Source organism: Butyrivibrio sp. NC2007, assembly GCF_000421405.1.
Taxonomy (GTDB): domain Bacteria; phylum Bacillota; class Clostridia; order Lachnospirales; family Lachnospiraceae; genus Butyrivibrio.
Window position 1 is genome coordinate 57672 of sequence record NZ_ATWY01000013.1, and the last position, 57671, is coordinate 115342.

General features: G+C 42.8%; 57 protein-coding genes and 2 tRNA genes. 36 read left to right on the forward strand and 23 right to left on the reverse strand.

The genetic code is table 11. The features are described 5' to 3' along the window. Positions 1-21 precede the first annotated feature (21 nt). Positions 22-1602: a glucose-6-phosphate isomerase gene (locus G632_RS0111400; protein WP_022769327.1), complete on the reverse strand. Its 1581-nt coding sequence runs from the start codon at positions 1600-1602 to the stop codon at positions 22-24. Between the two features lie 153 nt (positions 1603-1755). On the opposite strand from G632_RS0111400, the gene G632_RS0111405 reads away from it, so the two are divergent. The 4 genes from G632_RS0111405 to G632_RS0111420 are packed head-to-tail and all read left to right on the forward strand — an operon-like array spanning position 1756 to position 6147. After that, positions 1756-3270, forward strand: coding sequence for a sensor histidine kinase (locus G632_RS0111405; RefSeq protein ID WP_022769328.1), 1515 nt, complete (start codon positions 1756-1758; stop codon positions 3268-3270). Positions 3271-3292: 22 nt separating this feature from the next. Further along, positions 3293-3982, forward strand: a complete 690-nt coding sequence (locus tag G632_RS0111410; protein WP_022769330.1) for a response regulator transcription factor — start codon at positions 3293-3295, stop codon at positions 3980-3982. Between the two features lie 3 nt (positions 3983-3985). After that, a complete protein-coding gene (locus G632_RS19835) occupies positions 3986-4732 on the forward strand; it encodes an RluA family pseudouridine synthase (RefSeq protein ID WP_022769331.1) in 747 nt (248 codons plus the stop codon). After that, positions 4717-6147, forward strand: a complete 1431-nt coding sequence (locus tag G632_RS0111420; RefSeq protein ID WP_022769332.1) for an O-antigen ligase family protein — start codon at positions 4717-4719, stop codon at positions 6145-6147. Before G632_RS19835 ends, G632_RS0111420 begins: the two co-directional genes overlap by 16 nt. Here G632_RS0111420 and G632_RS0111425 read toward each other — a convergent pair. Next, on the reverse strand, positions 6140-6625 hold the full coding sequence (locus G632_RS0111425; protein WP_022769334.1) for a hypothetical protein: 486 nt from the start codon (positions 6623-6625) through the stop codon (positions 6140-6142). The two genes, G632_RS0111420 and G632_RS0111425, sit on opposite strands and share 8 nt — an antisense overlap. Before the next feature lie 165 nt (positions 6626-6790). Between G632_RS0111425 and G632_RS0111430 the strand changes: the two genes are divergently transcribed. Next, positions 6791-7540 carry a polyphosphate polymerase domain-containing protein gene (locus tag G632_RS0111430; protein ID WP_022769335.1) on the forward strand — a complete coding sequence of 250 codons (750 nt, stop codon included), beginning with the start codon at positions 6791-6793 and terminating at the stop codon, positions 7538-7540. A 35-nt stretch (positions 7541-7575) separates the two neighbouring features. After that, positions 7576-8265: a DUF4956 domain-containing protein gene (locus G632_RS0111435; RefSeq protein WP_022769336.1), complete on the forward strand. Its 690-nt coding sequence runs from the start codon at positions 7576-7578 to the stop codon at positions 8263-8265. Between the two features lie 77 nt (positions 8266-8342). On the opposite strand, the gene G632_RS19840 is transcribed toward G632_RS0111435, so the two are convergent. From G632_RS19840 to G632_RS0111450, 3 genes are read right to left on the reverse strand one after another with little or no spacing between them, the layout of a single operon-like run. Then, positions 8343-9641, reverse strand: coding sequence for a sensor histidine kinase (locus G632_RS19840; RefSeq protein ID WP_022769338.1), 1299 nt, complete (start codon positions 9639-9641; stop codon positions 8343-8345). A 21-nt stretch (positions 9642-9662) separates the two neighbouring features. Further along, positions 9663-10337: a response regulator transcription factor gene (locus G632_RS0111445; protein WP_022769339.1), complete on the reverse strand. Its 675-nt coding sequence runs from the start codon at positions 10335-10337 to the stop codon at positions 9663-9665. 36 nt (positions 10338-10373) lie between these two features. Next, a complete protein-coding gene (locus G632_RS0111450) occupies positions 10374-11795 on the reverse strand; it encodes an MATE family efflux transporter (RefSeq protein ID WP_022769340.1) in 1422 nt (473 codons plus the stop codon). 64 nt (positions 11796-11859) lie between these two features. On the opposite strand from G632_RS0111450, the gene G632_RS0111455 reads away from it, so the two are divergent. The 4 genes from G632_RS0111455 to G632_RS0111470 all read left to right on the forward strand — a co-directional run bounded on the left by G632_RS0111455 (position 11860) and on the right by G632_RS0111470 (position 15001). After that, positions 11860-12636, forward strand: coding sequence for a Cof-type HAD-IIB family hydrolase (locus G632_RS0111455; protein ID WP_022769342.1), 777 nt, complete (start codon positions 11860-11862; stop codon positions 12634-12636). A 76-nt stretch (positions 12637-12712) separates the two neighbouring features. Beyond that, the gene (locus tag G632_RS0111460; protein ID WP_022769343.1) at positions 12713-13066 is read left to right on the forward strand and encodes a hypothetical protein; all 354 of its coding nucleotides are present in this window, start codon (positions 12713-12715) and stop codon (positions 13064-13066) included. 9 nt (positions 13067-13075) lie between these two features. Next, positions 13076-14161 carry a DUF3810 domain-containing protein gene (locus G632_RS0111465; RefSeq protein WP_035782592.1) on the forward strand — a complete coding sequence of 362 codons (1086 nt, stop codon included), beginning with the start codon at positions 13076-13078 and terminating at the stop codon, positions 14159-14161. A 33-nt stretch (positions 14162-14194) separates the two neighbouring features. After that, complete coding sequence (locus G632_RS0111470) at positions 14195-15001, forward strand: hypothetical protein (protein ID WP_022769346.1); 807 nt, start codon at positions 14195-14197, stop codon at positions 14999-15001. A 79-nt stretch (positions 15002-15080) separates the two neighbouring features. Here the strand turns inward: G632_RS0111470 and G632_RS0111475 are convergent, their stop codons facing one another. The 3 genes from G632_RS0111475 to G632_RS0111485 all read right to left on the reverse strand — a co-directional run bounded on the left by G632_RS0111475 (position 15081) and on the right by G632_RS0111485 (position 16628). Then, positions 15081-15545 (reverse strand): Fur family transcriptional regulator, encoded by a 465-nt coding sequence (locus G632_RS0111475; protein WP_022769348.1) that lies wholly within the window; start codon positions 15543-15545, stop codon positions 15081-15083. A 20-nt stretch (positions 15546-15565) separates the two neighbouring features. Further along, positions 15566-16462: a putative manganese transporter gene (locus G632_RS0111480; RefSeq protein WP_022769349.1), complete on the reverse strand. Its 897-nt coding sequence runs from the start codon at positions 16460-16462 to the stop codon at positions 15566-15568. Between the two features lie 95 nt (positions 16463-16557). Further along, a tRNA-Gly gene (locus G632_RS0111485) sits at positions 16558-16628 on the reverse strand. A 155-nt stretch (positions 16629-16783) separates the two neighbouring features. Between G632_RS0111485 and sufC the strand changes: the two genes are divergently transcribed. The 5 genes from sufC to sufU are packed head-to-tail and all read left to right on the forward strand — an operon-like array spanning position 16784 to position 21807. Continuing rightward, positions 16784-17539, forward strand: coding sequence for a Fe-S cluster assembly ATPase SufC (gene sufC / locus G632_RS0111490; RefSeq protein ID WP_022769350.1), 756 nt, complete (start codon positions 16784-16786; stop codon positions 17537-17539). 1 nt (position 17540) lies between these two features. Next, positions 17541-18959 carry a Fe-S cluster assembly protein SufB gene (gene sufB, locus G632_RS0111495; RefSeq protein ID WP_022769352.1) on the forward strand — a complete coding sequence of 473 codons (1419 nt, stop codon included), beginning with the start codon at positions 17541-17543 and terminating at the stop codon, positions 18957-18959. 14 nt (positions 18960-18973) lie between these two features. Next, a complete protein-coding gene (locus G632_RS19845; protein WP_022769353.1) occupies positions 18974-20143 on the forward strand; it encodes a SufB/SufD family protein in 1170 nt (389 codons plus the stop codon). A 10-nt stretch (positions 20144-20153) separates the two neighbouring features. Then, the gene (locus tag G632_RS0111505; protein WP_022769355.1) at positions 20154-21374 is read left to right on the forward strand and encodes an aminotransferase class V-fold PLP-dependent enzyme; all 1221 of its coding nucleotides are present in this window, start codon (positions 20154-20156) and stop codon (positions 21372-21374) included. Beyond that, positions 21364-21807, forward strand: coding sequence for a Fe-S cluster assembly sulfur transfer protein SufU (sufU, locus tag G632_RS0111510; protein WP_022769356.1), 444 nt, complete (start codon positions 21364-21366; stop codon positions 21805-21807). The genes G632_RS0111505 and sufU overlap by 11 nt, the downstream gene beginning before the upstream one ends. 816 nt (positions 21808-22623) lie before the next feature. Here the strand turns inward: sufU and G632_RS0111515 are convergent. Next, positions 22624-22696: transfer RNA gene (locus G632_RS0111515), tRNA-Lys, on the reverse strand. 146 nt (positions 22697-22842) lie between these two features. Here G632_RS0111515 and G632_RS0111520 point away from each other — a divergent pair. From G632_RS0111520 to G632_RS19855, 10 genes are all read left to right on the forward strand, one after another. Further along, the gene (locus G632_RS0111520) at positions 22843-23613 is read left to right on the forward strand and encodes a TatD family hydrolase (protein WP_022769358.1); all 771 of its coding nucleotides are present in this window, start codon (positions 22843-22845) and stop codon (positions 23611-23613) included. 11 nt (positions 23614-23624) lie between these two features. After that, entirely contained in the window at positions 23625-24485 is an 861-nt protein-coding gene (gene rsmA, locus G632_RS0111525) for a 16S rRNA (adenine(1518)-N(6)/adenine(1519)-N(6))-dimethyltransferase RsmA (protein ID WP_022769359.1), read from the forward strand. Between the two features lie 59 nt (positions 24486-24544). Next, positions 24545-27601, forward strand: coding sequence for a hypothetical protein (locus tag G632_RS0111530; RefSeq protein ID WP_022769361.1), 3057 nt, complete (start codon positions 24545-24547; stop codon positions 27599-27601). Between the two features lie 21 nt (positions 27602-27622). Continuing rightward, positions 27623-29548: a 1,4-alpha-glucan branching protein GlgB gene (gene glgB / locus G632_RS0111535; RefSeq protein WP_022769362.1), complete on the forward strand. Its 1926-nt coding sequence runs from the start codon at positions 27623-27625 to the stop codon at positions 29546-29548. Positions 29549-29633: 85 nt separating this feature from the next. Continuing rightward, positions 29634-32726, forward strand: coding sequence for a DUF6240 domain-containing protein (locus tag G632_RS0111540; protein WP_022769363.1), 3093 nt, complete (start codon positions 29634-29636; stop codon positions 32724-32726). A gap of 29 nt (positions 32727-32755) precedes the next feature. Continuing rightward, complete coding sequence (locus G632_RS0111545; RefSeq protein WP_022769365.1) at positions 32756-33943, forward strand: flagellin N-terminal helical domain-containing protein; 1188 nt, start codon at positions 32756-32758, stop codon at positions 33941-33943. A 21-nt stretch (positions 33944-33964) separates the two neighbouring features. Then, positions 33965-34441: a flagellar export chaperone FliS gene (locus tag G632_RS0111550; protein WP_022769366.1), complete on the forward strand. Its 477-nt coding sequence runs from the start codon at positions 33965-33967 to the stop codon at positions 34439-34441. A gap of 253 nt (positions 34442-34694) precedes the next feature. After that, positions 34695-35084, forward strand: coding sequence for a prepilin peptidase (locus tag G632_RS21285; RefSeq protein ID WP_196802289.1), 390 nt, complete (start codon positions 34695-34697; stop codon positions 35082-35084). Continuing rightward, positions 35081-36112: a hypothetical protein gene (locus tag G632_RS0111560; protein ID WP_022769369.1), complete on the forward strand. Its 1032-nt coding sequence runs from the start codon at positions 35081-35083 to the stop codon at positions 36110-36112. The genes G632_RS21285 and G632_RS0111560 overlap by 4 nt, the downstream gene beginning before the upstream one ends. Continuing rightward, on the forward strand, positions 36102-36986 hold the full coding sequence (locus G632_RS19855) for a CpaF family protein (protein ID WP_022769370.1): 885 nt from the start codon (positions 36102-36104) through the stop codon (positions 36984-36986). The genes G632_RS0111560 and G632_RS19855 overlap by 11 nt, the downstream gene beginning before the upstream one ends. Here the strand turns inward: G632_RS19855 and G632_RS0111570 are convergent. From G632_RS0111570 to G632_RS22680, 3 genes are all read right to left on the reverse strand, one after another. Beyond that, positions 36934-38610, reverse strand: a complete 1677-nt coding sequence (locus G632_RS0111570) for a recombinase family protein (RefSeq protein WP_022769371.1) — start codon at positions 38608-38610, stop codon at positions 36934-36936. The genes G632_RS19855 and G632_RS0111570 overlap by 53 nt on opposite strands. A gap of 15 nt (positions 38611-38625) precedes the next feature. After that, the gene (locus G632_RS0111575; protein ID WP_155828881.1) at positions 38626-39333 is read right to left on the reverse strand and encodes a hypothetical protein; all 708 of its coding nucleotides are present in this window, start codon (positions 39331-39333) and stop codon (positions 38626-38628) included. A 191-nt stretch (positions 39334-39524) separates the two neighbouring features. Then, positions 39525-39761 carry a helix-turn-helix domain-containing protein gene (locus G632_RS22680; protein ID WP_081647151.1) on the reverse strand — a complete coding sequence of 79 codons (237 nt, stop codon included), beginning with the start codon at positions 39759-39761 and terminating at the stop codon, positions 39525-39527. 205 nt (positions 39762-39966) lie between these two features. On the opposite strand from G632_RS22680, the gene G632_RS21290 reads away from it, so the two are divergent. The 3 genes from G632_RS21290 to G632_RS0111595 are packed head-to-tail and all read left to right on the forward strand — an operon-like array spanning position 39967 to position 45105. Then, on the forward strand, positions 39967-40599 hold the full coding sequence (locus tag G632_RS21290) for a helix-turn-helix domain-containing protein (protein ID WP_022769375.1): 633 nt from the start codon (positions 39967-39969) through the stop codon (positions 40597-40599). 19 nt (positions 40600-40618) lie between these two features. Beyond that, positions 40619-42517, forward strand: a complete 1899-nt coding sequence (locus tag G632_RS0111590) for a DNA methyltransferase (RefSeq protein ID WP_022769376.1) — start codon at positions 40619-40621, stop codon at positions 42515-42517. Positions 42518-42519: 2 nt separating this feature from the next. Beyond that, positions 42520-45105: a DEAD/DEAH box helicase family protein gene (locus G632_RS0111595; protein ID WP_022769378.1), complete on the forward strand. Its 2586-nt coding sequence runs from the start codon at positions 42520-42522 to the stop codon at positions 45103-45105. 22 nt (positions 45106-45127) lie between these two features. On the opposite strand, the gene G632_RS0111600 is transcribed toward G632_RS0111595, so the two are convergent. Then, entirely contained in the window at positions 45128-45580 is a 453-nt protein-coding gene (locus G632_RS0111600; protein ID WP_022769379.1) for a hypothetical protein, read from the reverse strand. 169 nt (positions 45581-45749) lie between these two features. Here G632_RS0111600 and G632_RS21295 point away from each other — a divergent pair, with 169 nt between their 5' ends. The 8 genes from G632_RS21295 to G632_RS19870 all read left to right on the forward strand — a co-directional run bounded on the left by G632_RS21295 (position 45750) and on the right by G632_RS19870 (position 51573). Then, on the forward strand, positions 45750-46136 hold the full coding sequence (locus G632_RS21295; RefSeq protein WP_022769380.1) for a helix-turn-helix domain-containing protein: 387 nt from the start codon (positions 45750-45752) through the stop codon (positions 46134-46136). 41 nt (positions 46137-46177) lie between these two features. Further along, on the forward strand, positions 46178-46441 hold the full coding sequence (locus tag G632_RS0111610) for a hypothetical protein (RefSeq protein WP_022769382.1): 264 nt from the start codon (positions 46178-46180) through the stop codon (positions 46439-46441). A gap of 3 nt (positions 46442-46444) precedes the next feature. After that, positions 46445-46888: a hypothetical protein gene (locus tag G632_RS0111615; RefSeq protein ID WP_022769383.1), complete on the forward strand. Its 444-nt coding sequence runs from the start codon at positions 46445-46447 to the stop codon at positions 46886-46888. Further along, a complete protein-coding gene (locus tag G632_RS0111620) occupies positions 46881-48596 on the forward strand; it encodes a type IV secretory system conjugative DNA transfer family protein (protein WP_022769384.1) in 1716 nt (571 codons plus the stop codon). Before G632_RS0111615 ends, G632_RS0111620 begins: the two co-directional genes overlap by 8 nt. Positions 48597-48599: 3 nt before the next feature. After that, the gene (locus G632_RS0111625; protein WP_022769386.1) at positions 48600-49565 is read left to right on the forward strand and encodes a DUF5688 family protein; all 966 of its coding nucleotides are present in this window, start codon (positions 48600-48602) and stop codon (positions 49563-49565) included. Between the two features lies 1 nt (position 49566). Next, positions 49567-49719 (forward strand): hypothetical protein, encoded by a 153-nt coding sequence (locus tag G632_RS22005; RefSeq protein WP_022769387.1) that lies wholly within the window; start codon positions 49567-49569, stop codon positions 49717-49719. 415 nt (positions 49720-50134) lie between these two features. Beyond that, on the forward strand, positions 50135-50515 hold the full coding sequence (locus G632_RS0111635; protein WP_022769388.1) for a plasmid mobilization protein: 381 nt from the start codon (positions 50135-50137) through the stop codon (positions 50513-50515). After that, on the forward strand, positions 50464-51573 hold the full coding sequence (locus G632_RS19870; protein ID WP_022769390.1) for a relaxase/mobilization nuclease domain-containing protein: 1110 nt from the start codon (positions 50464-50466) through the stop codon (positions 51571-51573). Before G632_RS0111635 ends, G632_RS19870 begins: the two co-directional genes overlap by 52 nt. 191 nt (positions 51574-51764) lie before the next feature. On the opposite strand, the gene G632_RS0111650 is transcribed toward G632_RS19870, so the two are convergent. From G632_RS0111650 to G632_RS0111695, 10 genes are all read right to left on the reverse strand, one after another. Continuing rightward, entirely contained in the window at positions 51765-52097 is a 333-nt protein-coding gene (locus G632_RS0111650) for a hypothetical protein (RefSeq protein WP_022769392.1), read from the reverse strand. Between the two features lie 55 nt (positions 52098-52152). Next, entirely contained in the window at positions 52153-52344 is a 192-nt protein-coding gene (locus G632_RS0111655; RefSeq protein WP_022769394.1) for a hypothetical protein, read from the reverse strand. A gap of 205 nt (positions 52345-52549) precedes the next feature. Beyond that, positions 52550-52924 carry a hypothetical protein gene (locus G632_RS0111660; protein ID WP_022769395.1) on the reverse strand — a complete coding sequence of 125 codons (375 nt, stop codon included), beginning with the start codon at positions 52922-52924 and terminating at the stop codon, positions 52550-52552. Positions 52925-52971: 47 nt separating this feature from the next. Further along, positions 52972-53319: a hypothetical protein gene (locus G632_RS0111665; protein ID WP_022769397.1), complete on the reverse strand. Its 348-nt coding sequence runs from the start codon at positions 53317-53319 to the stop codon at positions 52972-52974. 59 nt (positions 53320-53378) lie between these two features. Continuing rightward, positions 53379-53711, reverse strand: coding sequence for a hypothetical protein (locus G632_RS0111670; RefSeq protein WP_022769398.1), 333 nt, complete (start codon positions 53709-53711; stop codon positions 53379-53381). Positions 53712-53746: 35 nt separating this feature from the next. Further along, the gene (locus tag G632_RS0111675) at positions 53747-54571 is read right to left on the reverse strand and encodes a YgaP family membrane protein (protein WP_022769399.1); all 825 of its coding nucleotides are present in this window, start codon (positions 54569-54571) and stop codon (positions 53747-53749) included. Between the two features lie 308 nt (positions 54572-54879). After that, on the reverse strand, positions 54880-55095 hold the full coding sequence (locus G632_RS0111680; RefSeq protein ID WP_022769401.1) for a hypothetical protein: 216 nt from the start codon (positions 55093-55095) through the stop codon (positions 54880-54882). Between the two features lie 101 nt (positions 55096-55196). Then, complete coding sequence (locus tag G632_RS0111685) at positions 55197-55796, reverse strand: recombinase family protein (protein WP_022769402.1); 600 nt, start codon at positions 55794-55796, stop codon at positions 55197-55199. A gap of 407 nt (positions 55797-56203) precedes the next feature. After that, complete coding sequence (locus G632_RS0111690) at positions 56204-56467, reverse strand: hypothetical protein (RefSeq protein ID WP_022769403.1); 264 nt, start codon at positions 56465-56467, stop codon at positions 56204-56206. Between the two features lie 53 nt (positions 56468-56520). Further along, entirely contained in the window at positions 56521-57657 is a 1137-nt protein-coding gene (locus tag G632_RS0111695; RefSeq protein WP_022769405.1) for a DnaB-like helicase C-terminal domain-containing protein, read from the reverse strand. Positions 57658-57671 lie beyond the last annotated feature (14 nt).

A 57671-nucleotide genomic window follows, 5' to 3' on the forward strand; every position in this document is an offset into this window, starting at 1 on the left:
TGTCTTCATTTACCTAAGTTATCAGATGTTCAAAAGCTTGCTGTACTCTGCAAGTGCTCCGTCTGTATCGTGAGCAAGAACCTTTTTGGCAAGGACCTTACCGAGCTGTACACCTTCCTGGTCGAAGCTGTTGATGTTCCATACAAAGCCCTGGAACATAACCTTGTTCTCGAAGTGTGAAAGAAGAGCACCAAGGGACTTAGGATCAAGCTCATCTCCGATGATGATGCTTGAAGGACGTCCGCCCTTGAAGTTCTTGTTGAGGTTCTCATCCTTCTTGCCGCAGGCAAACGCTACGATCTGAGCTGCTACGTTAGCGCAGAGCTTCTGCTGGCTTGTGCTGCCCTGGATATCTACATCGTTCCTGAGCTGGCTGTTTCTAAAGCCGATGAACTGAAGAGGAATGATGTCTGTTCCCTGGTGAAGGAGCTGGTAGAAGGAGTGCTGTCCGTTTGTACCGGGCTCACCGAAGATAACAGGTCCTGTCACATAGTCTATAGGATCGCCGAAGCGGTTAACGCTCTTTCCGTTTGACTCCATATCAAGCTGCTGGAGGTGTGCAGGGAAACGGCTAAGTCCCTGTGAGTAAGGAAGAACTGCTGTGCTCTCGTATCCGAGAACGTTTCTCTCAAATACACCGATGAGGGCATCGAGCATTGCAGGGTTTGTCATAAGGTCTTTTCCTGCTGCGAGCTTATCTTCCTCAGCTGCGCCGTCGAGGAACTGAGCAAATACTTCAGGACCGAATGCAAGAGAAAGAACTGCTCCGCCAACGCCTGATGTTGAAGAATAACGTCCGCCGATGAAGTCATCCATGAAGAAAGCTTCAAGGTAGTTGTCGCTCTTTGCAAGAGGTGATGTCTCTGATGTAACTGCGATCATGTGCTTGGAAGCATCAAGACCTGCGTTCTTAAGAGCATTTACAACAAAAGACTCATTGGTGAGTGTCTCAAGTGTTGTACCTGACTTGGATACAAGAATGAAGATTGAATGAGCTGCATCTATCTGATTAAGTACGGCTGATGCATCGTCGGGGTCAACGTTGCTGATGAACTTGGCTTCCATCTTAAAGTTCCCTGTTCTGTGAGCCCAGTTCTCAAGAGCAAGGTACATAGCTCTTGGACCAAGGTCTGATCCGCCGATACCGATCTGAACAACTGTTGTGAACTTCTCGCCCTTCTCATTTACGATCTCGCCTGAGTGAACCTTCTTTGCAAATTCAGCGATTCTGTTCTGCTCCTTAACATAGAATTCTCTCTTATCTACGCCGTCAGCAACTACCTTATCGCCAAGCTGGCCTCTTGTGAGCTGGTGAAGAACAAGGCGCTTCTCACCTGTGTTGATAACCTCTCCGTTGTAGAGAGCCTCAAACTTCTCAGCAAGCTGAGCTTCCTCAGCGAGCTTCTTAAGAGCTGCGAGGATGTCGTCGTTAACCTCTTTTGCTGCGTAGTTGTAAGAAAGGCCGGCTGCCATAGGTACTGAGTAGTTCTTAACTCGCTCAGCTCCGCTCTCGCCTGACATAACCTCCTGAAGGTTAACCTTAGAAACATTAGAGAGTTCCTTAAAGGAATTAAGGGTATCAAGATTGTTCCAATTGATCATTATCAAAGCCTCCGTATAATCGTGTGGAAAACGTTTTTTTATCCGCATTAAAGTGTAGCATGGAGAAAGTCGCATATCAAGCAAAACTACTATAAAAAATATCTTAAGTTTGCCCAAAATATGATATACTTAATTATGGCTTAGGGGGACACAATGAGATTTCGTACAAAACTCTTAATTACGTCCTTGGCGATTGTTGTCATTCCGCTTATCCTGGCAGTGGGCACATTTATGGCCTTTGGCCGGTATATGGCTTACAAACAGCAGCTGCAGCAGCATACCACCGCGTTTGATTACGGTATGATCTCTGATCCCGGTGGTACTTTTGCGGAGATGACCGATGAGCTGGTAAAAGAAATCGCCATCAATATGTTATCCAATCCATTTATCCTGGAGAATGAACAGTTCCTTTCAGATCTGGATGCGCAGGTGGAATCGAGATATTCCTTCATCATAGTCAAAAAAGGTGGTGAGCTTTATTATGCTGCCAGCAGAGACAAGGCCAAGGCAGTTATCAACGAGCTCCCGGGCTATGGCAACAGTATCGAGGGTATTTATTACACCTCGTCCAAGCATCTGGTAAGACAGGTAGACTTCCTGTTTTCCGATGGCGCAAGGGGTAGTCTGTATTTCATCTCAACCATTAGAACTGCAGTCACTACATCGCTTGTTATTTACATGTGCGTTGCGATAATCTTCATATTGCTCGTGACCAGCCTTCTTCTGACCATGTGGCTGGGGCGAAGTTTCTTCAGACCGATCAATCAGCTGAACATCGCGATGCAGCACATCAAGGATGGAAATTTCGACTTTGTACTTCCGACGGATGTCAAGGAAAAGGGTGAGATCGGAGCCATGTACCGAAACTACGAGGACATGAGACTTCGTCTTAAGGAATCCGCGGAAGAGAAGATAGAGAGGGAGAAGCAGAACAAAGAGCTTATCAGTAATATCTCCCATGACCTAAAGACACCTATCACTGCTATAAAGGGATACTCACAGGGCCTTTTGGAGGGCGTTGCAGACAGTCCCGACAAGCAGAAGAAATACATTAAGATCATTAATAGCAAGGCCAACGACATGAACAACCTTATTAATGAGCTTACATTGTATTCAAGTATTGATAACAACAGAATTCCCTACAACTTCACCAAGATCAATGTGGCTGATTATTTCGGGGATTGTATAGATGAGATTGGTGCTGATCTCGAGAGCAAGAACATCAAGCTCAACTACTCCAATCTGATAACGCCGGATACACTGATAGTAGCCGACGCAGAGCAGATCAAGAGAGTAATAAACAACATTGTTAACAACAGTGTTAAGTACCTGGGAAGAGACGACGGAACCGGACAGATCGATATAAGGATCCTTGATGAGATCGATTCGGTGAGAGTTGAGATTGAGGACAATGGTAAGGGTATTGCCCAGAAGGATATCCCCAATATCTTCGACAGGTTCTACAGAACGGATTCCTCCCGTAACTCCAAGCAGGGCGGAAGCGGAATCGGTCTCTCAATCGTCAAGAAGATCATTGAGGACCACGGCGGTTATATTTGGGCTACCAGCCACGAGAACGAAGGTACCTGCATGCATTTCGTACTGAGGAAGTACGTAGAGTATGCGGATAACTCTGATACAGTAACTGTAGCTAATGAAACACAATAATCCATAGAAAGGCAGAGGGTGTATGAGTAGAATACTTATTGTTGAGGATGAAGAGGCGATTGCTGACCTTGAGAAGGATTATCTTGAGCTTAGCGATTTTGAGGTTGCAATTGAGAACACTGGGGATGCTGGACTTGCAACTGCACTTGCGGAGGACTTTGATCTTATAATACTTGATCTTATGCTTCCCGGAATGGATGGCTTTGAAGTATGTAAGCGCATCAGAGAAAAGAAAGACGTGCCGATCCTTATGGTTTCAGCCAAGAAGGATGACATTGATAAGATAAGAGGACTGGGACTTGGTGCAGATGACTACATCACAAAGCCCTTCAGCCCTTCAGAGCTTGTTGCCCGTGTTAAGGCACACATGGCAAGATACTCAAGACTTGTAGGCTCAGGCCATGAGAACAACGACTTTGTTGAGATCAGAGGCCTTAAGATTGACAAGACTGCAAGACGTGTATATGTCGATGATCAGGAAAAGAGCTTTACAACCAAGGAGTTTGATCTTCTTACCTTCCTTGCTGAGAACCCTAACCACGTGTTCACAAAAGAAGAGCTCTTCCGCAAGATCTGGAACATGGATTCCATCGGTGATATCGCTACTGTAACAGTACATATCAAGAAGATCCGTGAGAAGATCGAATATGATACCTCCAATCCTCAGTACATTGAGACTATCTGGGGCGTAGGTTACAGATTCAAGGTATGATGAATGACTAACAGCATAGATTATCTTTATGAGGACGAGGACATCCTGGTCTGCCACAAGATGGCAGGCATGGCAACAGAAGGCGCGAGAGCCGGAAGGATGGACCTTGTGAGCGCAGCAAGAAATTATCTTGCCCGCAAAGATAAGATGAATACCAAAGGGCGGCAAAGAAATTTGCCGCCCTATGTTGCTACTGTGAACAGACTGGATCAGCCTGTTGAGGGTGTTATCGTGCTAGCCAAAAATAAAAAGGCTGCATCAGATCTGGCACAGCAGATTAAGCTTCACAAGACAGAGAAGTACTATTATGCTCTGTGCTTAGGGATTCCCACTGAAGAAAAGGGGCATTTGTCCGATTACCTTATCAGGCGTGCAGATAATGGCCTTGCGGATATTTACAGGGAAGATGAGAAGGTAGAGACCATCGGGGGAGATGCCAAGATGGCAGAACTGGAATACGAGGTCATAGCTACAAAGGGTGAGACAGCTCTTTTGAAAATCCATCTTCTTACAGGGCGCTTCCATCAGATCAGGATCCAGCTGGCCAGCAGAGGCTATCCAATCCTTGGTGATGATAAGTACGGAAATGAGAAAAGCCGGGAATATGCAGAAAAAGCCGGAATAAAGAATGTCTGCCTGGTCGCTTATAAGTATGTCTTTAAGCACCCGAGCACCAAAAAGAAAGTGGAGTTTGAGATAACGCCTAAGAATGCTGCCATAGGAGAATTACTAAATTGCGAAAATACATAACCTGGGGTTATCTGATAATAATATGCACCATCCTTCCCTTATATATGAAGGACGGTTACTATATGCTGGGAGAGAGTAAGGGCCTTTTGTACCTGGGAGTGAGCGCGGCTTTTGCCCTTGTACTTGTGCTGTTTGAGAGAAAAAAGCTTTTGTCAGGAATAGATAAGGAGAGCTTTGCTTTTTTCGGACTCATGGCCTTTTTGTTCTCCAACATCATAAGCTTTGTCTTTTCCATAAATAAGTCTGTTTCCTTCTTTGGCCTTGAGGGCTGGAGAGGAGGCTTTCTTACTGTTATCCTTATGCTGTTTTTTGCACTTGTCTTCTCCGGGCAGGAACTTTTTTCAAAATATGTCACAGCAGCTCTGCTGCTTACTCCCGCCTTTGAGTTTGTCCTTGGGATTCTCGGGAGATTTGGAATATACCCAATTGCCATCGCTCATCAGAACAATTCATTTGTGGCCACCATCGGTAACATCAACTGGTATGTGGGCTTTCTTTCAGTGTTTGTTTCGCTGGGAGTAGGCCTTTGCTATACTGAAAAGCTCTTTTCCAAAGAATTCTTCCTTCTTGCCCTATACGAGATTCTGGGACTGGTAGCTCTTCTTACACAGGGGAGTGAGAGCGGAGGACTGGTGATAATTGGCGCATTTTTGCTGCTGCTCTTTAGGAGTCTTGGCAGTAGAAAGAGCTTTTTAAAGATGTCGGCTCAGTTCTTTATCTTAGGGCTCTCCATGGAGATAGTGGATATCCTTATGCTGGCCTTTGGCAGCCTTTATAATTACCAGGACAATCTCCTTGTTCAGGCCTGCAGCGGTTTTAAGGGACTTATCCTCATGGCGTCTGCCTTTTTCCTGTACAGATTATCAAGGCTGTTTGAGGAAATCAGCGGAAAGTGGAGGGGTAAGCTCTTTACGGAGGTTCTGCTGTTTGCGCTGGGAATTGGCATAGCGGTAGCGGTTTATAAACTGCGCAGCAGCTTCGGGTATGGCTTTGGAAACGGAAGAGGGCTTATCTGGAGCATCAGCGCAGATATGTTCCATACGCTATCGCCCTGGAGAAAGCTTGTGGGCGTAGGCCAGGACGGCTTTTATTCTTATGCCTACTCAGTGCCTGAGATTGCAGATTCCCTGCTTAACACCTTCCCCGGCAATAAGCTTACCAATGCTCACTGCGAGCTTTTGACAATGCTGATAGAAAGAGGACTCCTTGGAGCTGTCACATATCTTTTCTTTATGGGAACGATCCTCTGCGCATTTATTAAGAACAAAAAGGAGCGCGCAGCAACTATCTGCGCACTCCCTGTCATTGCATATTTTCTTAATTCTCTAGTCTCTTTCTCGACTGTAACTTCAACGCCCTACCTGATGCTGGCCATAGGAATCGGGCTCTCAAGCTGCAAGAGCGAGATCAGTTAAAGGTTGGAACCGGAATGCTCTCATCCAGATCGTGGAAGAAGGTTCTGGTCCTGATGATTCCTGCCAGTGCGTCCTTATATTCATATAAGAAGCGCTCGCTTATGTTTTCCTCGCCGTACATCTGGCATCTGCCGGCATAAGCGTTCAGGACTGACACATAGTGCTTGTCCTGATTAAATACATTGAAGATCTCATCTTTCCTTCTTCTTGGATGTTTGGAAGCGAACTTCCTGATATCCAGCTGAAGATCAACTGCAAGGGCTTTCTCCCTTTTTCTTACACTGTGAAGAATTTCTTCGTATTTCTCGTCATCTATTTTTTCAAAACGATCAACGAACTCCAAACAGCATGCGTGGTCCGGCAGAAGGAGCCTTACTCTGTCATCTCCATAGACTTCCTCGATCTCTGCTACCACAGCCGGATCAAGTGGCTTGCCACTGTAATCCAGGATTATAACCTTATCCCCTTTTTTGTACATTTACACCTCCTAGAAACTTTGTATTTTTAGCGGTGTTCCCCTACCTCTAGTATAACATAATTGCGAATTATTTTTTCTTTATATCTGTTTTAAGTTATTTTTAGGCAAGGCTTTTATGATGTGTCTATAAGGTAACAAAAACGCACAAAAACGGAGAGAGAAAAAATGGCAGGATTTAAGGATGTATTTCAGAGAATCGAAGTGAAATATCTGTTGGATGATATGCAGTATACGGAGCTGAGAAAACAACTGGAAGGCATGGCAGAAGTTGACAGCTACGGAAAAACATCCATCTTAAATATATATTTTGACACACTGGATTATAAGCTGATCGAAAGGTCCCTTGAAAAGCCAATCTACAAGGAAAAGCTAAGGCTAAGGACATATGGCGTTGCAAATGATGACACCAATGCTTTTATCGAGATCAAGAAAAAGTACAAAGGCGTTGTCTACAAGAGAAGAATCTCAATGCCATACAAAAAAGCCATGGAATACCTTGTAGATGGTAAAAGACCTGAAGAAAGAAGCCAGATTTCAGACGAGATCGATTATTTCCTTAAGTACTACAAAGGAATAAGACCTGCAATGGCGATCTCCTACGACCGCATAGCAATGGCTGGAACCACGGATCCGGACCTGCGCATCACCTTTGATACCAACATCAGATGGCGCACGGATAAGCTTAGCTTATCTGAAGGGAATGTTGGAAAAGACATCCTTCTTCCCGGCCAGCACCTGATGGAGCTTAAGATCGCAGGAGCAATGTCAATCGAACTTGCAAAGATACTCGATGAACTTAACATCAGAAAAACCTCTTTTTCCAAGTACGGAAAAGGATACGTTGAATATATGTACGGCGAAGACGCCACAGAGAGAAACAAGAGCAACATCAAAAACTTTCGCAGAGCAGTTTAAAGAAAATATTATTTGAGAAAAAAGGAGAAAATAAAATGTCTACATCAGATTTGATTTTTGGAAGCATCATCACAAACGGTACTATCACAGGGGCATCATTTTTGATCGCAACTGTTTGTTCACTGGCCATCGGCCTCTTTATAGCCTTTATGTACACCATAAAGAGTAGCTACTCAAGAAGCTACATTATCACACTGGCACTTCTTCCCGCCATTGTTCAGATGGTCATCATGCTGGTAAACGGTAACATCGGAGCAGGTGTGGCTGTAGCCGGAGCCTTCTCGCTGGTAAGATTCAGGTCAGCACCCGGAACAGGAAAAGAGATCACAAGCATCTTCCTTGCTATGGCAGTAGGCCTTGCAACAGGAATGGGCTACATCGGTATTGCAGCAATCTTTGCAGTCATCATCACAGTAGCAAATCTTATCCTCATGGGAAGCGGCTTTGGTAGCGGAGCAGCTGAGGAAAAGACACTTAAGATCACTGTACCTGAAGGACTTGATTTTGAAGGGATCTTTGATGACATTTTTGCAAGATACACAACAAAGGCTGAGCTCTGCGAAGTAAAGACATCAGGAATGGGAAGCCTTTACAAGCTTAACTACAGCATCGTTATGAGAAACAGAGCATCCACAAAGGGAATGATCGATGAGATGAGACAAAGGAACGGAAATCTCGAGATAAGCTGCTCAAGACCTGTAGCAGTTAAGGCAGAGGAACTCTGATAAATAAGCTATTATCCATTATTTGAATATAAAAGGCCGTTAGATCCGAATAAGTTGTCTAACGGCCTTTAGCTATGTCATTTTGCTGCTATTTTATGAAGATTCTTAGGGAGCTGGGTAGGAAGAGTTACTACAAATCTGATTATCCTGTCTCCGTCCTTAAGTGCCTGTATGTCGCCTCCGTGGGACTGGGCGATGGCTCTTGCCACCGAGAGGCCTATTCCGTAGCCGCCCTTCTCGCGGCTTCTTGAGGAATCAGCTCTGTAGAAGCGATCAAATAATCTGTCCAGATTTCCTGAAGGCATGTAGTCTGTGGTATTTGATACCTCTAAAGTGATGTTCTTTTCTTTTGACAGATGAACATTGATGCTGCCCTTTTCATCGGAGTATTTCATGGCGTTGTCTAAAAGGAGCGATGTCAACTGGTTGATGGCGTTCTTGTCGCCGGTTATGTGGATGCCGTCTTCTATGTCCGTGACATATTTCTTTGAAGAAGACTCAGCCACTGCCCCAAAAGAAGCAGCAGTCTCTTTTACGGTGGCACTCATGTCGAAGTCGCTGTAGACAACGTGCATTCTCTCCTCATCCATCCGGGAGAGTGTAAGAAGGTTCTTGACCAGGGAGTTCATTCGCTTTACCTGGTTTCTGATGCTGGAAGTCCACTCGCTCTTTCCGGCTTCAAGCTCTAAAACATCGATGTTTGCTGAGATGATGGCAAGAGGCGTCTTTAGCTCATGACCTGCATCCGTGATGAATCTCTTTTGCTTCTCCATGGATTCCACAGCCGGGGCAACAGCCCTTCCGGAAAAGAGGAAAACCAAAATGAACATTGCAATAAGAGTGAAAAGACCGATGAGCAGGGACTGTAAAAGAAGCTTATACACATTTACAAGCGAGGTACTCAGGTCGCTGAAGACCAGTATCTGTGTGCCATCGGCGTTGTTTCCCAGCCTGTATCTGAAGGAGCGATAGAACCCCTTATCCTTACCACGGGAGTAAACCTCAGTGGCAGCCTCTTTTGCCGCATCCTCAGTGACTGAGGCGATATGGTTTACGTCAACTTCAAGGATGTTCCCGGAGGAGTCGTAGCGCACCCAGAAATATCTGGTCTGGTAGGGCATCTCCATGGAACGCATGTTGTTTAAGTGCTCAAAGCCAAGGGGGCGATCCGGCCTTGGCGGCTGCTGATTGTTATTATCCTTGAGCATGCCCGGGAAAAAGCCGTTGTTGGTTGTCAGGATCTGCAACAGATTATCTGCATCCCGTACGCTTTGGGAAATATTGGCAATATTAATGACGGCGATCATGATCACCAGGATCACCAAAAGAGATAACATGGCTGTTATCACGAATTTCTTCCGAAGTTTATTTACCATAATTGTTCCTCGACTTAAGGCTTAGGAAATCTCGTTTATGGAATAGCCGACACCTCTTGATGCCTTGATCTCGCACGTGGCTTCAAGGGATGCGAGTTTCTTTCGAAGGTTTGAAATATATACCCAGACTACGTTTACGTCTGCTTCGCCGTCGGACCAGATCCTGTCCATGAAGTTGTCAACGGAGATGATCCTTCCGGGAGAAGTCATCAGCATCTCCATCATCTGGAATTCCCTTCCTGAGAGATGGATCTTATCGTGCCCCTCTGTGCAAAGATCGTACCCTGCTCTGTCCAGCGTAAGGTTTCCGCAGGTGAGGTTAGCGGGCGCGAAGTCCTCTTTTCTTCTGAGCATTGCCCTTACTCTTGCAAGGAGCTCGCCCATATCAAAGGGCTTTGGAAGGTAGTCGTCGGCGCCAAGGTCAAGACCCTTAATGCGGTCATCTACTTCAGTCTTGGCAGTCAGGAATAAGACAGGGGTTGAAAGACCTTTTTCTCTTATTTTCTTAAGGACTTCCATGCCGTCCATTCCGGGCATCATGATATCGAGGATTATGCCGTCATAGTCTCCTGCGAGGGCATAGTCTAGGGCGTCAGTTCCGTTATATACTGCATCTACAGTGTAATTGCTGTGTTTAAGGATAGCTACAAGGGCGCTTACCAGTTCTTTTTCGTCATCGGCCAGAAGTAGTTTCATAGCATGTTCCTCCAATTACATTAATTTTATCACAAGTTAACCCGCAGCGCCTGCGATGGAATGGGCTTTACTGATAGGCTTTCTCCAAAGACGGATGAGAAAGAGCGTTCCGCGAACGCACAGGTCCGAGCACATGGCGATCCAAACGCCGGGGAGTCCTAAGATTGGTGCGAGGAAAAATGCCATGGTAAGGCGAACTGCCCACATACTGATGAAGTTTATTATGGATGGACCAAGTGTATCGCCTGCTCCTCTGAATACGCCGGTTGCTACAATCGATGCGGCAAAGAGCGGTTCTGCGAAGGCTTCTATTCTAAGGACCTGTGCACCTAGAGCCTGAATCTCGGGATCCGGTGTAAGGAAGCCCAGAATTGAAGGAGCAAAGATGTACATAAGAATTCCGGTGCAGGTCATGACCAGCATTCCAAGGATGGTTGCAAGCCACCCGAGGCGCTCTGCCAGCTTGTTTCTGCCGGCGCCAAGGCTTTGTCCTATGAGAGCTGTAGCTGCGCTGGCGATTCCGTAGCCCGGCATATAGCAAAGGCTCTCAGCCGATACCGAGAAGGAGTTGGCTGCAAGGGCTGTAACACCCAGGGGCGAAACAATCCTTGTGCAAAAGACATATCCCCAGCCCATGATTCCCTGCTCGATGGCAAAGGGGATAGCGATGTGGAGGGCTGCCTTCAGCTCTTTTACCGAGAAAGGAATCTTGTCCTCGGTGCGAAGATGAAGTATCGGGGACTTGATAAGCAGGAAGAACAGGAGCGTAAGTGCAACTATGCCCTGGGAAATGGCGGTACCAAGCGCAGCTCCTGCAACGCCCAGGTTAAAGCCCGGGAAAAAGACCCTTGCCCCAAAGAGTGAAATGTATCTTGAGGGGAAGATCAGCAGGAAGTTGAAAAAGACATTGAGAAAACACCCCACAACATTTAAGATGCTGGGAGTTCTGATATTTCCGCTGCACTGGAGCATTCCTGAGGCTACGCCGCCTAGGTTCGTGATGGGGAGCGCGAGGGCAAAGATTGCAAAATAGATGGTTGCTTCTCTTACGATGTCCTCATATCCACCAAGCCAATATGGGAGATGCCGGCTTATGGCAAAGCAAATAAGACCGATCAAAGAGCTGAAGATAAGTACGGATATAATGCCGTGCTTGTTGATAGCCCTTGCCTGGGGGAACTTCTTGGCGCCGATATTGTGAGCCACCTGGACAGTAAAGCCCATGGTCACTGATCTGCAAAGACCACCGATGAGCCATGTTGTTGAGGATACAAGTCCTATGGCTGCCGATGATGTGGGGCCAAGACGTCCTACCATTGATTGGTCTACATATTCCATTATTACGGTTGAAATCTGGGAAAGTATGGCCGGGATACTCAGCATTGCTATGATATAGAGCTGGTCCCTCAGAGTAATTTCACTGCCGTTTCGTATTTGTTCAAAATAATCTCGTTTCATCGGAATTAGTATAGCATACGAAGGGAAAAATGGTATTATATTAAAAAAATGGGAAGTGGAAGCAATGATTTTATTTTTTGATGTTGACGGAACTTTGTGGGATTACAAGAACTATATCCCGGAGAGTACAAAAAGGGCAATTAAGCTTGCCCAGGAGAACGGGCACAAGTGCTTTATCAATACAGGAAGAGCAAGGGCTTTTGTATATAATAAGGAGCTTTTGGGAATCGGGTTTGACGGTATAGTTTCTGCCTGTGGCTGCATGATCGAGTATGAGGATAAAGTTCTTTTCAATAAGCTCATGACCAGGGATGAAGGGATAAGGACCATGGAAGCCGTGAAAAAGCATGACTTTAAGGCTATCCTTGAGGGTCCGACTTACCTGTATATGGACAAGCCTGACTTTGCAGACGACATGTTTGGCCAGAAGGTCATAAGGGAGATGGGAGAGAGACTTCTTGGCATCACCGATAAGTGGGGAGAGTGGGAGATGAACAAGCTCTCATGTATCTGCGACAGTCCGACAAGGGATGAGTGCTTTGAAGAGCTTTCGGATATCTATGATTTCATGCTCCATACGGACACAATCGTAGAGATGGTGCCAAAGGGATTTAACAAGGGCACGGGAATCAAGGAAGTATGCGAGCTTTTAGGATGCGATGTGTCTGAAACCGTGGCGTTTGGCGACTCTATAAATGACAAAGAAATGCTCGAAGTAGCAGGAACTTCAGTAGTCATGGGAAGAGCTCCCGAGGAAGTCAAAAATCTGGGAACTATTGTGACGGAAAACCTCGAAGACGACGGTATTTGGAGGGCTTGCGAGAAACTAAATTTATTTTGAAAATAGGGGTTAAGATTCTTTTCTGCCTGCCGATATTATAAATGCAGATTTGGTAGAGGAAAGGATTCCTATTATTATGATGGATTTTGGTTTCTTGGCAGCAGCCGATAGCATAACAAATACATACCTTAATCAGAATTCAGCAAGCAGCGCAGTTTCCGCAATAGGTGCGCTTGATGACGAGACCAAGAAGAAGTTCGGAGAGCAGTTTGCTGAAGCGTATGATTCCATGATAGCTACTAAAATGCTGAGCGAGAATATGCGCCACAGCTATGAGGTTACTCATTCTGATGATCTTAAGTTCCATGCAAATCGCCTCGGATATTCCATAGATAACAGAGTTATCGATATGCTTCATATCCAGATTTCCGATGATATGACAGAAAAGGTAAGCAGCGCTATGAACAATGCGCTCGAGGCCATGTTATAATAAATTGACATGAATAAATTCAGTTTAAGAAGACTTTTAATTTGTGTCCTGCTCATAGGCAGTGCGATCTTCAATGTCGCTGCGTGGATGAGCAGGTCTTTTTCTGATTATTACACTGATAATATCTTCCCGAAGATCACTGGTATATACGGGAGATTTACCAGTCTTTTTCGCGTGTCTGTGGGGGAGAGGCTATTGGTGCTGCTTCCCATTCTGCTGATTCTTTTAGTGATATCTTTTTTCATTAAAAGAGATTTCGCAAAGTGGTATAGACGGGTGCTGGCGTTGGTGCTTTCCGTGGTGGTAGCCGTAATGTCTTTAAACTGCTTCGTGCTCTATCACTGCACGCCACTAAGCGTTACGGAGACAGAAGGTGAGGAGTACTATCTTGAGGACCTGGCGACGCTAAGAGATTACATAGTGTCTAAGTGTAATGAGATGGCGGAACTGATGCCCAGAGATGCGGACGGAAATGTTGTCTACGACGGCGACATGAACGAGGCTGCAAGGATGGCTATGGCAGGGATTGCCGGAGAATACAAGAGGCTTGATGGGTATTATGTAAGGCCCAAGGCGCTGACTTTCTCGGGATTCATGAGCCAGCAGTACATGCAGGGGTATTACTTCCCGTTTTCTATGGAAGCTAATTACAACGATCTGATGTACATAATGAACAAGCCTTTTACCATGTGCCATGAACTGGCGCACACTCACGGGTACATTTATGAGGATGAGGCAAACTTTCTGGGATTTCTGTCCTGCATTAAGTCTGATGATCCGGTGTTTGTTTACAGCGGATATCTGGGAGTTCTTAATTATGTAAACAACGATTTCTACAAGGCGGTTGATGAGGATGAGTACAAGTCCCATGTGAAGATATCCGATACTGTTCGCTACGATGATCAGTTCCTTACCGAGCAGGCTTGGGAGCTGGTCGAAAAGAGAGCGATCCTGGAGACCAAGACGGTTAAGAAGGCAGCAGATACCTTCATCGACACGAACCTGAAGGTCAACGGAGTATCTTCCGGTAAGGTGAGCTACACCCACGTGGTTGCGCTGCTTCTGGACTATTACAGGGCAAATTCGTATAATTGATTTCGAAATATTTAAATTTGATTGGGAGAGAACATGAAGAATAACAAGAGGAAATTTATTCCCTTAATTGCAGCACTTATGGCTGTTTTACTGGTGGCCTGCGGACCATCGGATGAGAAGCTTGCAGAGGCAGAAGAAGCAAGGAGTCTCCTTGCTCAGGCCAAGCAGACAGCAGAGGATACCTACCTTGACGTGTCTGATACGACTCAGCGAAGCATCCTTGATTCGCTCTCTGATAAGGAAGCTGAGATCGAGCAGCTGGATTTCACCAAGATGAATGACAAGAAGATCGACGAAGTCCTGCCGACTATCACAGAGCTAACAGAGAGCTATCAGAATATTGGAAAAGAGCTTTCGGGCGTCCTTACAAGTGAGACTCAGATTAAGGAAGAAAAGGCAAAGCATAAGGGCCTTGAAGTTTACTTTATAAACAAGACGGGAATGAATCTTTCAAAGATCGTTCTTCACGATATTTCCGCGAACACATATAGCGACAATTTTATTGGAGACGGTGTTACGCTTCAAAGCGGATATACACTGATGGGCGTGACTCTTGATGTCTATTCAGACAGCAGTGAATGGGAGTTTATTATCACAGATGATGCAGGCACTGAGTATAACCTGAGCTGCGAGAGCTTAAAGGGCGAAGACTTAAAGGGAGCCTCTGTCGTACTTTCCTATGATTCTGCTGCAGCAACCGGAGAGGCAACTCTTGGAGGCTACTTCCCGCAGCCCGAGCCTGAGCCTACCGAGGCTACCGAAGCCGGCGCTGAAGCTGAAAGCACAGATGCTGCTGAGGGGGCTGGCACCGAAGCTGCTACAGAATCAACATCAGAGTGAGTCACCGGGGACGTTTCAGATTGACTCATTTTGAGTCAATCTGAAACGTCCCCAATGACTCAAAAAAAGACCTTGACGCTTAATGCGCCAGGGTCTTTTTGCATTTGTTGCAATATCCGTATATTTCAAGATGGTGTCCTGTTACTTCAAATCCCGGAAGGGTGGTCTCAAGGTCTTTTGAAATCTCATGAAGAGGACAGGTGGATATGGTGAACTTCTCGTGGCAGCCAAGGCAGACAGCGTAGTGTCTGTGGGTCTGCTTCTTGAGTTCGTAAACCGCGTTATCCTCAGTGGTGAGAACAGATTTCTCAATCATTCCTGCCTTCTCAAAGGCCAGGAGATTTCTGTAAACCGTGGAGAACGCATACATCTCTTTTGATGCCTTCTCGTTCAGTGCGCTGTAAATCTCAGCAGCTGAGAGAGGCTCATCTGCCAGGTAGAGAACTTTGTAGATATCAATTCTCTGCTTGGTCTTTTTTACGCCCTCGGGCCAGTTCTTTTCTATTGTTTCATCAAATGAATGTGAATGAATTTTACAAGTCATGTCTTTTACCCCAATTGATATCAGAGGGTGATCCCAAGAACATCAATAAGAAGTCCTGAGAGAGTTCCGATCAAAAACAGCAGGATAGCTACGTTGAAGTTTACCTTCTTCTCCGAGTTTACTCTAAAGAGCACCATAAGGCCTATTCCTGCGCCGACAAGAAGTCCTGACATCATGGTTCCAAGAGTTATCATCTGATCAAGATAGAGCGTAGTGATGATAACTGAAGGCGCGCAGTTGGGGATAAGTCCGATGAGTCCTGCCAGAATGTGGCTCACAACAGGGTTTGTCTTAAGGAGCATTGACAGGTGATCCTCGCCGATCAGGGTGATAATTATATTAAGTAAAAGAGTGAGTACAAGCACGAACAGGAAGATGTGAAGGGTGTGCACAAAGGCTGACTTAGCCATGCCCTTTAAGGTTGCATCCTCTTCATCATCGCAGTGGCAGTGCTCTTTTTCGCAGAGTTCGTTAATTCTCACGGGATCCTCAGCTCTTTTTCCACGAGCCTTGTGATAGGCATGGACAGCGAAGTCGATGATAAAGCCGGCGATGATACCGATAACTGCTTTAAGCGCCAGGATCTTGACCATTGTGCCCACAGGGAAGTGCTCAGAGATAAGAAGAGGTATCATCTCATCTGAAGTTGAGAGATAGATCGCAATCAGAGTTCCCAGAGTGATGACACGTCCGGCGTAGAGGTTTGAAGCTGCTGCCGAGAATCCGCACTGAGGGAAGATACCGATAACGCCGCCAAGGAGCGGTCCAAAGTGCTCGGTCTTCTGAACAACGTTCTCCGTGAACTCAGCTGTTCTGTGCTCTAAGTATTCCATAGCAAGATATGTTAAATAAAGGAAAGGCAGGATCTTGACAGAGTCGATCACTGCATCAAGAACTATATCGATAATTACGTCCATTACAGACTCCTTTCTGATTCGGTAAATGCAAATGCAAATCATTTGCGTTTAGAATGTCTGCAAAAAAATACCAGCTCATTGCTGGTTTATCAAAAAGCGGGTGATGGGAATCGAACCCACGTATCCAGCTTGGAAGGCTGGTGTTCTACCATTGAACTACACCCGCATGGTGCTGACAAGAAATTATAATAACTAACTTTGCATGGTATGTCAAGCGCTTTTATTATAAATTACTTCCTATTTAGTTTGACAAGCATATAATAGAGGTGTTATTATTTTTCCTACCAAGTTAGTAGGAATTACGAAAGGAAGATTTTAACTATGTCTGAGAATTCATTATTGCAGGTAAAAGACCTCTCAGTATCAATCGACAACGAATTGCCGATCCTTCATAATATTAATCTTGATATTAAGCCCGGCGAGACACATGTACTTATGGGACCAAACGGAGCAGGTAAGTCAACACTCGGCTTTACTCTCATGGGCAATCCTCATTACTGTGTAACACAGGGAAACATCCTCTTTGAGGGCCAGGATATCACAGATATTTCAGCTGATAAGAGAGCCAAGGCAGGAATGTTCTTATCATTCCAGAACCCATACGAGGTTCCCGGTATTTCTCTAGGAAGCTTTATCAGAAACGCATATCACAACCAGACAGGTGAGCCTGTTAAGCTTCTTGCATTTAAGAAGTCACTCAAGGCAGCTATGGATATTCTCTCCATGGATGAGTCCTATGCAGACAGAGACTTAAACGTAGGATTTTCCGGCGGTGAGAAAAAGAAGGCTGAGATCCTTCAGCTTCTTATGTTAAAGCCTAAGTTCGCCATTCTGGACGAGACAGATTCAGGTCTTGACGTTGATGCTGTTCGTACAGTTTCAAAGGGTATCGAGGAGTACCAGAAGAAAAAGGACGGAGCTCTTCTTATCATCACCCACAGCACCAAGATCTTGGAGTCACTTCATGTAGATTACACACACGTTCTCGTTAAGGGAAACATTGTTCACACAGGCGACGGAAGTCTTGTAGATGAGATCAATGCAAACGGATTCGAGAGATTTGTGAAAGAGGATTAAAATGGCTGATACTAACAACAAGCAGGTTGTGGCCGATATTGACCGCAGCCTATACGATTTTAAAGACGTAGAGAGCGAAAAAGACTTCTACCGTATGGCCGAGGGTCTTACCGAAGAGACAGTTCTTAAGGTTTCCGAGGAGAAGAACGACCCTGAGTGGATGCGCGATTTCAGACTTGAATGTCTTAAGCTCTACAACGATATTAAGTTACCTGACTGGGGCCCAAGCATTGAAGGCCTCGACATGGACAAGATTTCTTCCTATGTAAGACATAAATCCGATATGAAGGGTAAGTGGGAAGACGTTCCTGAGGATATCAAGAACACATTCGAGAGACTCGGTATCCCTCAGGCTGAGAGAGAATCTCTTGCAGGTGTAGGAGCTCAGTACGACTCAGAGCTCGTATATCACAATGTAAAAGACGAGGTTGCAGCCCAGGGCGTTATCTACACTGACCTTGAGAGTGCACTCCGAGGTGAGTATGCAGACATGATAAAGTCTCACTTCATGAAGCTCGTACCTCCCACAGACCACAAGTTTGCAGCACTTCACGGCGCTGTATGGTCAGGCGGATCCTTCGTTTACGTTCCCAAGGGAGTTAAGGTTGATATCCCTCTGCAGTCATACTTCAGACTTAATGCTGCCGGAGCCGGACAGTTCGAGCACACACTTATCATCGTTGATGAAGGCGCAGATCTTCATTTCATAGAAGGTTGCTCAGCTCCTAAGTACAACGTTGCCAACCTCCATGCCGGATGCGTTGAGCTCTACGTTGCCAAGAACGCAAGACTCAGATATTCGACCATTGAGAACTGGTCCAAGAATATGTACAACCTCAACACCAAGAGAGCAATCGTTGAGGAGAACGGTATCATGGAGTGGGTTTCAGGCTCTTTTGGCTCACACACTTCATACCTGTATCCTATGACAATCCTCAAGGGTGATAACTCCAAGATGGAATTTACAGGAATCACCTTCGCCGGCAAGGGACAGAACCTCGATACCGGAGCCAAGGTAGTACATCAGGGCCAGCACACAAGCTCAGTTATAAACACCAAGTCCATCTCCAAGGACGGCGGAATCGGAACCTACAGAAGTAGTGTCATCATCCAGAAAACTGCTAAGAAAGCCAAGGCATCTGTTTCCTGTGACTCTCTTATGCTGGATTCAATTTCCAGGGCAGATACAATCCCCGGAATGGACATCCGTACCAATGATGCAGATGTAGGACACGAGGCTAAGATCGGAAGAATCAGTGATGAAGCGATCTTCTACCTGATGAGCAGAGGAATAAGCGAAGAGGATGCCAAGGCCATGATCGTAAGCGGCTTTGCAAATCCCGTATCAAAAGAGCTGCCTCTTGAGTATGCGGTAGAGATGAATAACCTGATCAAGCTCGAGATGAGCGGAAACGGCTGATAAGGGGAGAGCAGATGAGTAATGATTTGAACATGAAGGTCAATGTGCTGCCCGTTCTTACATACAATTTCCTGCATGTAAACGACAGTACCCTTCAGATAAGTGATTTTAATATTTCAGACAAGAACGCTCCTTTGGCAAAAGAGCTGCCGGCAGGCGTGACTGTAGAAAAGGCAGTTCCATTTGCAGAAGCGGGAGAGATATTTAAGAAAAACAATGACAGGATCCTGGCTCCTATTGACGGACACGTTGGGCCAAACGGCGATACTTCCGCAAGGGATAAGGACCAGGCGCTTCGTACAGGAATGGGCGCAGATGTTGACGGCCTTATGACAAGCCTTGGTGCTACAGTAGATATCTACACTGTAGAAGAGGGTGTTAAGGCAGATAAGCCCATCGTAATAAGCTATGACATGAAGAATGGAGAGGCTTCTCTTTCAGGCCAGATAATTCATGCCAAGAAGAATTCAGAAGTAACTGTTGTCATCGCATACACATCAGATAATGACGCATCAGGCTTTGTAGGAGTCAGCACAAGACTCTTTGCAGCGGATGGTGCCAAGATAAACCTTGTTAAAACCCAGCTCCTTGGCGAAGGCTTTGTTCACTTCGATGATATCGGTGGAGCATGTCTTTCTGATGGCAAGATCGATCTTGTGACTTTGGAGCTTGGCGGATGTAAGACCCTGACAGGAGCTTACGTTAACCTTGCAGAGAAGAACACAGTATTTACCAGCAATATGGGCTATCTTGTAAGAGGTGACCACAATCTTGATATCAACTACGTAGCTGACCACAGAGGCAAAAAGACAGAGGCAGGAATGCAGTTTAAGGGAGTCCTTATGGACAATGCTTCCAAGACCTTCAGAGGAACCATTGATTTCAAGAAGGGAAGCTCAGGGTCAGTTGGCGATGAACAGGAAGACGCACTCCTTCTTAGTGAGGACGTTGTAAATAAGACAATGCCCGTGATCCTTTGCCAGGAAGAAGATGTTGAGGGAAGACACGGAGCAACCATAGGTGAGCTTGGTGAGGATCTTCTGTTCTACATGCAGACCCGTGGTATTGATGAGTTAGAAGCCAAGAAGATCATGATCAAGGCAAGACTGGACAGCGTAGCAGGCCTGATTCCGGATCCCGAGATCAAACAAAAGACACTTTATTACATTCAGAACATAGTTTAAGGGGATAATCATGAGCGCACCTAGCGATTTTCGCAAGGACTTTGAGATCTTAAAGTCCGGCGAGTACATATACTTTGACAATGCTGCAACTTCACAGCGCCCAAGGCAGGTACTTGAGGCTGTAACAAACTTTTATAACACAGCCAACGCCAATCCTTTAAGAGGACTCTACGACTGGAGCATGGCAGCAACAGATGCCTACGAGAGTGCCAGAAAGACAGTTGCAGACTTTATCGGCGCAGATTCAACCGAGGAGATCATCTTTACAAGGAACACCACAGAGTCTTTAAACCTTGTAGCGTACAGCTACGGACTTGAGAATGTTCATGAGGGAGATGAGATCGTGATCACCGTTATGGAGCACCATAGCAACATGCTTCCATGGCAGATGGTTGCCAAGAAGAATGGCGCCAAGCTCATTTACCTTGAGCCCGATGAAGAAGGCGTTATCTCCAGAGAGGAATACACCTCCAAGATCACAGACAAGACCAAGATCGTGGCAATAGGCCATGTATCCAATGTATTTGGAGTTACCAATCCGGTAAAAGAGATTGCGGAGTATGCCCACTCCAAGGGAGCCGTTGTAGTTGTTGACGGAGCCCAGTCAGCGCCTCACATGGCAGTTGATGTTAAGGACCTCGGCTGCGATTTCTTTGCCCTTTCAGGACACAAGATGCTGGCACCCATGGGAATAGGAGCACTCTACGGAAAGAGAGAGCTTCTTGATAACATGCAGCCTTTCCTGCGCGGCGGTGAAATGATAGAATATGTAACAAGGGAAGATGCAACCTACGCAGAGCTTCCTCACAAGTTCGAGGCAGGAACCGTTAATGCCGGAGATGCTGTGGGACTTGAGGCAGCTATTAAGTATATTCAAAATGTCGGATTTGAGACCATTGAGGCCCAGGAAGTTAAGCTTACAACTCTCCTTATGGAAGGCCTTGCTAAAATGCCTTATATCAAGGTATATGGCTCAAAAGACCCTAAGAAGCACTGCGGAATCGTAACCTTTACCATGGACGGAGTTCATCCTCATGACCTGGCATCGGTACTTAACGACGACAAGGTTTGCATCAGAGCAGGACACCACTGTGCTCAGCCCCTTATGCAGTTTATCGGAGCTGGCTCTACAGCAAGAGCAAGCGTATATTTCTACAACACCGAGGACGAGGTTAAGCAGTTCCTTGACAGACTGTCTAAGGTAAGGGAGGTCATGGGATATGGAGCTTAAACAGCTTTATCGCGAGATAGTTAACGAACACAATCTTCATCCGGTACACAAAAGGGTCATTGAGAACCCTGATCTGGTACTCAGAGGTGTCAATCCCAGCTGCGGAGACGACATTACACTCAGCCTTAAGATCAAGGACGGCGTCATCGAGGACGGCGGCTACGAAGGATCAGGATGCGCTATTTCACAGGCTTCTGTGGATATGATGGTGGATCAGATTATCGGCAAGAAAACTGATGAGGCTATAAAGCTTGCCGAAACCTTTATGGGAATGATAAAGGGAGAAATAACGGACGAAGAAACTTTAGAGAGTCTTGATGAGGCAGCAGCCCTTCAGGATGTGGCTCACATGCCTGCCAGAGTAAAATGCGCTGTGCTGGGATGGAGAACCATGAAAGAGATGATCGAGAACCCTGAGAAGGCAAAAGAGTAAGTTGTCAGAGCATCTGCACCAACGTGGTGCAGGTGCTTTTTTTATATTCAAGAAGAATAAGTTTCCTGCAAGGATTTGTGGCAGAATCGTACTATTCAAGCGCTGGGACATGAAAAAACAAGCAGAAGGGGGATACTCCTAACTGAAATCTGTGGCAGAAGCGTACTATTCAGGCGCTGGGACATGAAAAAAGCAAGCAGAAGAGGATACTCCTAGCTGAGATCTGTGGCAGAAATGCAGTATTCTGACCTCGGGACATGAAAAAAGCAAGCAGAAGGGGATACTCCTGACTGAAATCTGTGGCAGAATCGTACTATTCGGACCCCAGGACATGAAAGGTGGGCAGAAGCACTGGCGGCTTTATACCTTATCAATGCCCGCTTAATGACCAAACAGCCATCTGGGGATAGCTGTCAATGGAACCGTGGAATAAACCGCAGCGACCGGGAGTGATTTAGGGATGAATTGCGTTATGCCGATGAGGTTGCGAGGATTTATGCCGCGAAAGTCCATTGATAGATATCCCAAGATGGGTATAATCATTAGCGCGGGAATTGATTAAGGGGCGTGTAAAGTGAGCCACGCAATACTCGAAATTTTCTTCGCGAAAGTGAACCATGCCGACAGACTCGAAATTCGCTTCGCGAATTCCTCGTTGTCGCGGCGTTCGCCGTATGAATAAAAAAAAGAGGTATCAGAATGTGAGCAAAGAGCGCTCCCATCTGACACCTCTTATTTTTATTCGCATGGTTCACTTTACGCGCAAAAAGAAAGTACCATCCCCATGGGATATACCCACGAAAACAGTACTCGGCGTGCACCGCCAGGGTCTCGAACCCTGGACAACCTGATTAAGAGTCAGGTGCTCTACCAACTGAGCTAGCGGTGCGTTTTTTATTTGCGTCGTTCTTAACGACAAGTGATATCTTACTACGGCCCAAAATAAAATGCAAGTACTTTTTTTAAATTTTTCAAAAAAATTTTTGGGAAATATGATAAAATAGTTTGAATTAGTATAAAAGGAGCGGGTTTTACATGATTTTTGATACCCATGCTCACTACGATGATGAGCGATTTGATGAGGATAGAGATGCCCTTTTAAGGTCCATGAAGGAAGCGGGCATTGGAAATATAGTAAATATCGGAGCTAATATGGCGAGCTCCCGGAGATCTCTGGATCTGGCAGCGGAATACGACTTTATGTACGCTGCTGTGGGAGTACACCCCAGCGACTGCGCAGAGCTCGACGATGAGAAGATAGAGAAGCTGAAAGAGATGAGCTCTTTTCCCAAGTGCGTAGCAATCGGAGAGATAGGCCTTGATTATTACTGGCCGGAGCCTGATCACGAGCTTCAGAAGAAATGGTTTAAAAGACAGATCGCCCTGGCCAGAGAAGTGGAGCTTCCGATCATTGTTCACTCAAGAGATGCAGCTGCCGATACGGTGGATATTTTAAAGAGTGAGAATGCGGGAGAACTTGGAGGTGTTGTCCACTGCTTCTCCTACTCAAAAGAAGTTGCAGAAGAGTGCGTTAAGATGGGCTTCTATATAGGAATCGGCGGAGTCCTTACCTTTAAGAACGGTCGCAAGATGAAGGAAGTTGCCGAGGCTATCCCGATGGAGAGGATCATTTTAGAGACGGATTGTCCGTATCTTGCTCCGGAGCCCTTTAGAGGAAAGCGCAACAGCTCTTTATACCTGCCTTATGTTGTAAGCGCCATGGCGCAGATAAAAGGTATTTCAGAGGAAGAAGTAATTAGCATCACAGAAGCTAACGCAAGAGAGATGTACAGGCTAAAGGCCTAAGAGAGGATCATATGGCATATTTGGGAAACAGCGCCCGTACCAAGGAAGTGCTTGCCAGGTACAACATGAGCGCCAAGAAGAAGTTTGGACAGAACTTCCTGATAGACGGAGGTGTCCTTGAAGGAATTGTAGAGGCAGCAGGAGTCACTGATAAAGACTGCGTCCTGGAAATCGGACCGGGCATCGGAACACTTACCCAGTATCTTGCAGAGGCAGCAGGCAGAGTCGTTGCTGTGGAGATTGATAAGACTCTTTTACCTGTTCTTGCTGATACACTGTCTGAATATGATAACGTTACTGTTATAAACGAAGATGTGCTCAAGGTGGACATAGACAGGATCATTGAGGAGTACAACGAGGGACGTCCCATCAAGGTGGTGGCCAACCTTCCATATTACATAACCACTCCGATAATAATGAAGCTCTTTGAGAGCGGAGCTCTTATAGAGAGCATTACGGTAATGGTCCAGAAGGAAGTTGCCGACAGAATGGCAGCAGGTCCGGGGAATAAGGACTACGGCTCTTTGTCACTGGCAGTAGGTTTCTACGCGGAGGCGAATACTGTGATAGATGTTCCGCCTAGCAGCTTTATACCTCAGCCGAATGTGGGATCGGCGGTGGTAAAGCTCACCAAGTACCCTGAGCCAAAGGTAAATGTTAAGGATGCCAAATACCTGTTTGAGATCATCAGGACCTCTTTTAACCAGAGGAGAAAGACACTCTCAAACTCCCTTTCAAACAACGCATCATTGGGTGTTTCAAGGGATAAGGTCAGTGCTGCTCTTGTAAAGATGGGGATCGATGAAAGAGCGAGGGGTGAAACGCTCACACTTGAGCAGTTTGCAGAGCTTTCTGACATTTTACAAAGCTAGGGCGCTATGTTAAACTTACTACTAGATATTGTATTGTTGGTTCCAAAGAGGTGGATATTTTGGATAAAGTTGAGTATAGAATCAGGGCCGATGAAATCAAGGCTTTGATAGGGGAAGGCAGATTTGCCGAAGCAGTTAAGATTGCAGATACTATAGACTGGAAGCGTGTTAAGAGCGTTCAGATGCTCTGCACCATCAGTGACCTGTACAAGATCAACAGGCGTTTTCAGGAGAGTAAGGACGTTCTTCTGATGGCCTATGACAGATACCCTACAGGAAGAGCGATCGTTTACTCGCTGTGTGAGCTTGCCATCAAGATGGGTGAGTTTGTTCAGGCGGTTGAGTATTACAAAGAGTTCGTAAGGATCGCGCCAAGGGATACAGGTAGATATATCCTTCAGTACAAGCTCTACGAGGCACAGGAAGTAAGCCTTGAGGAGAGGATCGCTGTACTTGAGGAGTTCAAAAAGCACGACTACAGGGAGAGATGGGCATATGAACTGGCTTACCTCTACCACAGAGTAGGGCTTACCACAGAGTGTATTGAGGAATGTGACGAGATGTTCCTCTGGTTTGGTGACGGCAGATATGTCATGAAGGCGCTTGAGCTCAAGGCACTTCATGAACCTCTTTCACCTGAGCAGCAGGACAGGTACCTGAGATACAAAGAAAAGCACGGCGGAGCAGTGGATCCATCCATCGTTTCCGAGAAGGACGAAGTGGGCAAGGACGAGACCAGGACTGTTGAAATCAAGCAGCCCACCAAGGAGATGCCTCCCGTAACCGAGTCCGTTATAAATTCTTACAACGAGGGAACTCTTCCCGAGGAGCTTAAGCAGCCCGTGGAGGAGGACCTTGGAGAGACCAGAGAGTTCGACAGGATTGTCTACCCAAGTATCAGCGAGATAAAAGAGCCTTCGGTAGATGTCAGTTCATATAACACAGTTAACCTTCAAAAGGCAATCGCAGCAGGTCTTCAGGAGATCATCGGAGATAAGGACGATGAATCCAAGGAAGAGATCACCAAGATCTTTGAGCCTGTAGAGGCAGAGCCTGCACAGAACACAGTTCAGCCCATCACAGAGGAAATCTATGAGGATGAAGATCTAGAAGAGCCTGAATATGTGCTTCCTGAGGAAATCTCAGAGGAGCTTCCTGAGGATGAGATCGTAAAGGCAGCAGAAGAGGCTGAGGCTACAATAATCTATCAGCCTGTTGATCCCGATGCTCTGGCTACGGAAGATGCAGAGACTGAGGAGCCTGAGAGTGTTGCTGATATTGACAGCGATACAAGAGTATTTGAGCCTGTAGCTTCCGGCATGCAGGAGGTCTTTTTCGACACTGATCCCAAGATGGGAATCGAGATCAAGTATGGCGGAAACGGACCAATCCTTGGCGAGGAGAAGGTTATAACTCCCGAGGAACCGGCCATCATGGCAACAGCTTCAGAGCCTGAACCTGAAAACTACGAGGAGCCCGAAGAGGAAGAAGAGGCTAAGGAAGAGAATCCCGTTATCCAGCCTTTTAAGGCCTTCAACTATGAAGAGAAACCTCTTGAGGATGAAGTTCCCGGTGCAGTAATACATCCAAATGCAAGTTACCAGATGCACAGCCAGTTCGAGACCATGCTGGCACAGGAGCCTGACGGTCAGATCAGTATGGCTGTTGAGCCCGAGCCCGAGGTTGAGAAGCAGATCACAGGCCAGATCAGCATACAGGAATATCTGGACAACTGGGAGGCCTTTAAGAAGACCCAGCAGCAGAAGCAGCTTGAGAGTGTAAAGAAGAGAGTTCTTGACGAGACCGGCGACATGTTCGCTGAGTTTGACTCCAAGACCAGAGAAGGCCTTCAGGAGAAGCTTGAAAAGGCCATCACAGATGCCATCAACAAGGACAGCTATGCCAAGGCATCAGGAAGAGGCGACTGGAGCGTCAAGAGAGAAGACGTTATAAATGCAGCTGTAGAGGAAGTCATGGACGAGGAGTCCCGTCCTGAGCCTTCAGAGGAGCAGCTTTTAGAGGAGATACCGGAGGAGCTTCCGGAGGAAGTTGATGCAGATACACCCACAATCGATGCAGAGATGGTGGCAGCAGAAACGTCAGAAGAGGCAGAGTCTTCAGAGGAAGAATCCGCAGAAGAGCCTTCTGAAGATGAGGCAAAAGAGCCTTCAGAGGAGCCTTCAGAATCTGATGAAGCTGATGAAGCTGAAGATGAGGATGATGACGAAGAGGGTGAAGAGGAAAAGGAAGAGCCGGCAGCCAAGACAGAACCGGCACCTGCGCCTGCTCCCAAGAAAGCTCCTGTTCCCACAGAGAAAAAGAAACAGCCGCATCACATCGGAAACAGAGAGCTTGAAGAGCGCGTAAGAAGCATGACTCCTGAGGAGAAAGAGCTCTTTGGACCATATATACACCACAAGAAATCAAGAAGACAGATCATCAATGCCATTGATAATCTCAGCATGGATCCGTTCTCCGGAAACGCCATCGTTACCGGTGATGAGGGTGCAGGCACCGTAAGTCTTGCAAAGGGTCTTATAAAGGCCATGCAGGCTTCAGACTCCAACTTCAGCGGTAAGGTTGCCAAGATCACAGCCAACACCCTGAACAAGAAGAGCACAGCCAGCATTTTTGATAAGCTTGCAAACGGTGCTCTGATCATTCAGAGGGCAGCAGATCTGACACAGGAGACAGTCAGCGAACTCCTCAAGATCCTTCAGCAGGAGAACAAGGGCCTTGTGATCGTCATGGAAGATACCAAGGAAGACATGGACAGATTCCTTGATAAGAATCCGTCCCTTAAGCAGAGCTTCAACGTCAGGGTTGATATCGAAGCCCTCGATGACGACTCCCTTGTAGCATACGCAAGGCAGTATGCTCTTGAGAAAGAGTATGCCATCGATAACCTTGGAATTCTGGCTCTTCACACAAGAATTTCAGAAAGGCAGACCCTGGACCACGACGTTACCGTATCCGAAGTAAGAGATATCGTGGACGATGCCATATATTACGCGGAAAAAAGAACCGTCGGTCATTTTGTTGATGTAATAGTTCACAAAAGGTACGATGAAAATGATATGATAATACTTAGAGAAAAAGACTTTATGCATGACTAAAACTTTCTTTAGGGGGCACGAATGAGTCAAAAGGTATTTATTTCAGAAGACGACGAGTATTTATTTGGACAGGGTACACATTACGAGATATACGACAAACTGGGAGCTCATCCTTCAGAGGAGAATGGCAAAAAGGGATACTTTTTTGCTGTATGGGCACCCAATGCAGCAGATGTTCACGTAGTCGGAGACTTCAACGGATGGGACGAGAATGCCCATCAGATGCACAGGTCAAAGACCGGAAACATCTGGATGCTCTTTATTCCGGGAGTTGGGATAGGCGAACTTTATAAGTACCTCATCACAGCTCAGGATGGAAGAAAGATCTATAAGGCAGATCCTTATGCAAACTTTGCTGAGCTTCGTCCCGGCAACGCATCAAGGACAACGGATCTGTCCGGCTTTAAGTGGTCTGATAAGAAGTGGTACGACAGCATCAAGGGTAAGGAAATGAAGCGCATGCCCATTTCCATTTACGAGTGCCACATCGGTTCCTGGATGAAACATCCTGACGGAACAGAGGACGGTTTTTATACCTACAGAGAGTTCGCAGACAGGATCGTGGAATACTTACAGGAGATGAAGTATACCCACATCGAGCTCATCGGTATCGCTGAGCATCCTTTTGATGGTTCCTGGGGATATCAGGTAACCGGCTACTATGCACCGACTTCAAGATACGGCGAGCCTACAGACTTTATGTATCTTGTTAACAAGCTTCATAAAAACGGAATCGGAGTAATCCTTGACTGGGTACCGGCGCACTTCTGCCCGGATGAGTTCGGTCTTGCATGCTTCGATGGAACCTGCATCTACGAGCATCCGGACCCAAGGAAGGGAGAGCATCCTGACTGGGGAACCAAGATATTCAATCTTGAGAAGCCCGAGGTCAAGAACTTCCTTATTGCAAATGCTCTTTTCTGGATCCGCAAGTTCCATGTAGACGGACTTAGAGTAGATGCCGTTGCGTCCATGCTCTATCTTGACTATGGCAAGAAGGACGGACAGTGGGTTCCCAACAAGTACGGTGACAACAAGAATCTTGAGGCCATTGAGTTCTTCAAGCACTTCAACAGCGTTGTAAGAGGAACATATCCTGAGGTTCTGACAATTGCCGAGGAATCAACAGCATGGCCTAAGGTTACAGCTCGTCCCGAGGATGACGGACTCGGCTTTGCCTTTAAGTGGAATATGGGATGGATGCATGACTTCTGTGAATACATGAAGCTGGATCCATACTTCAGGCAGGGAGCTCATTACATGATGACCTTTGCCATGAGCTATAACAACGCAGAGAACTATATCCTGCCTCTTTCTCACGATGAGGTTGTTCACCTTAAGTGTTCAATGGTTGAGAAGATGCCGGGATACAAGGTTGATAAGTACGCAAACCTTAGAGTAGGCTACACATACATGTTCGGACACTCCGGCAAGAAGCTCCTCTTCATGGGACAGGAGTTTGGTCAGGAGAGAGAGTGGAGCGAAAAGAGAGAGCTTGACTGGTTCCTTCTTGAGAATGACCTCAACAGAGGTATGAAGGACTATGTTGCAGAGCTCCTTGAGATGTACAGAAAGTATCCTGCCCTCTATGAAGTAGATGATGACTGGGGCGGATTTGAATGGATCAATGCCGATGACAAGGAGAGAAGTACCTACAGCTTCTACAGAAGAGCATCAAACGGCAAAGATAATGTTCTCTTTGTTCTTAACATGACACCGATGGAGAGAAAGGGATTCATGGTAGGTGTTCCGTTTGCCGGAACCTACACTCACATCCTTGACAGCGCCGAGGTTAGATTCGGAGGATCGGGAAGTAATATCGCGCCCAAGATCAAGGCTGTAAAGGGCCTTTGTGATTACAAAGACTACAGCATAACCTTTGATCTTCCGCCTTACGGAGCCGAGGTATTTGTTTTCCAGACTCCCAAGCTAAAGAAAAAGAATTGACCTGCCGAAATAGAAGGTGATGGATGAAAAGTCCATCACCTTTTTGCATGTCACAAATGTTTTTTCTCACCTATATGAGGCGCATATGAACATTAACTTTCAGACTATTACCGGTCAGAAAACCGGCGGCGACAAAATTCTTTCAGGCATGGAGGCGGAAGAAAGGATAGTGTCAGGGCCCTCAAAGTCATCAAATCTTTCAAAGGCAGGCTATGCTCTGGACATAGATGCATCGGGCTTTACCGACAATGCATACGCAGGGCATTCCAGATCAGTAGAAGACATTTCCAACATGGCTCAGAACACGGACGTTCAGAACCGACACAATTTCATGGCTCTTTTATCAAATACCATGTCCGAGGAGGACTATGAAAAGGCCCTTAAGGATGGATTTGATATCAAAGATATAAACTCTGCAGAGACTGTAAACATCGTGGACAAGATTAAGAGTGTCCTTCTTGAGTCAGGTGTAGAGGTTTCAGGTTACAACGACGACCTCAGCTTTGAAAAACTTAAGAAGATCACCGGAAGCGATGCTTTTGCTAAGGCTCTGCAGGATAGTTTTCATGAGAATGATATCCCTGTTACGGCAGAGAATGTTAAGGCAGCCAAGACAGCTGTTGACCAGGTAGCCGACATCAAGGCTCTTGATGACAGTGCTGTCAAATACATGGTGCAGAACAACATGAAGCCCACCATCGAAAATATCTATTTTGCTTCTCACAGCACAAATGGATTAAATGTCATGGGCAGGGGCTTCTATGCTCAGGAAGCCGGCGGATACTATGCTCAGACAGCAGACTCTTTTGACTGGGAACAGCTCGGTCCCCAGATCGACAAAGTCATCGAGGAGTCGGGACTTGATCCTAAGGATGAAGCCACCAAGGAAAATGCCAAGTGGATGGTATCTCAGGGAATTCCGCTTACAGCAGATAATCTCGAGGCAGTCACCACCATAAAGGCAGCAAAGCTCCCTATGACTGAAGAGCTCGGAGCAAAGGCAACGGCAGCAGCCATAGCAGATGGCAAGCGCGCAATCGACGGCAATCTCTCTGACCCGACTTCAAACCTTCAGAAGGCCATAGATATAGATCATAAGGTAAAAGAGATCTCGGACGACGATATAAAGGGCGCCATAATTTCAGGGAAAGATCTCACCATCAGAAATCTGTCGGGTGCAGGAACATTTGCAGAAGTACAGGCCCTTCCGGAGAACGACAACAGACTGGTCCTTGCAAGGATCCAGATGGAAGAAGTTCGTCTTCGCATGACAACAGAAGCCAACAAGCAGCTGCTTGACAGAGGATTTTCGATAGACACAGCACCCATTGAGCAGCTCATTGAGAGACTTAAGAGCACCATGGGACAGATGGCGGATGAAACTGCCGGGGAGGCCATCGATGAGATAACAGATGTAAAGAGCGCCAGCACTTCTTATATGATGCGCATGACTATGACAAGGGTTTCTGTGATCGCAAACGGCCCTGTCGATATCGTGGGCGATATGGCAGATGAGTTTGAGAGCGCCAGCATCTTTAAGATCAGCCAGAGGTCAGAGATGCTAGCTTCGAAGTTTGCAAAGGCAGGCGAGGGTTATGAAAAGCTCATGACAGCTCCAAGAGCAGACCTGGGCGATAGCATAAAGAAGGCCTTTAGAAATGCAGACGATATCTTAGAGGATCTTAAAGAGGAGCTCACCGATGAGAACCGCCGCGCTATCCGAATCCTTGGATACAACAGGATGGAAATAAATGAGGAGAACCTGGAAAAGGTCAGAGGATGGGACGCAAAGCTCCAGGCAGTGATCTCAAGAATCAAGCCCGGTGCGGTCCTTGATCTTATAAGAGACGGTCAGAACCCTCTTTCAATGACCATCGAAGAGCTCTCGCAGAACCTGGACAGACATTCTTCAAATTCAGACGACCAGCGAGGAAAGAGCGAAGAGAAGTACGCCAAGTTCCTCTACAAGCTTGAGAAAAAGAACGGAATAAGCAGCGAGGAGAGAAGCTCCTTTATTGGAATATACAGACTTTTCCACACTCTTAAGACCACCGATTATCAGGCCATAGGCTCCCTTCTTAAGACGGGACGTGATATGACCATCGGAAATCTTCTTGAAGCTACGAGAAATCAAAAGGCTGCAAGACACGGAATGGACTTTAAGGTGGATGATGAGTTTGGCGGTCTTGAAGAGAGATCAGCCGGAGTAAAGATAGATGCACAGATAAGTGCAGCTTTCAGATTCTACAGCGCCAAGGCAGAGGTCGTATATGAGAATCTCGAACCTGAAAAGCTGATACAGGCTGCGCCTACGCAGGAGACTCTTTTACCGGAACTTGCAGATAATCTTCAGGCAGCCGATACAGATGAGGCGCTTGAGAGAGAATATGTAAAAGAGCAGGTCACAAGAATGAGACAGACAGCCCAGCTAAAGGCAGCAGAGCCTGCCCTTGATGAACTTAAGGCAGCAGAAGTTGAGACCACCTTCAACAATATGGAGGCCATGATCGGCGTAAGGCGCGATCGCAGAAACGGAAGCCTCTGGGAGAAGATGGGTGACATAAAAGAGAAAGCTCTTTTAACAGAAAAAATGGAAGATGATGATTATCAGGAAAATTACGTTAAGATTTTGGGAGATGTTTCCGATAAATTATCTGAAGAGCTAATGACTGACAATGACAGCTACATTGATGTAAGAGCAATATCTCTTTTGCAGAGGCAGATCTCAGTGATGACAAAGAGCGCAGAGAGAGATTCTTATGAAGTGCCTGTCGAGGTTGAAGGTCAGGTAGTTTCAATGCATGTGACGCTAAAGAGCGAAGCAGGCACAAATTCAAGGATGGATGCCAGTGTTCAGACTGATATGTACGGACTTATCACTGTAAGCCTCTACAAGGAAGCGGATGTGATAAGAGGAATGCTTACAACGACCAACAGCAGCAATCAGGAAGAGTCTGAATATCTGGAAAGTGTAAGAAGTAGATTGTGCGGAAAGCTATCAGAGAAGATAGAGGGCGCCGTTGCAGCGGCAGAGAATATAGCAATTCTCTATCACGCACAGAGCGGAAGCGCTTCAGCAACCGCAGTTTCTTCAGGAGCCAGGGAAGGCAGCAATAACTTACAAACAGATACTAAAACACTCCTTACTATGGCAAAGGCCTTTGTTGAGGCGCTTTGACAAGTTGCGACTAAAGAAACGAGGTAGAGATGAAAGTAAATTATAACGTATCCGCAATGGTAGCAAACAACGCACTTCAGAGAAATGATAAGCTTCTTTCAGAATCTCTCGGAAGATTGTCCAGCGGTTTAAAGATCACAAACGCAAAAGACAATCCTTCCGGTCTTGCCATGTCAAGAAGAATGAATTCCCAGATTGAAGGACTTGGAGTAGCAAATAACACATCAAAGGATGCGATCTCAATCGTTCAGGTAGCAGACGGAAGTCTTTCAGAGATCCACGAGGTGCTCCAGAGAATGAGCCAGCTGGCAGTTCAGGCCAGCAACGGAACTCTCACAGACAGCGACAGAGAGGCAATCCAGTCAGAGGTAACACTTCTGAAGGAAGAGATCGAGAGAATGGCGCAGACTACACAGTTTAACGGCCAGACTATTCTCGACGGATCCTTTGATTACCGTGGATATGCAACAGTTGGCAATGATCCTTCAACAGCAGAGACAAATCCCAATGTAAAGATGGTTTCCTACTCAGATGTTGTTGAGGCAGGAAATTACCAGATAACAGGAATTGATGTAAGTTTCATGAACCTCACAGGTACAACCGGTGTTGATAAGAAGGGAATCTTCCTTGAGAACGGCAGCGAGACAAACATCAGCGTTAAGAAGATCCTCGAGGACGGTTCAATGGTTGACTACATGCCAAATGGAATGACAGCAACTGTTAATGAAGACGTGCTCACACTTCAGGATGCAACCGGCAAGAAGATCCAGCTCCAGATCGATGAGACCTTCAGTGGCACTGTAAACCTTGAGCTTACAGGCACAGGTGCAATGACCATGCAGGTTGGAGCAAACGAGGGACAGACCCTTGATATCAGGATCCAGAAGGTTTCCCTCACAACTCTTGGACTCTACAACCTGGACGTTTCAAACGAGGTTGGTGCAAGAGAAGCAATCGAGAGCGTAAAGAACGCCATCTCAGAGATCAGCGGAATCAGATCAAGACTTGGTGCTTATCAGAACAGACTTGAGCATACAGTAAGTAACCTCGATATCTCAGTTGAGAACATGACAGCAGCTTATTCCAGGATCATGGATGTAGATATGGCTGAGGAGATGACAACCTATTCAACACAGCAGGTTCTCTCACAGGCAGGAATCTCAATGATGGCCCAGGCAAACGAGAGACCGTCACAGGTACTTCAGCTTCTTCAGTAATCACTAAGAGAGGGATAATGTATGACACTGGAAAAGAAACAGGAATTTACACTTAAGATTTCAGAGGCCAACAAGACTCAGATGATCACCATTATCTATGAAATGGTGATGTACTATCTCGATGAGGCCATTGAGAATATCGGAATCGGCAAGAAGGAAGATGCGCAAAAGAGCTTGTTGCGTGCCCAGAACTGTATCGACGAGCTCATCCACTCCCTGAACATGGAGTATGAGCTGGCAAGGAATCTGTTTCAGATCTATATTTTCTCCAAAAAGGAGCTGGTGGTAGCATCTGCAACCTACAGCATCAACCGCATCTGGAGAGTTTTAAAGAACTTTAAGAACCTCCACGAGGCTTATGCAGAGCTCGAAAAAGAGGACACTTCAGATAAGCTTATGGGAAATACCCAGAAGGTTTATGCAGGTCTTACCTACGGAAAATACAGCTTAAACGAGGATGTTTCGGCGGCTTCCTACAACAGAGGACTTATGGCGTAAAAGACATCTTAAGAAAATCTTAAGATATTAATTTTTGCAGGGGAAATTTATTAATTTCCTTCATAGAGAAACGTATTTGCGACAAAATTAAGCGACAAACCCTAAGAACTAAGCGAAAGCAAAATTCTTAAGATTTGTCGCTTTTTCGATTTTGCCCGGGGTTTACAAAGTTTTTTCTCCATGCTAAATTCTTTTTCGCGAGCTCGATAAAACATCACGAAAGGGGTAGATTGTTATAGCCGTAGTTTTAATATTGTTTTTGGCAGGCGCGGTATTTACGGACCTGTTCAAAGACAAAATATACAACGCCTGGGTGGTTCCGGGGCTGCTACTTGGAATAGGAGCAAATCTTATCCGGGGGCAGGAGTTCTTTTACGAATCCATCCTTGCAACAGGGGCAGCACTTCTGATACTGCTTCCCGTGTACTTCTTTAAAGGTATCGCAGCAGGCGACGTCAAACTCTTTATGTCTGCAGCATCTTTTCTAACTGTGCAGGATACTCTTTCCTGTATTCTGATCTCATTCCTGATCGCCGGAGTAATCTCGGTCGCGGTCATAATCCTAAAGAGAAATAAGCAAAGATACATTCATTTCGCAGTGCCGATCCTTATGAGTGTTATATTTGTCGGAGGTGTGCTATGAAATGTGTGACAATGGCTGTTTTTGACAGCGATGCTCTTTACTGTGAGAGGCTTTCGGAATACCTGCGAAGTCATCTTAAGCTCTCTTTTGAAATAATGTCATTCACAGAGGGCGGAAAGCTTTTGGAGTACCTTGATGAAAATGAAATAGCGCTTCTTGTGGTTTCACAGAGCGATGCCTGTGGGCTTAAGAGTGAAACCCTGGGCAGAAATTGCAGAAACATTATGATCCTTGATGAAGATGGGAAAAATGAAGAATTGGAAGAATTATCCATAAGTTATGGCATCGGGATCTTTCATGTGAGCAAGTATCTGCCGGCAGCAGAGATCGTGGACAGGGTTTTAGAGCTCTGTATAAGCGGAGCTGAGGGCTTTTCCGGGCTTAAGGTAAAGGCGCTTGACAGCACCTCTAAACTACTTGGCTTTTACACTCCTGTTTCGAGATGCGGACAGACTTCTTTTGCCATCAAGATGGGAGAGGCTCTTGCCAGAAAGGGCAGAACCATTCTTTTGAGTTTTGAGAGCTTTTCGGCCATCACAAGTCTCTTTGAACAGGAGGCTGAGGAGGATATTACGGATCTTCTGTATTTTGCGGATTGCGAGAGGGATAAGTTCTGCCTTTACCTTGAAAAGATAAAGAGAACCAGGAACGGCCTTGATTTCATTGCGCCGGCCAAGACTGCCATGCAGGTCAAGGAGATCAGCTATGAAAAGGTAAGGGAGCTGGTGGAGCTCTTAGCAAGAGAGGCGGGATACCAATACATTCTTTTTGATTTAAAAGACTATCCTGACGGCTTCTTTGAGATCCTTGATATGTGCGACATCGTCTATACCGTTATGAGAAACAACTCAGCTGATCACTACAGACTTGGAAGATATGAGAAGGCTCTTTTGGAAAATGACTATGAGAGGGTTCTTACAAAGTCCATGAAATGTCTGCTTCCGGATGGCCGGGATATCACTGCATACAACAGATTTATTGAGGACATCCTGATAAGGAGCAGGGAGGTAACCGGCATTGGAGCGTAAGCTGCAGGAGATGAGGGCTGTGATCAAGGACAGGGTCATGAACTCGCTGGATTTCTCCAGAGAGATCACAGACCGGGAGATGTTTGAGATCATCGACAGGGAGATCTCAATGCAGCTAAGGCACAGGGCAGTTACTCTCGAGGAGAGAAAGAGCCTCAGGCAGCAGGTGTTTCACTCCATAAGAAAGCTGGATGTCCTGCAGCACCTGGTGGATGATCCGACCATCACTGAGATAATGGTCAATGGCACCGACAACATCTTCATCGAGAAAAACGGTGTGATCATGGAGTCGGATTGCAGGTTTGAGTCAAGGCAGCGCCTTGAGGATGTGGTCCAGCAGATCGTATCTTCCTGCAACAGAGTGGTCAACGAGTCATCGCCGATAGTGGATGCAAGGCTCGATAACGGGTCACGAGTAAACATTGTGCTTAGCCCTGTCGCGTTAAACGGTCCGATAGTGACCATAAGAAGATTTCCCGAAAAGCCCATCACCATGAGGCGGCTCATAGAGCTGGGTTCAATATCCGAATATCTTAAAAATTATATCGAGGTCCTTATAAAGGCCGGATATAACATCTTTATTTCCGGTGGTACGGGTTCCGGTAAAACCACCTTTCTGAATGCTCTTTCGGATTTTATTCCAAAGGATCAAAGACTAATAAGCATAGAGGACAACGCAGAGCTCCAGATCCTGGGGGTTCCAAACCTTGTTAGGATGGAAGCAAGAAACGCAAATGTGGAGGGATGCAAGCCAATAACCATCAGGGACCTTATTAAGTCATCACTTCGTATGAGACCTGACTGGATCGTGGTTGGTGAGGTTAGAGGCGATGAGTGCGTCGATATGTTACAGGCGATGAACACGGGTCATTAGTATTGCGCATCTTGCCTGTATTGAGAATGTCATGAAAGTGGGTATTATAATCATTCGTAAAACCATATGTTTGTCCAGATTTGAGAGTTATGTGTATTGTTCCATCTGGAGGTAGTTCTATACGATCAATAAATGTTAAAATCCGATTACGATCAATAATATCAAAGGTCTTTAGTTCGTCTAAACCTGCTTTGATTTTCGAGATTTTTTCAGAAATATATGAATCATCAAGTTTACAGGATTCTTTGTACTTGATTGTTTCAGTAAGATCTTCAATATCAGAGGTGATTTTATTGATACGTTCTTTGATTTTTGATGATGCTACTTCGGTAAGACCACCTTCAGCCAATGTATCAATTAGTGAATTGACCTGAGATTCTTTTGAAACTATTTGTTTATGTAGCTTTGTTATCTCAGCATCAGATTCATTGACGGATTTTACACAATCCGTCAATATCTTTTCTAATGAATCACATATAGAGTCTTGTTGTTCGAGTGTTTTTATTAGTGATTGTCTTGTAATATTTTCAAGATCCTGCTCCGTGATTCTGCATACATTATTTGAACATTCAGAGTGTTTTTTTATCCTGTATAATGGGATGGTTCTCTTGGTATCTGCGTAGTCAAATTGATATGACTTACCACATACAGGACAGAAAACCTTACCAGAGTACTTATGAGTACCCTGAAATCTCGCCTGAGTAGTCTTGCTATCAGGCTTATCATATTTGTTCATTCGTGCTTGACGGATTTTTTGAGCGAGGTTGAAAAGATCATCATCAATTATTTGAAGATCAGGACGTTCGACAAGAACCCATTTTTCTTTTGGTAATTTGAATTTTTTTGAGTGCTTAGATCCGGTTCCAAGGCGCGAATCCCACTTGTTCATGTAGAATCTTCCTATATAGCGCTCGTCTTTTATATAATTTATTATAGTTCGTTCACAAACTTGAAATCCCATAGATTTCAAATGCTTATAAATTGATGATGGGGTGGCGTTTCTGTAAACGTACTCTTCGAACAGCCATCTAACTGCTTCCGCTTCCGTTTCGTTGATAGAGATAGTTTTTGTTTCTTTGTTCCATGTGTATCCAAATGATACGTCTCTGGAACCAAGTATTCTTTTCTCGCAACGTACCTTTTGAGCATTTTTCCCATAGATACTCTGTTGTCTTACGTATTGAGCATCCATTGTACTTTTAAAACTTAGTAGTAAGTCTGAGTTCATATCTTCAAGATCAAGTACCTGGTAATCTTCTAAAGTAAGAAGAGCTGTCTCAGTATCAATTAGTATATTTTTTAGAACGAAGGTGTTCTCTTGATCTCTATTGAGTCTTGATAGCGATTTTGTAATAACGAGATCGATATCTCCGGTTAGTATTTTTTGCAACATAGCATTGTATTGTGGCCGTGTGAAAGTGTTTTTCCCTGATATACCATCGTCAACATATTCAGCGATAAGCACAATACTCTGATGTGTTGACAGATACTGCTTGGCCAGTAGTTGCTGATTTGCGCAAGACTCCTTTTGGCCTTCATTGTCAGTAGATACCCTGTAGTATGCAACTGCTTTCAGTGGTTCAGAGTTATTTATTTTTCTTCTAATCTCTTCTGCGTATGTCATAAAAAATATTGCTCCTTAATTGAGCCTTAATGGTTCTGGGGTGTTTCTTGGGTATGGAAGAAAACCTTCTGTAATAGAAAAAATATCCAGCGAAAGTTCTCTTCTAAAATGGCAGAAATTATCAGTTCGCCAGTGTATAGAGGCGAAGGTTTGGACTAAAACAATATCATAGTCATCAGCATGATTGATTAACAGTTTTAGTTGAGGCTGATTGCCTGCATGTCCTTTAAGACACTCATCAGCATATTGGTCTACTGTGATGGCGCCTATCTTATGTATTGCAAAGTGTCTTAGTACGTCATGCTTAATACCTTGATCAATGTCATCTTCTTTTCGGCTCCAATGACAGTAATATGTGGCAACTCTTGGCTTTGCAGAAGTTTCATATTGAGTATGCAAAGTAATTTGATCTTCTTCTGTTGAGTATATAGGGATGCCTTTGCTGTAAAGATTTGATATAGAATTAATCATTTTTGTTGTGTACTTATTAATGTGTGTATAGTCTTTGACAAAAATGGCTTGGTATCTATCATATGAAGACATCAGCTTATCAAATTGTGAATGCTGATATCTGTCAGTACGAATATCACAGTATATTTCTGGATTTGTAAATCCTTTAGAACAAGCATAGTCTGCAATTCGGTTGAGCTCATTTTCGCAAATGTACTGCCGAATTGTACTGTTTGAAAAATGATATATTGCACTTCTTTGAACATCTTGCATAGCACGGAATCCTTTGAACAAAACGTTAGATGTTAGTATGACTTGTATTATCAGAGGTGTCTTCTGTGGAAGTGGAACAAACTTTCTTAGTGGCAAGCTCATAGGTTGCCTGATCGATGGTGTTAGAACTAAGAAGGTCGTTTAGCAGGAGAAGTTCTAGTGAAATAGTTATGTTTGAAATATTCATGCTATTACTCCTTTCCGGTAGTAGCGTTTGGATACATGAATTCGACAAGGCTCATTTTGGGTATGCGGTATGAGTTTCCGATTTTGATGGATTTGATTGTTCCTTCACCAAGTAGTCGATAGACTGTACTACGTCCGACATGAAGAATGGATTCTAAGTCTTTAGGTATAAGAACTTCGTCATAGTTATTCAGAATGTTATCTGACATCATGGTGCACCTCCGAGTGATGTATAAGCACATATTTGTGATGATTTGATTATAACAGTGCTGTTTTGTCTCGTCAAGCACAAATAAGTGATTAAATCATAAAAAAACTATAAACTTGTTCTTTGCGTGCACATATTTGTGATTTTATGTGGCGATGTATGATAAAATGCATATTAAGAGTAGACTATAGTGCATTTGTAATTTGCACCTAACAGGCAGTATTCATCAGGAGAATAGTATGAGCGCGAATGGACCTATTGGAAAAGAGGCAATGGAATACTTAGAATCTACTTCCGCAAAACGTGTCGGTAGTAGAATCCGTGAAATTAGGATGAGCCAAGGAATGACTATGGCACAACTTGGGGAATTGCTGGCTTTATCGACAGATAGAATACAGAAATACGAGAATGGTATCAGAAAACCTAAGCCGGAGATGATTAATCAGATTGCTGATGCTTTGGGAGTTAGTGCATTAGCTTTAGTAGATCCAGTTATTTCAAATTATTATGGAGTGATGTTTGCTTTATTTGAAATGGAAAAGATTTACGGTTTAGAAATATCTTATGATAAAAACGATAAGGTTATGCTAACTATAAGAGATTCAGATAATGAAGCCGGAAAAGAACTATTAAAACATCTTAAGCATTGGGCTGAGGAATATAAACATATAAGAGCATGTGTGGATAGTGCTTCTTCAGATACAGAAAAAGCAAAACTATTATTCGAATATAACAATTGGAAATGGACATATCCAAAACCTATTCAGGATAAGACTGAAAACGAACTGAAAGAACTTAGAAAAGCTCAATTACAGGAACAAATAAACAAATTAGAGCAGATGAAAAATGCTCTTGATGCTACAGAAGAATAACATAAGAGGATGGAATACAATGGATAACCTTTATGATCAGGTATTATCTGTATTAAAACAGGATGGACGTTTCTTTTCAGAAGAGGGTGAATTATTACGCAACGCTGTAGTTGAAGCTTCAGGAAAAATGGATAGAGCTTTAATAAACAGTCTCTATAATAATGAAATTATTCGAGGCAAATTGTTCGTCGATATTGATGGTATTGCAGTGTTTGATAAAAATGCGTTTGGCTATATAGTAAATAATCGTGACTTCTTGCCGGATAGTTACACGCGTTATAAAAACAAAATTGGTCTTATAAATGAAAGGGGCAGCTTCATTTCTAGCCTACGAGATGTAGAGTTGGTCTTTCCATATAAAGACTGTGTGCTTGTAGGTGGACAGACCAAAGATGATCAGAAGCGAAAAGAAATATTTTATAATGAATTGTTAGCATCTGATGAAATTGATAGATTATTATTTCCGAAAGCTTTTACTGCGGCTAAACGTTTTACATCGGATGGTATAGAAAGCGTTTCTTCATTATCTGAGAATGAGAACCTAATAATTAAAGGCAATAACCTCATAACAATAGCGACGTTACTAAAACGCTTTGAAAATCAAATTAAATGTATTTGCATTGATCCTCCATATAATACTAGTAATGGTGGATTTGATTATAATGATAGTTTTAATCATTCTTCATGGCTTACATTTATGAAGAATAGGCTGGAGATCGCATTCAGATTATTGGCGGATAATGGGACAATTTTTGTTTTCTGTGATGATGTGGAACAAGCATATTTAAAAGTATTGATGGATGATATTTTTGGCAGAGAACGATATATTCAAACCGTAATCTGGAGAAACTGTGATAATAGCAACAATGATGCAAAGCAGTTTTCTCAGGATCATAATTACATACTGGTCTATTCCCGAAATGAAGACTGGGTAAGCAATAAACTAGACAGAACAGAAGATCAGGCAAGCCATTATAGTAATCCAGATAATGACCCACGTGGACCATGGTTCGATGGAAATCCTGTAAACTCGCCAAATCCAAGGCAAAACTTGAGATATACCATTACTGCACCAAATGGTAACATAATCAATCCTCCTGCTAATGGTTGGAGATGGAGTAGGGATGAGTTGGCACGTAGAATGTCAACGGGAGAAATACGTTTTAACAAATCACAGACAGGTATTATCCGTAGAACATATTTATATGAACAGAAGGGGTTGCCACCATCATCTTTGTGGGATATTTGTGAAGATCCTATGTGGGTAAATGTTGAAGAAACAGGGCATACTCGTCAAGCTAAGTATGAACAAAAGAAGCTGTTTCCAGGGGTAACGACAAGTGAGTTGTTTAAGACACCAAAGCCAGAACGAGTAATAAAGAAGATAATAGATATTTCTACAGTTGAGGGCGACATTGTACTGGACTTTTTTGGAGGAAGCGGAACTACAGCTGCAACGGCTCATAAAATGAATAGACAATATATCCTTTGTGAACAGATGGATTATATAGACACTTTTATTCTTGAAAGAATGAAAAAAGTAATAGCAGGAGAAAATGGTGGCATCTCAAGAGAGGTCAATTGGCAAGGAGGGGGATCTTTTGTATATTGCGAATTGGCTAAATTAAATCAGTTGTTTATAGAACCAATCCAAAATGCTCGGAGTGATGAAGAGATAAAAGAGTTGTTAAACCGCATGTTTAAAACAGGATTTATAAGCTATAAAGTGAACCCAAAAGACATTAATCCTGAGGCTGAGGATTATAAGGCACTTACACTTGACGAAAAAAAATCATTACTCGTGGAGCTGCTAGATAAAAACCAGCTGTATATTAACTATTGTGATTTAGAAGACGAGACAAATAATCTGTCTGAGTACGATAGGGCATTTACAAAACTCTTTTACCAGGAGGATTAATTATGTATTTGTACCAGCAGCTTGAGACTTTGCGTGAATATGGTTCAATAGCTAGTGTTCCACAATTCATCTCTACAAATTTAAGTCCAAGGTTTGTGCTTAGGCCTTATCAGGTTAAAGCATTTGAAAACTTTATAACATATTTTGAAAATGATAGGATGCGCAGAAATCCAGCGCAGACTCTTTTTCATATGGCAACTGGATCGGGCAAAACGCTGGTTATGGCGGGATTGATGCTATATTTGTATAGTAAAGGATATCGCAACTTTTTGTTTTTTGTTAACCTATCAAATATTGTTGGCAAGACACGCAATAATTTCGTTAATCCGTGCTCAAAAAAATATTTATTTGCTGATGAAATATGTATTGATGGTGAGCGAATCCCTATTAGGGTAGTCAATAATTTCCAGAATACAGACGAAGCTGCTATAAATATATGTTTTACAACTACCCAAGGACTTCACCAGGCCATTTGGATTACGAGAGAAAACTCGTTGTCCTTAGATGATTTTGATGACACAAAGGTTGTGCTTATTGCAGATGAGGCACATCATTTAAATGTTGATTTACAGCATGCGAGTCAAGATGAAAAAGATGAATACCGTAGTTGGGAATATACGGTGAAGTCTATTTTTGAGAAAAACAGAGACAATGTTTTGCTGGAGTTTACAGCAACATGTGACCTTGAAAATGATAATATACGTTCTGAATATGAAAATAAGATTGTAATGGACTATCAGTTATCTCAGTTTAGAGATGATGGGTATTCTAAGGAGATTAAAACACTTAGAACAGATTTAAGCGTTGAAGAACGTGCGCTTCAAGCAATTATCCTTAGTCAATATCGATATAAAGTATTTCAATCACATAGATTAAACGTCAAACCAGTCATTTTGTTCAAATCAAAATTGATAAGAGATAATGCTGGAAATATGGAAAGAATCATTGCAATGATTCAAGGTCTAACCCCAAATGCAATAAGTGATATATTTGCACATGCTACTTCAGAAATTATGGGTAAAGCGCACCAATTCTTTGTGTCAAACGGCATAACATTCGATGACTTAGTTACAGAGCTAAGAGACGATTTTTCAGAAGAGCATTGTATATCAGCCAATGATAATATGGATGAGGACAGAAAACAGATTATACTGAACTCGTTGGAAGACAAAACAAACCCATATAGAGCAGTATTCGCTGTTGATAAGTTAAATGAGGGCTGGGATGTACTTAATTTGTTCGATATAGTGCGGCTATATGATACCCGAGATGGGAGGAATGGCGCACCTGGAAAGACTACAATTAAGGAAGCGCAGCTTATTGGTAGAGGCGCTAGGTATTGTCCGTTTACGATCGATGAAGAACAGGACAAATTTAAGCGAAAGTACGACCAAGATATAGATAATCCGCTTAGAATATGCGAAACATTATATTATCATTGCTGGAACGAACCAAGATACATTTCAGAACTACATACAGCACTTCGTGGAATAGGCTTAGATATTGAGGGAATTGTTGAACGTGAGTATGTCCTAAAGCAAGAGTTTAAAGAAAATGATCTTTACACAGAAGGCATAGTTTTTTCAAACAAACGAGTTGCTAAAAATCGAGAAAATGTTAATAGCCTTCTCCCATCGATTAGAGATCGTGTATATAGTGTTAGGATGGAAACTGGGCAGGCTGGTGAAGATATCATTTTGGATGAAGGTGCTTCTACAGATAATCGAGTACAGACATATACGGTACACACAACCATAAAAGAAATATCAGATATTAATTACTCGATAGTACACAAGGCAATGTGCCAGTATCCATTATTAAAGTTTAATGTATTACAGACTTATTTTCCAAATTTAAAGTCGACTAGAGAATTTATTACTGATTCAAATTATTTGGGCAATATTAGGATTGATTTAACGTCTCGTTATGATGAACCTTCTCCAGTAATACTGTATAAATCATGCTTAAATGTGTTAGGGAAAATAGTCTCTGCAATATCTGGAATGCAAGAAGAGTATGAAGGCACAAAAGAGTTTTACGCTGAAAATATTAGAGATGTATTCAAAAATAAAAAGTGCAGTGTTAAGCCAATACGTGGAAGTATTGGTTATTCACAGAATGATAGCACAGTTGATGGAAATATCAGATTAGATTTATCTCAAGAAGACTGGTACGCATTTGAAGATAACTTTGGAACCAGCGAGGAAAAGGCTTTTGTGGCATATTTTAAGGATTTTGTACCACAGTTAAAAGAAAAATATGATAAAGTCTATCTGGTCCGTAATGAAAGGCAGATGCATCTGTACTCATTTAGTGGAGGAGAGAGGTTTGAACCAGATTATGTTTTATTCTTACACAGAAATAGCACAGATGGATATGAGCAGCTCCAGATTTTTATTGAACCCAAGGGTACACATTTAGTAACAAATGATAAATGGAAGGAAGATTTTTTACTAGATATTGAAGAAAATGCCATCCCTGTAAAAAAATTTGTGGATGATAATCGCTACCTAATATGGGGATTTCATTTCTTTAATCGTGATGTACGTTTTTCAGAATTTGCAAGTGACATGATAAAACTAATATAAAAGAGGTCCGTGAGGACCTCTTTTATGTTTCGTCTTCATATCTCTCAATCTTGCAGGATGCCTCAAAATATGGGCCGTTTTGGATCTCTTTCATAAAAGAAGAGAATCGTTTTTCGAGACCAATGGAATCTTTTTCTGCGGGGTTGACATATGTAAATAGCATATCATTTGAGTCAATCATTATTTCTCCAAAGATACTTTGCTGGATACAATGTATTATTTCAGCCTGTGTAATGATACCTTTATCAAGTGTTAGCATAATACTAAACTCAGGGGAAAATATAACATCTCCGTTGAGAGTATTGTAAAAACCGATAAGGATAGTCTTTTTGTTATCGCGAGCGACATGTACCTCCAAATCAAAAGTTGGCCATGCGATTGGATCAGATGTCGTTATGGTGCCGCCATATTCTCCAAGATAATCAAATAGTTTTTGTAGCATTTTAATAGAACTATCGGTAGCATATATAGACATTACAATCCTCCTAATATAAAAACACTATATCGATAATTATAGCACATTAAAACAAATGTGGGACGTTAGATATCAAACACGGTTTTCAGTGTTTATATCTGGCGTTTTATTTTTTTTAAATAAATACATGATCCAAATATCAGACAACAAGAGATAGGAGGATAGTAATATGTTTGCTTACAAATTGGATACAACTATAGATTGTAAAAAAGTCGGGGAGAGAATAAGAGATTTTAGACTTCTACGAGGACTTACTCAAGATGATCTTGGCGGGATGTTAGGCACTGATGGTTCAAATATTAGTGGATACGAGCGAGGTCAGCGGGGGGAGATGGGGATTGGTATGCTTATGCGAATTTCAAAAGCATTGAAGGTACATCCAGAGGATCTATTACAGGATGAAACAGAGGCTACAGACATAGGAAGACTGGTTGAGCTATTAGACCCACAGGATAAAGCAATTATTGAAAATCTGGTAAGGAGCTTGCTAAGTAAGCGGCTTGGAGAAGTAATCATTTATGATGAGAAATCGATCATTTCTGATGTTCAGCTATAAGAGTATTGAAACTAAGATATTTACTAAAGGAGGAATAAGCCATGATCGTTGTAAAAAAAGATGATGATACGAAAGTTATTACTAACAGGGAAGAGCATATTACCGATTCATCAAGCCTGAACCGGGTTGTGTTTTTGATTATTGTTCGTCTTGTTGAGTTGTATGCAAAGGTATATGGATATAAGACCATTGCATATTATGAACCAAGCTTGTATAAGATCAAAATCTTGCGAAAGCGCGGATATCATCAGTTTGGGGATCCAAGAGATGCAGTATGGACCATGATAAAGAAAGAGCAGGTGTGATACATGGAAAGACAATGTGCTTTTTGCCAACAGGCGTTTGAAAGGCTGGATGATGAATGCTTTGGAGAAACTGGATTGCGTAACGAGGGAATCGTAGAGAATCTGTTACTATCTTGTCAACATCTAGAAGAGTGTGTTGAAACAGTTAAAAACATGTTTGATTATCCTGCATTTAGAGCGTGCATTAATACAAAAAAGGCCCAGTACAGCAGAATTCGAAATGGTTATTTGAGATTGGCCAACAGCGCAATATTTAGTTATCAGGAATCAAAAAAGGCATATAATCGGGTTTGCGACTATATCGCGTATAGAGATACGTGTGCTAATGAAGCATGTGTAACACTAATTAACAATATGGATAAGTTGATAGATGCATATATGCTTTATATCACCGAGCAGAAAAAACTTGATAAACAGATAAGAGAAAGCGGGTGGCCGCATGAGTAAAAAAAAGACTTCTTTGTGGGAGTGTATATGCATATCCGGACTTCCTTGGCCAGGAATGGTTTTTGGGGCTCTAGTTAAGGCAAGAGAGTTTGTTACTCTTGCTAGAGGTCATCCAGGTGCTATTAATGGGCCGATTGACTATAAGCCAGCAATAGCTATAGCGGGTATTGCGTGGGGGTGTATATTTCTTCTCAATATCCAAAGATATTCAATGGGTAAAACAGTAACATTGTTTTCCTGGATGATAAATCTTGACTATGAACCCGTAGATATATCAGCAAGACGCAAACGCAGACTCTATCCGCCCATCGATGAGCAGTTCTTATCTGATACTCCTGATGGCGGAATAATTGTAGGACGAGAAGTTGGTGGTGGTAAGCATAGTCGCTACATTGTATATCCAATATCTCCAGAGAAAAATACTCTAGCAGGCGCTCTTATAGATGGGTCAGCTGGAACAGGAAAGACCACTCTTATGATCAGCTCAATAATATCGATGCTTAAGAATCCTGATATAAGTATCTTTTGCATAGATATTAAACCCGAGATTTTTGATAAGTGTGTGGATACTCATAATCCTAATGGTCCTCCGGTTAAAAAAATAGATTTTTTTGACAGGCATAGCTTCGGTTTTGACTTGTACTTTAGCATAACGGAACAGTCCACGGATGATGAAATCATGTCAGAGATTGATGCTATATGCAGATCCATTATCAGTTGCCCAGCTGATAGTAGGAACAAGTTCTTCTACGATAGTGCTAGAAATTTAATGGCTGGGATTCTGTACTATGTGAAGGTAAAAGCTCTTCATGAAAAGCGTGAGAGCACATTTATGGATGGTATGGATTATCTATTGATGGAATCTGTTGGCGACAGAATTAAACAGATCTTAGAAGAGTGTAGCGATAGGCCTGAGTATATAAGAGTGGTCAAAATGCTTAAGCCCTATGCAGATAAAAAGGGTGAGGCCTTTGAGTCGATACAGGCTACCTTATTTGAGTCGCTCAGGATATTCATGGGATCAGGGGCAAGGTGGGCATTAGGTGACAACCCGAGAATGGCATCGCCCAAGGATCTTGAGACAAGCAGTCTTTTTTTGTGTATACCTGAGTTTCATTTGGATGAGTGGAGTGTCATCATCCGAACTATATCGGAATCTATAATCCGTTATGGATCCAAACGTCCTGACAATCCTAAGCACAAAATCATGTTGTATTTAGATGAATTTCCTCGCCTAAATCTTTCTGCGAAAGGTGGTGGTGGCTGTGGAATACTTCAGCTCATAGCTTTAGGACGTTCGCGTGGATGTATAACAATTTTGACATGCCAAAGTCAGCAACAAATCTTGTCAGCCTGGAAGCGTGAAGATGCCAAGACACTTTTTGAGCTTTGTCAATTAATGGTATTTCTGAGTGTAACAGATTCTGAGAGTGCTAAAGAAATAGCGGGGTGGGTAGGAAATTATCACGAAGAGAGTGTGAATTATACTGAAAACTATCAGTCTAGTTCTTATTCACGTACCTTTAATGACAAGCCTGTTATTACGCCGGATCTTCTTATGAATCTCCAAGATAAAGGTGAAGCTGTAGTTTTTATCCATAATAAATATATGCGAACTGATGCTGTAGCAGGTCGCTACTACAATATCAAAGAACTCAATGACATAAGCCAGAAGTGTATGGCTGCCAATCGTCCAAAGGAGGAATAATCAATGGACTATAACAAGACTATAGAGGTGTTCGGTGCTGACCTCTCAAGTGAAATTAAACAGCGCCTGGAACAGAAACTTGGTGAAGAGGTCTCTGTTGAAGTGGTTGAGAAGATTAAGACTAATGTTAAAACGCATGCTGTAACTGCACGGGTTGATGGAGAATCCGTTGCACCTTCTGTAGATATTGATGACCTTTTCATCAAATATAAACATGGCTATGCCAGCCTGGAGGAGATAGCTGAACAACTTTCCGAGTCTCTTATACATTTTAGAAAACCTGAGTTTGAAATGCCTGTGCTGACAGCTGAAGAAGCCAAGAAGCACGTCATTTTGAACGTGGTAAATGCTGATCGGAATCAGGAACTGCTTAGTAATGTTCCACATTACAAGATAACTGATGACTTGGCTGTAATATGTCGCTGGATGGTTTCGGAAGAGGCATCCTTTGTAGTAACAAAACAGATATGCCAGGAACTTGAAATGACGGGTGACGAAGTTTTGCAAGCGGGGCAGGATAATATTAACAAGATGCCTTTTAAGGTTGAGGCTATCGGTAATGTGCTCGCTGGAATGCTTGGTGAGAATCCTGTTTCAGATGTGGATCCGGGGATTTATGTTCTTACCAACGAAAGCACAATTAACGGATCCAATGTGTTGTTATCACGGGACACCCTGAATAGAGTGCACTCAGAACTTGGGGATGGTTCAGACATTATAATCATACCTAGTTCGCGGCATGAGGTTTTAGCTCTAAAAATCACTGACCAGATGGATCCTGATAGCCTGCGCGAGATTATTAAGTCAGTGAATGAAGCAACGGTATCAGATGCAGATTATCTCAGTGACAGTCTGTACAGATATGATGGAAACAAACTTACTATTGTGGGTGATTCTTTTACTCCAGAAGTTGAGCAGTCCGTGGGTGATGATTCACCATCTATGAGTTTCGGAATAGGAGGTCTTTAATATGAAAAGAAATGATAACGCTGGTAAATCTACAGCACTTAAACAGGTTAAGGAGTGTTATGAGATGTATGCCAAGAACAGTATTCACCCAGTCATGACAGAACTCACGAAATATATTACAGACATAATCAAGCGTAATGGCTCCGGTAATTAATGGTGGTGGTTCTTAAGAACCACGCGGTATAAATGAGGCTTCTTCATCGGGGAAGCCTCACATATACCGCAAACCATGTATCGCGCGGAACTGACCGCCTAAGCTTCTAAATCATTTCCGCGTGATACAGCAAGTTACGCATAGTGGGTGCCCACTATACACCGAACCTGATAAAAACAGGTTCTTGACTTGCCAGGGGCGTTGCCCCTTGGAACCCCATAAAGGATTTCGTCCTCTTAACTCCAGAGCACACAAATTGTTTTTATATATAACTAAAAGTTCACTGGACTTTTGGATATATATAAACATGATTTGTTAAAGGGCTTCTCGCCCTTTGCATTTCCCGGCAAAGACTTTGTCCTTGCAACTAACCACAGGGCTTTGCCCTATTGGATTACCCATCAAGGAGAACTGTATGAGAAAGCGAAATCATAGGCTATCCGTAAGATATACTGATGCCGAGTATGATGAACTGATGAAAAGAATATCAAGTACAGGCCAAAGTATACAGAGCTATCTTCTGCACAGTAGTTTGGGAGCAAAACTCACTACAGAAACTGATAGAGAGCTTCTAAGAGAAGAGGCATCACTATTGGCTGATATTGATAGGCAGTTAAGAGGGATTGGGACAAACCTGAACCAGCTTGCTCACGGTGCAAATTTATTGGGGTACAATCTTGACGCATGTAAAATCAACGAAATAGCATGCGTAGTAGTTCATATGAGAGATGAGGCAAATAAGCTATGGCAATCACGAAGGCGGTCAGTCGCACATCAAAATCGCATGGAGGATTAAGAAATTGTATCCAATATGCACTTAAAGCTCAGAAGGTACGGGAGGGATATGTTACGATGACAGGACCTTCGCCTGATGAGCTAACATGGGATTCTGTATATAATGCTTTCATGGAAGAAAAACGAATATGGGATAAGGATAATGGGCGTATGTACGCACATACCATCATATCTTTTCATAAAGATGAGCAAATATCGCCTGCAGAAGTACTGGAATTTGGTAAAGAGTTTGCTGATAAGACTTTTCCAAACCACCAGACGCTTATTACAGTGCACCAGGATAAAGATCACTTACATTTGCATATGGTCACAAATAGTGTGAGTTATATTGATGGTCACAAATTACATTCTACTAAACATGACCTTGACAGTATGAAATTGCTCACCAATGCCATGTGTATAGAACGAGGGCTCACAGTCGCTCAAAAAGGGCATCATTTTAATGGCGAAAAAATAACAGAAGGAACATTGATTACTTGGTCGAAAGACAAATATAAAGCACTAATAAATCTTATAGATAGTTTTGTACATGATTGTGCTCTTGCGCTTATGCGTGCCAAAGATTCTGCCGTTAGTAAAGATGATTTTATTTTTAAAATGCACGAATCTGGCTGGGAAACCACTTGGACAGATCGAAAAAAACATATTACTTTTTCTGACAAGGCAGGCCATAAATTAAGAGATACTAATCTTGCAAAGACATATAGTATTGCTGTATCTAAGCAACAGCTACTGCATCAATTTGACATAAACAATAATAATGCAGGAATTAAATATAATAATAATAAAGAAAAACTACAAGAATATCAGTTGCTTATATATGCTACTGAAGAACGATTAAATGTTCTCGTTCAGTATATGAATGATTGCAAATCAAGAAATGAAACTGACGAGCTAGTCCAGCGTACACAAGAAAAGATCGAAAAATTAAGTGCCGAACTGGATTTTTTAAGAAAAAAAACCTCTATGTTAAAGGAAGAAATAAGTAATGCACAGACTTTTGATCAAAATACTTTTATGGAGGATTTTATAGATGATGGATTTAAGATGTCGTTTTAGAAATACAACAATTATTCGATGTAGCCTAGAAGTCTTTTGATTGAAAGTGCAAACCCTGTTATAGCTAACAAATATGAGATGCTAAGAAGTGTGAATCCTATTTGATAGTTTTCATATCTGCAAATAAATAGTGCTGAGAAAAAAGAAAGCCATGCGGTCAAAAGAATATGTAGTTTTTTCATGAATCCTCCTTAAACAAATGCTGCGGATACGAGCATGTTATTTGATAACTGAGTGGTAGCCTTTCTTTTAGCATCTCTCTTAAGAATGTACTTATCATGTTTAACTATTTCTGTGTAGGGTAAAAGAGCGTTATCTTGTGCATAAACAAAGTGCACGTGGTAGTGCTCTTTGTTGTTATGGCGATGGTATAGTACTACTGGAGGATATCCATCCGTATCAAACTTCCGAACCAACCAGTACTGGCTGGTAGCATTGCTTTTAAGTTCAATATACTTGTTATTCATTTCTATAATTGTAAAATTACCGGACAGAAAAGCCGATTGTTCACCAATATCAAACATAGTTATTGCTCCTTATATAATACAAGTGAATTATGGGAAAAATTATTGTTCTGGATTAGGACAATAATATAGCCATAGAATTGGCTGCGGGGGTTAATATACCATGTCTAATAGTAATTGTCAAATAAAAAACAGTCCAACATATGATGTTGGACTGCCTTACTGTTGCAAGCCTGTTCTTAGCCTGCTGAAGATTCTTCTCGGCAGCTTCCACGCCCTTGGTTGTAGTAACTGTAATATCAATCACGGTTGATACCCCCTTTCATAAAAGTATTGCTTTGACCTGCGCAGGGCAAAGAAAAAAGGACTATTCCGTTTTTGGAATAATCCTCTTTGCTTTAAACTGTACAAAAAGTTATATTTTATTATCACGTTATCATAAACAATTACTAAAAAAGCAACATTGCCTTTGTCCAAATGAGGCAATTGCCTTAATGCAGTATGTTCTATAGTTATTTAAACATACTATATTGACCGCAGCAAAGAAATTTAATTGATTTATGTGCTTTATTAGTTGCCGTAATGCTATAACGATAATCGCCATTATCTAGTTGAGTGCACGTATATGTTGGGGGCTTATTGCCATTGTCCTTACTTATTGTAATAAACTTAATCTTCAATTCATAATCAACTTTTTCCTTAGTACTATAGTTGATCACATCTGAAAAATGAGTATAGTAATCAAGTGTAACCACATCATTATTTCCAGATATAGAATTATATAAACTAGAAGTTGCAGATCCTGCTGCTCCTCCCCACCATGCTCCTGCCTTTATCACCGCCCATCCAATAAATAAAATCATTAGTATAGTAAAAATCAAATACATTATGGTCTCCTTATGAATAAAAGATTCTTTCTTGCCTTGATTGCAGCTTACCTGATAGGTGCATCGATGTTTTTTTTAACATCATCAGCCCAGCGCTCACAATCTGCCCTTCCTGTTCGAAGGGGTTTTTCATTTTTGTAAAAAACTACATTGCCCTCCTTCATTAACTTAGGTAGCCATTCAGAACTTGATATTTTGCCGTAATCAAGTATTTCTCTTATATCTACGTTTTTTACATACTCGCGAAAACTCTCAAGCTCCCTTTTACATGTTTCCACATTGGGATAATTAACTCCTGAAACTCCCAACGCTTGGGTATTGCTATTGTTTGGATAGAGCGCAAATCTTACTCCTTCTGAAACACTTTCTATTTTAAATTTGTAATAAGAGCCCATTCTATACCTCCATACTTTCATGCAAGAGTATGTAATAAATAGAATAAGCCAAACCATAATTAGTTTGATCCTTTTCCTTTGTAGTACCACTTGCCATTCTTTTTATAATAACCTGCTTCATTTGCTTTCTTCTCATCCACTCCCGAATCCTTTCTGTATTCAGTTCTATTCGCTCTTCGTTCGTTTATTTCCCTATAATCCTGTGACCATGAATGGCAAATTGAAATCCAAATCGTCAAGCATATTATCAGTGGCAAAAATGCCACAAAATACCGTATTGGCTTGAACTTTATTTTATAAAAAGAAAACATCGGCAATATTTTCACCTGCCAAAATGCATCTAATACAAGCCCAATTATCAAGAAGAATATTAACAACATTATATATTCCATATATTTAACTCCATTATTATAATCAAAAATAGATACTAATCCATCTTAAACTGCAAATATATCTCTGAAACACAAAAACCAATAAAAGCAGTTGCCAAAAAAGCTCCTATTCCAGCACTTAATGCAAATAATCCCACAAAGATTCCAAGTGCAGCACTAGCTATAGCTATTCTAATTTGTCTTGAATCTTTAGTACCTTTCGGTATCGTTTCACCAAATTTTGGAGTTATATCTATAATTGACGCAAAACCGCCTACTGTAGCAAGCGAAACAGCATCTTTTTGGCTATCTCTAGCGCTTATCAAATCATTTATAATTGTCATAAGATCATTTTCACTATCAAATCTATATTCTTTTGAGCGTACTCTACCATCACGGCATTTATAATATCTAAGTAAACGTCGCCCTATTGTGTCGTATTCAAATTTCACTGTATCACCGTAGCACATATGCTTATCATAATACGTTTTACCTGGCTCTTTTACTTCGAAATAAGTAGATTCGAACCCACTACCAACATCGCTTTTTCGCACTCTATAGCTATATCCATTGGTGCAATCTACTGTATCTGTAAAATCGCCTTTGCCCATAGGTGCTCTGTACTCAGGAGTTTTATATCCCCTCTTAAGCATCTTTGTTGTGGTTGAAGTGTTCCAATAGAACTGGCATCCACATACACTGCATTCGTATACTGTTTTATTTTCAAAACCAGCTAGTGCTCCAGCAGTTCCCAAAAGCGCTTCACCTACAACACCTTTTGCAACATTGTAATTTGTCATATCACCTTTTTCTACAGCACCTAAAAAAGCTCCACATTGAGGACATCCATTTCCCATATCATTTTCCTCTCCAATCTGCATTTCAGATTTCTTCAAATGTATAATTCTTAACGATCCAGATAGTTTTTATCATGAACTGTAAAAAGTGCATTTTGTTATTATCTTCTTACACCATTACTCCCAGAATATCCATAGTTACCATTCCAAAATGTGTCCTTTCTTGAACTTTTTCATAAAAATCGCTTGTAGATACTAATATATCATATTGTGATAATCAAATGTATTAAAATTGCGTAAATTCCACCACTGATAGTTCGTTCTGGTCGTTGTTGCGGTGTAATGATTATTGGCATTCAAGAAAGTACTCCTTCTTGAACTTTTTTAGGCATTCATATTATTGGCTTTCCTTCTACAAACTCATCAATATTGTTATAGTACCCAAATGAATACTTATATTCCTTCAAAAGGTCAATCATTATAAAATCCGGTATAAACTCAAGCACATCATCACGACCATCATTTAAAATATCTATCAAATGATCTCTTCTAGCCTCATAATCACTTAATGTTCCAACAATACCGTTACGCCTCAATTCTGCTCTCATATTTTTTGTTAGTTCTCTTTCATTACTCATGTTTATCGTAATTTAATTTGTGATATAACGTCAACGACTGTTGATATTGTCTGCTGATAATGTCAAAGATATTATTGATTAACCAGCGAAATATACTTATATACTGTTGTACGACTGCAGTTCAGAATTTTGGCAAAGTCGGTAATGGTTATTTCGTGTCTTTTATAAAGAGGATAGTGCTGATAGAATTTGAGTGGTATTCTTTCAGGAGTAATTACAGGTCTGCCAATATGCTTTCCTTTACTCCGTGCATTTTCAATTCCTGATTTAACTCGTTGAGAAATAATGTCTCTTTCCATCTCCGAAAAAACTCCCCACATCATAAGCATGCCCTTGGTCATAGGGTCAACATCTTCTTTACGGCAATCAATATCAAAATTCCCAATGATTAGCCTAATATGCCTTTCTTGCACAATCTGTAGTATTTCGCATAGATGCTTTGTAGAGCGCGTAAGCCGTGATACTTCTGTCACGGCAATGCTGTCTCCGGGTTGAATTATATCTAACAATTTCTGAAATTCCGCGCGATCAAGTTTTCTTCCGGATTCATATTCCCAAAATATCAGTTTATCTTCCCCAATTCCCATGTTTTTTAATTCTCGTCTTTGTCTATCAATATCTTGACGTGATTCATCAGTAGAGCATCTTGCATATCCATAAATGGTTTCCATATAGCATATCTCCTGTTCAGAAAAAGGTATGAATTAAAAAATGAACAATACGAGCTTTAATAGGCTTTAAATTGTGGTTCCTATTGTTCATTATTATTGTTCAGATTAACAAATGTTTTTCTGGACATTTAAATTAAGTATTTATCACATGGGAGAGCATCAGCCCAGGCACAGATGGTTTTAAAGTTTACAAGTTCATTTTTGTATCTGAACAGGAGTTGGCATGCATTGGTGCCACTTATTCTCTCAAAACGATCAATTTCATCACAAAACTGGCCCCATGTGAAGACATTGGCGGTCTTATATATACCACGAACATCAATTATTAAAAATTTCATAGAGTTAACCAAAACTACAGGTGTTGTAGCCCTTTCTTAATTGAAATTTGCGGAGTGATTCGGAACATACTAAAAGACTGATTCAAAAAAGAGCGAATCTAATTCATATTCAAGTGCCTGCAATTGTTGTGAACTGTTATGTGATAAAGTATCAGCATTTTGCATGATAAAATCGTAAACACAGGAAAATCCATAAAGGTTTTGATATTGGTTAATCTCCTGAAGTAATGATTTAAACGATGCATGTGAATGACTGCCACCTTCTCGGCGGATATATGACTTTATGGTAGTATAAAGAATTTGTTCTGGGTCATTAGTGTCGTAAATAAACATATTTGAACCTCCTAAAAAATAGTAGTAGATTAAAGAATTTACACCGAAGTGCCCTAAAAGCTCAATTTTGTCTGGGAATACTCTGGCTTCTTGGGTGAATCATTATTGGGAGGGCTGGACGTAGAGCCTGAGGGGGCGTCCCATGATTCAAATGGGTTTGATGTATCAAAATCAGGATGCCAGTCGTATTCATCAAAAAAGTAACTATATGCTGGGAAATATATCAGTTTTACCCCGTGATCGCGCTGAGAGTTTCGGTATTTTAGAACGTCGAAGACCATTTTGCGGTAGCCTCTTTGGTTACAAGCCTCTTTTTCTATAGCTATTTCTGCTTTATCACATGTGTCGGTAACGCCGTGCCAGTTCCAGCCAATTAAAACACCGGCAGTATACTCAGTATCACCACTTTCCTTAAACGATGAGGTAGAAATGGTGCCATTGTAATTAGATCTGCTTATGCTGGATACTGTTATTACAGGCATTCCTATTTGAGAGGCGAGAGTTTTGAGAACAGTAACTGAGACATCCATTTTGGTTTTGCGATCAGCCTGAGTCCTGTCATCTGCATCTGCTTTGAGAATCTGAAGGTAGTCAATAAATACTACTAGTTTTTCGTTTGGGTGCGATTTTTTGAACAAAGCACAGATATTGGCAATGTCTTTTGCAGAAAAACCAGAGATGTTGGATTCTACTATGTATAAATGGTTGCCATAAGTTGCAAAATACTTATCGACATATTCGTCATATGTCTCATAAGAGAGTTTAGTAAACGTTTTTTCTTTATGATCATAAGTCCAGTAAAGTACATCCCCGGGAGTAATCTTACGTTTGTTACTATCATCAATGCTCGCCAAGAATGAAAAAGATGAAATAGCCCGGGCTATATACTCATCCGCACTCATTTCTAATGAAAAATATAAAACGTTAATGTCTTGCTGAGCAATATTCTGCGCCATATTCATCAAAAGCGCAGATTTACCAGTACTTGTTTCTGCACCTAGAATGTACAGCTCGTTTGAAAAGCCGCCGTTTAGAGCTATATCCATCGACAGCCAGCCTGTACTAATTCGTACAGATTTCTCAAAACGACTGTCTATAAATGGATTTTTTTTAGATATGACAGGCTCCAGGTTATCCACAAAGGATTTGATCTGAGTAGAATAATCGTTAACATTCGTTGTATCAGGCATATTGACCTCCTAAA

Bases quoted from the DNA above. Each gene is read 5' to 3' on its own strand.
- G632_RS0111400 (WP_022769327.1), bottom strand. From the start codon at position 1,602: ATGATCAATTGGAACAATCTTGATACCCTTAATTCCTTTAAGGAACTC.
- G632_RS0111405 (WP_022769328.1), top strand. From the start codon at position 1,756: ATGAGATTTCGTACAAAACTCTTAATTACGTCCTTGGCGATTGTTGTC.
- G632_RS0111410 (WP_022769330.1), top strand. From the start codon at position 3,293: ATGAGTAGAATACTTATTGTTGAGGATGAAGAGGCGATTGCTGACCTT.
- G632_RS19835 (WP_022769331.1), top strand. From the start codon at position 3,986: ATGACTAACAGCATAGATTATCTTTATGAGGACGAGGACATCCTGGTC.
- G632_RS0111425 (WP_022769334.1), bottom strand. From the start codon at position 6,625: ATGTACAAAAAAGGGGATAAGGTTATAATCCTGGATTACAGTGGCAAG.
- G632_RS0111430 (WP_022769335.1), top strand. From the start codon at position 6,791: ATGGCAGGATTTAAGGATGTATTTCAGAGAATCGAAGTGAAATATCTG.
- G632_RS0111435 (WP_022769336.1), top strand. From the start codon at position 7,576: ATGTCTACATCAGATTTGATTTTTGGAAGCATCATCACAAACGGTACT.
- G632_RS19840 (WP_022769338.1), bottom strand. From the start codon at position 9,641: ATGGTAAATAAACTTCGGAAGAAATTCGTGATAACAGCCATGTTATCT.
- G632_RS0111445 (WP_022769339.1), bottom strand. From the start codon at position 10,337: ATGAAACTACTTCTGGCCGATGACGAAAAAGAACTGGTAAGCGCCCTT.
- G632_RS0111450 (WP_022769340.1), bottom strand. From the start codon at position 11,795: ATGAAACGAGATTATTTTGAACAAATACGAAACGGCAGTGAAATTACT.
- G632_RS0111455 (WP_022769342.1), top strand. From the start codon at position 11,860: ATGATTTTATTTTTTGATGTTGACGGAACTTTGTGGGATTACAAGAAC.
- G632_RS0111460 (WP_022769343.1), top strand. From the start codon at position 12,713: ATGATGGATTTTGGTTTCTTGGCAGCAGCCGATAGCATAACAAATACA.
- G632_RS0111465 (WP_035782592.1), top strand. From the start codon at position 13,076: ATGAATAAATTCAGTTTAAGAAGACTTTTAATTTGTGTCCTGCTCATA.
- G632_RS0111470 (WP_022769346.1), top strand. From the start codon at position 14,195: ATGAAGAATAACAAGAGGAAATTTATTCCCTTAATTGCAGCACTTATG.
- G632_RS0111475 (WP_022769348.1), bottom strand. From the start codon at position 15,545: ATGACTTGTAAAATTCATTCACATTCATTTGATGAAACAATAGAAAAG.
- G632_RS0111480 (WP_022769349.1), bottom strand. From the start codon at position 16,462: ATGGACGTAATTATCGATATAGTTCTTGATGCAGTGATCGACTCTGTC.
- sufC (WP_022769350.1), top strand. From the start codon at position 16,784: ATGTCTGAGAATTCATTATTGCAGGTAAAAGACCTCTCAGTATCAATC.
- sufB (WP_022769352.1), top strand. From the start codon at position 17,541: ATGGCTGATACTAACAACAAGCAGGTTGTGGCCGATATTGACCGCAGC.
- G632_RS19845 (WP_022769353.1), top strand. From the start codon at position 18,974: ATGAGTAATGATTTGAACATGAAGGTCAATGTGCTGCCCGTTCTTACA.
- G632_RS0111505 (WP_022769355.1), top strand. From the start codon at position 20,154: ATGAGCGCACCTAGCGATTTTCGCAAGGACTTTGAGATCTTAAAGTCC.
- sufU (WP_022769356.1), top strand. From the start codon at position 21,364: ATGGAGCTTAAACAGCTTTATCGCGAGATAGTTAACGAACACAATCTT.
- G632_RS0111520 (WP_022769358.1), top strand. From the start codon at position 22,843: ATGATTTTTGATACCCATGCTCACTACGATGATGAGCGATTTGATGAG.
- rsmA (WP_022769359.1), top strand. From the start codon at position 23,625: ATGGCATATTTGGGAAACAGCGCCCGTACCAAGGAAGTGCTTGCCAGG.
- glgB (WP_022769362.1), top strand. From the start codon at position 27,623: ATGAGTCAAAAGGTATTTATTTCAGAAGACGACGAGTATTTATTTGGA.
- G632_RS0111540 (WP_022769363.1), top strand. From the start codon at position 29,634: ATGAACATTAACTTTCAGACTATTACCGGTCAGAAAACCGGCGGCGAC.
- G632_RS0111545 (WP_022769365.1), top strand. From the start codon at position 32,756: ATGAAAGTAAATTATAACGTATCCGCAATGGTAGCAAACAACGCACTT.
- G632_RS0111550 (WP_022769366.1), top strand. From the start codon at position 33,965: ATGACACTGGAAAAGAAACAGGAATTTACACTTAAGATTTCAGAGGCC.
- G632_RS0111560 (WP_022769369.1), top strand. From the start codon at position 35,081: ATGAAATGTGTGACAATGGCTGTTTTTGACAGCGATGCTCTTTACTGT.
- G632_RS0111570 (WP_022769371.1), bottom strand. From the start codon at position 38,610: ATGACATACGCAGAAGAGATTAGAAGAAAAATAAATAACTCTGAACCA.
- G632_RS0111575 (WP_155828881.1), bottom strand. From the start codon at position 39,333: ATGCAAGATGTTCAAAGAAGTGCAATATATCATTTTTCAAACAGTACA.
- G632_RS22680 (WP_081647151.1), bottom strand. From the start codon at position 39,761: ATGTGCTTATACATCACTCGGAGGTGCACCATGATGTCAGATAACATT.
- G632_RS21290 (WP_022769375.1), top strand. From the start codon at position 39,967: ATGAGCGCGAATGGACCTATTGGAAAAGAGGCAATGGAATACTTAGAA.
- G632_RS0111590 (WP_022769376.1), top strand. From the start codon at position 40,619: ATGGATAACCTTTATGATCAGGTATTATCTGTATTAAAACAGGATGGA.
- G632_RS0111595 (WP_022769378.1), top strand. From the start codon at position 42,520: ATGTATTTGTACCAGCAGCTTGAGACTTTGCGTGAATATGGTTCAATA.
- G632_RS0111600 (WP_022769379.1), bottom strand. From the start codon at position 45,580: ATGTCTATATATGCTACCGATAGTTCTATTAAAATGCTACAAAAACTA.
- G632_RS21295 (WP_022769380.1), top strand. From the start codon at position 45,750: ATGTTTGCTTACAAATTGGATACAACTATAGATTGTAAAAAAGTCGGG.
- G632_RS0111610 (WP_022769382.1), top strand. From the start codon at position 46,178: ATGATCGTTGTAAAAAAAGATGATGATACGAAAGTTATTACTAACAGG.
- G632_RS0111615 (WP_022769383.1), top strand. From the start codon at position 46,445: ATGGAAAGACAATGTGCTTTTTGCCAACAGGCGTTTGAAAGGCTGGAT.
- G632_RS0111620 (WP_022769384.1), top strand. From the start codon at position 46,881: ATGAGTAAAAAAAAGACTTCTTTGTGGGAGTGTATATGCATATCCGGA.
- G632_RS0111625 (WP_022769386.1), top strand. From the start codon at position 48,600: ATGGACTATAACAAGACTATAGAGGTGTTCGGTGCTGACCTCTCAAGT.
- G632_RS22005 (WP_022769387.1), top strand. From the start codon at position 49,567: ATGAAAAGAAATGATAACGCTGGTAAATCTACAGCACTTAAACAGGTT.
- G632_RS0111635 (WP_022769388.1), top strand. From the start codon at position 50,135: ATGAGAAAGCGAAATCATAGGCTATCCGTAAGATATACTGATGCCGAG.
- G632_RS19870 (WP_022769390.1), top strand. From the start codon at position 50,464: ATGGCAATCACGAAGGCGGTCAGTCGCACATCAAAATCGCATGGAGGA.
- G632_RS0111650 (WP_022769392.1), bottom strand. From the start codon at position 52,097: ATGTTTGATATTGGTGAACAATCGGCTTTTCTGTCCGGTAATTTTACA.
- G632_RS0111660 (WP_022769395.1), bottom strand. From the start codon at position 52,924: ATGTATTTGATTTTTACTATACTAATGATTTTATTTATTGGATGGGCG.
- G632_RS0111665 (WP_022769397.1), bottom strand. From the start codon at position 53,319: ATGGGCTCTTATTACAAATTTAAAATAGAAAGTGTTTCAGAAGGAGTA.
- G632_RS0111670 (WP_022769398.1), bottom strand. From the start codon at position 53,711: ATGGAATATATAATGTTGTTAATATTCTTCTTGATAATTGGGCTTGTA.
- G632_RS0111675 (WP_022769399.1), bottom strand. From the start codon at position 54,571: ATGCAGATTGGAGAGGAAAATGATATGGGAAATGGATGTCCTCAATGT.
- G632_RS0111680 (WP_022769401.1), bottom strand. From the start codon at position 55,095: ATGAGAGCAGAATTGAGGCGTAACGGTATTGTTGGAACATTAAGTGAT.
- G632_RS0111685 (WP_022769402.1), bottom strand. From the start codon at position 55,796: ATGGAAACCATTTATGGATATGCAAGATGCTCTACTGATGAATCACGT.
- G632_RS0111690 (WP_022769403.1), bottom strand. From the start codon at position 56,467: ATGTTTATTTACGACACTAATGACCCAGAACAAATTCTTTATACTACC.
- G632_RS0111695 (WP_022769405.1), bottom strand. From the start codon at position 57,657: ATGCCTGATACAACGAATGTTAACGATTATTCTACTCAGATCAAATCC.